Annotated in this window: 64 protein-coding genes (1 of these 64 cut by a window edge); 58 read left to right on the top strand and 6 right to left on the bottom strand. The window is 43.3% G+C overall.

Going from position 1 to position 57,671, the window contains the following annotated elements:
- The first annotated feature begins 4 nt into the window (after positions 1–4).
- Together MHI55_RS12505 and MHI55_RS12510 are read left to right on the top strand one after the other, a co-directional pair.
- Entirely contained in the window at positions 5–1,480 is a 1,476-nt protein-coding gene (locus tag MHI55_RS12505; protein WP_340390144.1) for an aldehyde dehydrogenase family protein, read from the top strand.
- Positions 1,481–1,725: 245 nt separating this feature from the next.
- A complete protein-coding gene (locus tag MHI55_RS12510; protein WP_164783094.1) occupies positions 1,726–1,878 on the top strand; it encodes a hypothetical protein in 153 nt (50 codons plus the stop codon).
- A gap of 123 nt (positions 1,879–2,001) precedes the next feature.
- Here MHI55_RS12510 and MHI55_RS12515 read toward each other — a convergent pair whose 3' ends face one another.
- Entirely contained in the window at positions 2,002–2,241 is a 240-nt protein-coding gene (locus MHI55_RS12515) for a hypothetical protein (protein WP_074094612.1), read from the bottom strand.
- A 422-nt stretch (positions 2,242–2,663) separates the two neighbouring features.
- Here MHI55_RS12515 and MHI55_RS12520 point away from each other — a divergent pair, with 422 nt between their 5' ends.
- The 10 genes from MHI55_RS12520 to hrpB all read left to right on the top strand — a co-directional run bounded on the left by MHI55_RS12520 (position 2,664) and on the right by hrpB (position 16,447).
- Positions 2,664–2,984 (top strand): hypothetical protein, encoded by a 321-nt coding sequence (locus MHI55_RS12520; protein ID WP_036609203.1) that lies wholly within the window; start codon positions 2,664–2,666, stop codon positions 2,982–2,984.
- Positions 2,985–3,038: 54 nt separating this feature from the next.
- The gene (essC, locus tag MHI55_RS12525) at positions 3,039–7,043 is read left to right on the top strand and encodes a type VII secretion protein EssC (protein WP_340390146.1); all 4,005 of its coding nucleotides are present in this window, start codon (positions 3,039–3,041) and stop codon (positions 7,041–7,043) included.
- Positions 7,044–7,059: 16 nt separating this feature from the next.
- Positions 7,060–7,890, top strand: a complete 831-nt coding sequence (locus tag MHI55_RS12530) for a hypothetical protein (RefSeq protein ID WP_036670435.1) — start codon at positions 7,060–7,062, stop codon at positions 7,888–7,890.
- Positions 7,891–7,896: 6 nt separating this feature from the next.
- On the top strand, positions 7,897–8,445 hold the full coding sequence (locus MHI55_RS12535; RefSeq protein ID WP_017689072.1) for a WXG100 family type VII secretion target: 549 nt from the start codon (positions 7,897–7,899) through the stop codon (positions 8,443–8,445).
- A gap of 186 nt (positions 8,446–8,631) precedes the next feature.
- Positions 8,632–8,907 (top strand): WXG100 family type VII secretion target, encoded by a 276-nt coding sequence (locus MHI55_RS12540; protein ID WP_017689071.1) that lies wholly within the window; start codon positions 8,632–8,634, stop codon positions 8,905–8,907.
- Between the two features lie 158 nt (positions 8,908–9,065).
- Entirely contained in the window at positions 9,066–11,138 is a 2,073-nt protein-coding gene (locus MHI55_RS12545; RefSeq protein ID WP_036670436.1) for a membrane protein, read from the top strand.
- Between the two features lie 34 nt (positions 11,139–11,172).
- Positions 11,173–11,925, top strand: a complete 753-nt coding sequence (locus MHI55_RS12550) for a vWA domain-containing protein (protein ID WP_017689069.1) — start codon at positions 11,173–11,175, stop codon at positions 11,923–11,925.
- Between the two features lie 10 nt (positions 11,926–11,935).
- Entirely contained in the window at positions 11,936–12,778 is an 843-nt protein-coding gene (locus MHI55_RS12555; protein ID WP_036609194.1) for a protein phosphatase 2C domain-containing protein, read from the top strand.
- Positions 12,779–12,967: 189 nt separating this feature from the next.
- Complete coding sequence (locus MHI55_RS12560) at positions 12,968–13,774, top strand: SDR family NAD(P)-dependent oxidoreductase (RefSeq protein ID WP_017689067.1); 807 nt, start codon at positions 12,968–12,970, stop codon at positions 13,772–13,774.
- Positions 13,775–13,927: 153 nt separating this feature from the next.
- Positions 13,928–16,447 carry an ATP-dependent helicase HrpB gene (gene hrpB, locus MHI55_RS12565; protein ID WP_340390148.1) on the top strand — a complete coding sequence of 840 codons (2,520 nt, stop codon included), beginning with the start codon at positions 13,928–13,930 and terminating at the stop codon, positions 16,445–16,447.
- 569 nt (positions 16,448–17,016) lie between these two features.
- Here the strand turns inward: hrpB and MHI55_RS12570 are convergent.
- Both MHI55_RS12570 and MHI55_RS12575 read right to left on the bottom strand, forming a co-directional pair.
- On the bottom strand, positions 17,017–17,880 hold the full coding sequence (locus tag MHI55_RS12570; RefSeq protein WP_339189383.1) for an IS3 family transposase: 864 nt from the start codon (positions 17,878–17,880) through the stop codon (positions 17,017–17,019).
- Positions 17,881–17,891: 11 nt separating this feature from the next.
- Complete coding sequence (locus MHI55_RS12575; RefSeq protein ID WP_074094933.1) at positions 17,892–18,209, bottom strand: transposase; 318 nt, start codon at positions 18,207–18,209, stop codon at positions 17,892–17,894.
- A gap of 394 nt (positions 18,210–18,603) precedes the next feature.
- Here MHI55_RS12575 and MHI55_RS12580 point away from each other — a divergent pair, with 394 nt between their 5' ends.
- Positions 18,604–19,209: a general stress protein gene (locus MHI55_RS12580; protein WP_340390150.1), complete on the top strand. Its 606-nt coding sequence runs from the start codon at positions 18,604–18,606 to the stop codon at positions 19,207–19,209.
- Between the two features lie 177 nt (positions 19,210–19,386).
- Here MHI55_RS12580 and MHI55_RS12585 read toward each other — a convergent pair whose 3' ends face one another.
- Entirely contained in the window at positions 19,387–19,779 is a 393-nt protein-coding gene (locus MHI55_RS12585; RefSeq protein ID WP_235193787.1) for a DUF202 domain-containing protein, read from the bottom strand.
- A gap of 72 nt (positions 19,780–19,851) precedes the next feature.
- Here MHI55_RS12585 and MHI55_RS12590 point away from each other — a divergent pair, with 72 nt between their 5' ends.
- The 7 genes from MHI55_RS12590 (at position 19,852) to MHI55_RS12620 (ending at position 26,274) form a co-directional block, all read left to right on the top strand.
- Entirely contained in the window at positions 19,852–21,000 is a 1,149-nt protein-coding gene (locus MHI55_RS12590) for an acyltransferase (RefSeq protein WP_076326803.1), read from the top strand.
- 511 nt (positions 21,001–21,511) lie between these two features.
- The gene (locus MHI55_RS12595) at positions 21,512–21,886 is read left to right on the top strand and encodes a helix-turn-helix transcriptional regulator (RefSeq protein WP_036609188.1); all 375 of its coding nucleotides are present in this window, start codon (positions 21,512–21,514) and stop codon (positions 21,884–21,886) included.
- A 2-nt stretch (positions 21,887–21,888) separates the two neighbouring features.
- Positions 21,889–22,896, top strand: a complete 1,008-nt coding sequence (locus tag MHI55_RS12600) for a Gfo/Idh/MocA family oxidoreductase (protein ID WP_076318555.1) — start codon at positions 21,889–21,891, stop codon at positions 22,894–22,896.
- Between the two features lie 269 nt (positions 22,897–23,165).
- Entirely contained in the window at positions 23,166–23,606 is a 441-nt protein-coding gene (locus tag MHI55_RS12605; protein WP_076318556.1) for a ribonuclease, read from the top strand.
- A 14-nt stretch (positions 23,607–23,620) separates the two neighbouring features.
- Positions 23,621–23,896 (top strand): barstar family protein, encoded by a 276-nt coding sequence (locus MHI55_RS12610; RefSeq protein WP_340390152.1) that lies wholly within the window; start codon positions 23,621–23,623, stop codon positions 23,894–23,896.
- 262 nt (positions 23,897–24,158) lie between these two features.
- On the top strand, positions 24,159–25,448 hold the full coding sequence (locus MHI55_RS12615) for an MFS transporter (protein WP_340390154.1): 1,290 nt from the start codon (positions 24,159–24,161) through the stop codon (positions 25,446–25,448).
- A 133-nt stretch (positions 25,449–25,581) separates the two neighbouring features.
- On the top strand, positions 25,582–26,274 hold the full coding sequence (locus tag MHI55_RS12620; protein ID WP_047842546.1) for a helix-turn-helix domain-containing protein: 693 nt from the start codon (positions 25,582–25,584) through the stop codon (positions 26,272–26,274).
- Between the two features lie 191 nt (positions 26,275–26,465).
- On the opposite strand, the gene MHI55_RS12625 is transcribed toward MHI55_RS12620, so the two are convergent.
- A complete protein-coding gene (locus tag MHI55_RS12625) occupies positions 26,466–27,032 on the bottom strand; it encodes a TraR/DksA C4-type zinc finger protein (RefSeq protein ID WP_036609176.1) in 567 nt (188 codons plus the stop codon).
- Between the two features lie 198 nt (positions 27,033–27,230).
- Between MHI55_RS12625 and MHI55_RS12630 the strand changes: the two genes are divergently transcribed.
- The 35 genes from MHI55_RS12630 (at position 27,231) to MHI55_RS12800 (ending at position 55,181) form a co-directional block, all read left to right on the top strand.
- Positions 27,231–27,608 (top strand): DivIVA domain-containing protein, encoded by a 378-nt coding sequence (locus MHI55_RS12630; RefSeq protein ID WP_017689054.1) that lies wholly within the window; start codon positions 27,231–27,233, stop codon positions 27,606–27,608.
- A 42-nt stretch (positions 27,609–27,650) separates the two neighbouring features.
- Complete coding sequence (locus tag MHI55_RS12635) at positions 27,651–28,085, top strand: Rrf2 family transcriptional regulator (RefSeq protein WP_036670452.1); 435 nt, start codon at positions 27,651–27,653, stop codon at positions 28,083–28,085.
- Between the two features lie 59 nt (positions 28,086–28,144).
- Positions 28,145–28,642: a metallophosphoesterase gene (locus MHI55_RS12640; protein WP_340390156.1), complete on the top strand. Its 498-nt coding sequence runs from the start codon at positions 28,145–28,147 to the stop codon at positions 28,640–28,642.
- 342 nt (positions 28,643–28,984) lie between these two features.
- On the top strand, positions 28,985–29,899 hold the full coding sequence (locus tag MHI55_RS12645) for a sugar phosphate isomerase/epimerase family protein (protein WP_340390594.1): 915 nt from the start codon (positions 28,985–28,987) through the stop codon (positions 29,897–29,899).
- Positions 29,896–31,068: a Gfo/Idh/MocA family oxidoreductase gene (locus MHI55_RS12650; RefSeq protein WP_340390158.1), complete on the top strand. Its 1,173-nt coding sequence runs from the start codon at positions 29,896–29,898 to the stop codon at positions 31,066–31,068. The genes MHI55_RS12645 and MHI55_RS12650 overlap by 4 nt, the downstream gene beginning before the upstream one ends.
- A 235-nt stretch (positions 31,069–31,303) precedes the next feature.
- Positions 31,304–32,401 carry a Gfo/Idh/MocA family oxidoreductase gene (locus MHI55_RS12655; RefSeq protein ID WP_339188138.1) on the top strand — a complete coding sequence of 366 codons (1,098 nt, stop codon included), beginning with the start codon at positions 31,304–31,306 and terminating at the stop codon, positions 32,399–32,401.
- Between the two features lie 295 nt (positions 32,402–32,696).
- Entirely contained in the window at positions 32,697–33,356 is a 660-nt protein-coding gene (locus tag MHI55_RS12660; protein ID WP_339188136.1) for a hypothetical protein, read from the top strand.
- 195 nt (positions 33,357–33,551) lie between these two features.
- Positions 33,552–34,343 carry a GNAT family N-acetyltransferase gene (locus MHI55_RS12665; protein WP_339188133.1) on the top strand — a complete coding sequence of 264 codons (792 nt, stop codon included), beginning with the start codon at positions 33,552–33,554 and terminating at the stop codon, positions 34,341–34,343.
- Positions 34,344–35,475: 1,132 nt separating this feature from the next.
- Complete coding sequence (locus MHI55_RS12670) at positions 35,476–36,135, top strand: HAD hydrolase-like protein (protein ID WP_339188129.1); 660 nt, start codon at positions 35,476–35,478, stop codon at positions 36,133–36,135.
- A 452-nt stretch (positions 36,136–36,587) separates the two neighbouring features.
- Positions 36,588–36,974 carry a hypothetical protein gene (locus MHI55_RS12675; RefSeq protein WP_340390160.1) on the top strand — a complete coding sequence of 129 codons (387 nt, stop codon included), beginning with the start codon at positions 36,588–36,590 and terminating at the stop codon, positions 36,972–36,974.
- A gap of 614 nt (positions 36,975–37,588) precedes the next feature.
- Positions 37,589–37,966, top strand: coding sequence for a hypothetical protein (locus MHI55_RS12680; protein WP_076249760.1), 378 nt, complete (start codon positions 37,589–37,591; stop codon positions 37,964–37,966).
- Positions 37,967–38,771: 805 nt separating this feature from the next.
- Entirely contained in the window at positions 38,772–39,248 is a 477-nt protein-coding gene (locus MHI55_RS12685; protein ID WP_076249759.1) for a GNAT family N-acetyltransferase, read from the top strand.
- Between the two features lie 272 nt (positions 39,249–39,520).
- Positions 39,521–40,147 carry a Type 1 glutamine amidotransferase-like domain-containing protein gene (locus MHI55_RS12690; protein WP_076249758.1) on the top strand — a complete coding sequence of 209 codons (627 nt, stop codon included), beginning with the start codon at positions 39,521–39,523 and terminating at the stop codon, positions 40,145–40,147.
- Between the two features lie 169 nt (positions 40,148–40,316).
- Positions 40,317–41,153, top strand: coding sequence for a Cof-type HAD-IIB family hydrolase (locus MHI55_RS12695; protein WP_083684237.1), 837 nt, complete (start codon positions 40,317–40,319; stop codon positions 41,151–41,153).
- A gap of 202 nt (positions 41,154–41,355) precedes the next feature.
- Positions 41,356–42,117, top strand: a complete 762-nt coding sequence (locus MHI55_RS12700; protein WP_076249756.1) for a nucleotidyltransferase domain-containing protein — start codon at positions 41,356–41,358, stop codon at positions 42,115–42,117.
- Between the two features lie 106 nt (positions 42,118–42,223).
- Positions 42,224–42,682, top strand: a complete 459-nt coding sequence (locus MHI55_RS12705; RefSeq protein WP_076249755.1) for a VOC family protein — start codon at positions 42,224–42,226, stop codon at positions 42,680–42,682.
- A 184-nt stretch (positions 42,683–42,866) separates the two neighbouring features.
- Positions 42,867–43,499 carry a hypothetical protein gene (locus MHI55_RS12710; RefSeq protein ID WP_076249754.1) on the top strand — a complete coding sequence of 211 codons (633 nt, stop codon included), beginning with the start codon at positions 42,867–42,869 and terminating at the stop codon, positions 43,497–43,499.
- Between the two features lie 136 nt (positions 43,500–43,635).
- Complete coding sequence (locus MHI55_RS12715; RefSeq protein WP_076249753.1) at positions 43,636–44,436, top strand: inositol monophosphatase; 801 nt, start codon at positions 43,636–43,638, stop codon at positions 44,434–44,436.
- 208 nt (positions 44,437–44,644) lie between these two features.
- The gene (locus tag MHI55_RS12720; protein ID WP_036670467.1) at positions 44,645–45,298 is read left to right on the top strand and encodes a lysozyme inhibitor LprI family protein; all 654 of its coding nucleotides are present in this window, start codon (positions 44,645–44,647) and stop codon (positions 45,296–45,298) included.
- A 479-nt stretch (positions 45,299–45,777) separates the two neighbouring features.
- Complete coding sequence (locus MHI55_RS12725) at positions 45,778–45,999, top strand: helix-turn-helix transcriptional regulator (protein ID WP_174806439.1); 222 nt, start codon at positions 45,778–45,780, stop codon at positions 45,997–45,999.
- 186 nt (positions 46,000–46,185) lie between these two features.
- Positions 46,186–46,587 (top strand): GNAT family N-acetyltransferase, encoded by a 402-nt coding sequence (locus MHI55_RS12730; RefSeq protein WP_076249971.1) that lies wholly within the window; start codon positions 46,186–46,188, stop codon positions 46,585–46,587.
- 102 nt (positions 46,588–46,689) lie between these two features.
- Positions 46,690–46,893, top strand: a complete 204-nt coding sequence (locus tag MHI55_RS12735) for a helix-turn-helix transcriptional regulator (RefSeq protein ID WP_076249752.1) — start codon at positions 46,690–46,692, stop codon at positions 46,891–46,893.
- 201 nt (positions 46,894–47,094) lie between these two features.
- Positions 47,095–47,619, top strand: a complete 525-nt coding sequence (locus MHI55_RS12740) for a hypothetical protein (RefSeq protein WP_076249751.1) — start codon at positions 47,095–47,097, stop codon at positions 47,617–47,619.
- A gap of 190 nt (positions 47,620–47,809) precedes the next feature.
- Complete coding sequence (locus tag MHI55_RS12745) at positions 47,810–48,238, top strand: hypothetical protein (RefSeq protein ID WP_076249750.1); 429 nt, start codon at positions 47,810–47,812, stop codon at positions 48,236–48,238.
- A 52-nt stretch (positions 48,239–48,290) separates the two neighbouring features.
- Positions 48,291–48,692 carry an NUDIX hydrolase gene (locus tag MHI55_RS12750; RefSeq protein WP_076249749.1) on the top strand — a complete coding sequence of 134 codons (402 nt, stop codon included), beginning with the start codon at positions 48,291–48,293 and terminating at the stop codon, positions 48,690–48,692.
- A 298-nt stretch (positions 48,693–48,990) separates the two neighbouring features.
- Positions 48,991–49,518: a YfiT family bacillithiol transferase gene (locus tag MHI55_RS12755; RefSeq protein ID WP_256719969.1), complete on the top strand. Its 528-nt coding sequence runs from the start codon at positions 48,991–48,993 to the stop codon at positions 49,516–49,518.
- Between the two features lie 33 nt (positions 49,519–49,551).
- A complete protein-coding gene (locus MHI55_RS12760; protein WP_076249748.1) occupies positions 49,552–49,947 on the top strand; it encodes a VOC family protein in 396 nt (131 codons plus the stop codon).
- A gap of 122 nt (positions 49,948–50,069) precedes the next feature.
- Positions 50,070–50,624: a helicase gene (locus tag MHI55_RS12765; RefSeq protein WP_076249747.1), complete on the top strand. Its 555-nt coding sequence runs from the start codon at positions 50,070–50,072 to the stop codon at positions 50,622–50,624.
- A 41-nt stretch (positions 50,625–50,665) separates the two neighbouring features.
- Positions 50,666–51,322 (top strand): DUF4367 domain-containing protein, encoded by a 657-nt coding sequence (locus tag MHI55_RS12770; RefSeq protein WP_076249746.1) that lies wholly within the window; start codon positions 50,666–50,668, stop codon positions 51,320–51,322.
- 31 nt (positions 51,323–51,353) lie between these two features.
- Positions 51,354–51,836: a DinB family protein gene (locus MHI55_RS12775; RefSeq protein WP_076249745.1), complete on the top strand. Its 483-nt coding sequence runs from the start codon at positions 51,354–51,356 to the stop codon at positions 51,834–51,836.
- A gap of 54 nt (positions 51,837–51,890) precedes the next feature.
- A complete protein-coding gene (locus MHI55_RS12780; RefSeq protein ID WP_076249744.1) occupies positions 51,891–52,430 on the top strand; it encodes an AAA family ATPase in 540 nt (179 codons plus the stop codon).
- A gap of 84 nt (positions 52,431–52,514) precedes the next feature.
- Positions 52,515–53,312 (top strand): AAC(3) family N-acetyltransferase, encoded by a 798-nt coding sequence (locus tag MHI55_RS12785; protein WP_179087827.1) that lies wholly within the window; start codon positions 52,515–52,517, stop codon positions 53,310–53,312.
- Between the two features lie 36 nt (positions 53,313–53,348).
- Positions 53,349–53,828, top strand: coding sequence for a DinB family protein (locus MHI55_RS12790; protein WP_076249742.1), 480 nt, complete (start codon positions 53,349–53,351; stop codon positions 53,826–53,828).
- 87 nt (positions 53,829–53,915) lie between these two features.
- Positions 53,916–54,851: an acetamidase/formamidase family protein gene (locus MHI55_RS12795; RefSeq protein WP_101313452.1), complete on the top strand. Its 936-nt coding sequence runs from the start codon at positions 53,916–53,918 to the stop codon at positions 54,849–54,851.
- A gap of 48 nt (positions 54,852–54,899) precedes the next feature.
- The gene (locus MHI55_RS12800; protein WP_083684236.1) at positions 54,900–55,181 is read left to right on the top strand and encodes a hypothetical protein; all 282 of its coding nucleotides are present in this window, start codon (positions 54,900–54,902) and stop codon (positions 55,179–55,181) included.
- Between the two features lie 359 nt (positions 55,182–55,540).
- Here the strand turns inward: MHI55_RS12800 and MHI55_RS12805 are convergent, their stop codons facing one another.
- Positions 55,541–55,990 (bottom strand): DUF1569 domain-containing protein, encoded by a 450-nt coding sequence (locus MHI55_RS12805; protein WP_076249741.1) that lies wholly within the window; start codon positions 55,988–55,990, stop codon positions 55,541–55,543.
- A 157-nt stretch (positions 55,991–56,147) separates the two neighbouring features.
- Here MHI55_RS12805 and MHI55_RS12810 point away from each other — a divergent pair, with 157 nt between their 5' ends.
- The 3 genes in view from MHI55_RS12810 to MHI55_RS12820 are tightly spaced (at most 44 nt apart) and all read left to right on the top strand, a layout consistent with a single transcriptional unit that may run on beyond the window.
- Positions 56,148–56,627 (top strand): rRNA adenine N-6-methyltransferase family protein, encoded by a 480-nt coding sequence (locus MHI55_RS12810; RefSeq protein WP_340390162.1) that lies wholly within the window; start codon positions 56,148–56,150, stop codon positions 56,625–56,627.
- The gene (locus tag MHI55_RS12815) at positions 56,596–56,910 is read left to right on the top strand and encodes a hypothetical protein (RefSeq protein ID WP_340390164.1); all 315 of its coding nucleotides are present in this window, start codon (positions 56,596–56,598) and stop codon (positions 56,908–56,910) included. Before MHI55_RS12810 ends, MHI55_RS12815 begins: the two co-directional genes overlap by 32 nt.
- Before the next feature lie 44 nt (positions 56,911–56,954).
- On the top strand, positions 56,955–57,671 hold the 5' portion of the coding sequence (locus MHI55_RS12820; protein ID WP_076249738.1) for a methyltransferase domain-containing protein. 111 nt of this gene lie beyond the right edge of the window; 717 of the gene's 828 nt are visible here — the first part of the coding sequence; its start codon is at positions 56,955–56,957; the stop codon falls past the right edge of the window.

The following is a 57,671-nucleotide window of genomic DNA, read 5'->3' on the forward strand; positions in this document are numbered from 1 at the left end:
TCACATGACTTTAATGGACACTGAACATACAACATGGACGAAACAATATATTAATGGCAGCTGGGTAGATGGCTCCGGTGAGAAAACAATGGAGAATATCAATCCTTATTCGGGAGAAGTAATTGCCACATGGCGCTCTTCCAATAAGAAAGACATAGATAAGGCTTATGAGTCAGCTCAGAAAAATTCGATTGAATGGGCGAAGTCATTGCCTGCTGCGAAAGAAGAGGTATTGCGTAAAGTTTCATCCCTGATGGTAGAGCGAAAAGAGGAGATCATTCAACTGTTGATCACGGAATCCGGGAGTACCCGGATCAAATCGGAGGCGGAGTTTGCAGCCGCTAAACGCATTGTGGATGAAGCAGCATCTTTTCCTTATCGCATGAAGGGTGAGATCATCCCGTCCAATACCCCTGGCAAAGAGAACCGTGTGGTTCGTGAGCCTAAGGGAGTGATTGGTGTTATCGGGCCATGGAACTTCCCTTTGCATCTATGCCTGCGATCTGTAGCTCCAGCGATTGCCCTTGGTAATGGTGTGGTGATTAAACCAGCATCAGACACTCCGATTACGGCAGGTTGGCTCATTGCCGATTTGTTTGAACAAGCGGGTCTGCCTGAGGGCGTGCTAAATGTCGTTGCGGGAAGTGGCAGCGAGATCGGGGATTACTTTGTCGCTCATCCGGTTCCCAAAGTAATTTCATTCACGGGTTCCACAGAAGTTGGACAAGGGATCGGTAAACTGGCGGGTGAACATTTAAAAGAAACGGCACTGGAACTTGGTGGCAACAACGCCATGGTTGTGCTGGAAGATGCGGATATTGAACGTGCTGCCGAAGCGGCGGTCTTTGGCAAGTTTCTGCATCAGGGACAGATCTGTATGGCTCTGAATCGTATCATTGTGCATGCCGATATTTACGATAAGTTCGTCGATTCATTTGTAGCCAAAACGAAGAATGTCCAGGCAGGTGATCCAGCGGATGCCAAAACACTGGTGGGTCCTCTCATTCGGGAAAAAGAGGTAGAACGATTGCTGGAGCTTGTGAACAAAACCAAGGCCGAAGGTGCACGGTTATTGCTCGGAGGGACCAGTAAAGGCAGTGTGCTGTCTCCTACTGTACTTGCCGATGTTAAACCTGAACAGGATATCGTGCAGCAGGAATTGTTTGGCCCAGTAGCAGTGATCATGAAGGCTCATGATGAGCAGGAAGCTGTACGTTTGGCGAATGATACGCCTTATGGACTTAGTGGTTCCGTATTCACCCAAGATCTGAATCGAGGATATCAGGTTGCCCAGCGCATTGAATCAGGTATGGTGCATGTAAATGATCAGTCTGTGAACGATGAAGCGCATGTGATGTTTGGCGGTGAAAAAGCTTCAGGGATTGGACGTTTCGGTGGGGATTGGGCCATTGAGAAGTTTACACGTACGCGTTGGATCAGCATTCAGCACCAATATCGGGAATATCCGGGAGTAAAATAAGTCGAAAAAGGGTGAACAAGCAGGGGCATTTATGAATGATTAGAGTGGGTTACAAAAAGATCGACAAATCATGCGAAAGTCCGTCTCCAGCTTGGTGGGACGGGCTTTTTGCACAATTTTACACCTCAGCAAAATACGGCTTAAGATAAGAGTGGAAAAGCTGTTTGGGGCTGACGCTATCTGGTTATTTATGGATACACGGAAGAATCGATCCGTAAATCCAATGGCAAAGGGGCTTTAAATTCATGTCCATTGACCGCTTTATTCTGAGGAAACTGAATACCTGTCAGGAAGAACATACACGTGCCAATTTGGTTCGGCTGTTTGTCATTCGTATTCGTAAAGCCGAGATTGCGGAAGAACATGATGCCGCCTATGTCCTGAGCAAACTGCACTGAGCGATGGCTGATAATAATTGTGATCCGCTGTTAACGTGTATACAACTCAAAAAAAGGAAGCTTGTCTATGACGACAGCTTCCTTTTTCATGTCTTGTAATGAATGTGTCTTGGTTGACTCCTTTTAATATAACGATAAAGCAAGGGAGTCGTTTTCACTTCGACTGTGGAGAATGGCTTCTCCATTAACAATCTCAATACTAATTAAAGAATGCAGACATTTTTGAATGGCGCGTTTACCGTTGCTAATTTTATGCTCAAGAGCACTGCTAAGCAATCTTAATGTCTTCTGCATAGGTTGTTTGTTTTCTTGATTAAAATATACAGGGATTGATTTGTTTTGAAAGGTTATTAGGGTTCTCACTTGAAATCACCTCACGGTTGTTATTTCATACAGCTAATATTAAATTCCAATGCTTAAAATTACCTTAAAATCAGCTTATGAAAACATAAAGGTGGGTAATGTTTGAAAAGTGTTCACAATTCAATTGTGAGCGAAGGAATAAAAGTCCTGAAAAACGTAACTTAATTACCATTTAAATGGAACAAAAAACGATAATTTTCGTATCCTCGCAATATTAAATTGCATAACTGCCACAAAAGTTCTGAGTCGAATGTACGATATTTTAATATATACGTGGGTCATATGTAACAAAATTACAAGTGGTACATTGCAAACAGGGTGTTTATGTAAGAAAATAGGGTTGATATAACGATTCATTCTCTTTTTTTTGATTTAATCTGACATTAGGACAATTTACATATGAGACCATGGGAGGGATTCGGATGATTCTAACCGTGCATTCCGGCCGCGAGGAAGGAGAATGGTTCGACATCGATGTTCCGGACGAATGTACCATCGAACATTTGAAGACATTACTCGGCGTTCGCATTTTTGGACAGGCACCGGGAGACGGCATTCAGTACATCCTTGAAGCCAAGTTTCCGGAAGGTCTGTGGTTCTCTCCGCAGAACGCACAGCAGTTAATGGAAACGGGACTGAGACAAGGCAGTTGCGTACGTGTCCAGCGGGCTTTTTCAACAACTTCGGAAGAAGCGCCTGTATATGGAAGACGTTCATTGTTTCAGCAGGACAGCAACGAATAGGGCTTTTGAACGTATACATTCATTATTGAACGAACTAAAGGAGGTCTTCTCTTCGTGAATGTGTTATATCAGCGTTCTCCAAGAATGACACCGGTTCTCAAGGAAGAGAGACTCGAAATACTCAGGCCTCCAACAGAACCGAGCAAACCCACGTTTTCCATGATATCCATTATTGTGCCGATCATGATGACTATGGTCAGCATTGGTTTCTACGTATATATCAATATGACCGGCAAAATGAATAACAGCAGTTATATGATGTTTCAGATGATGACGGTCATGATGATGCTTACTTCTTACACCATTCCATTCTTCGTGTATCTGAGCAATAAGAAATCATATCGCAAAAAATTGGAAGAACGAAAAATAATGTATCTTGCCCAACTGGACAAACACCGGGAAGAACTGAAAGAAGCTCAGGCGGAGCAAGTGAAGAGCCTATACGAAATTCATGGTGATCCGGGTGTGTGTCTTCAAGTGGTGAAGAACCGGAACAGTTCCTTGTGGGAGCGTTCACCAGAGGATGATGATTTCCTTCAGGTACGCATTGGTACGGGAGAGATTCCATTCCGCATCAAACTTCAGGTTCCGCGGATTGATGGTTACGAGAAGGATGAGCTGATTGAAGCGGCCCATGAACTTGCGGCTGAATTCCAGACGGTACCGGATGCTTCCATTACATTGCCTTTGTTCCAATCGAAGGTTATGGGACTTGTCGGTGATCGGGAGGAAGTGCTTGCTTCCCTGCGAGTCATCATCTCACAACTGGCGGTACGCCATTCCCCGGATGAACTGAAGCTTGCTGCTTTCTATGAAGAAAAGGACAGCAAGGAATGGGACTGGCTTCGCTGGATGCCACATATCTGGGATGAAGACCAAGGACAACGCTATATGGCCGACAGGCACAGCGGTGCGCATCAATTGGCGGACAGCTTGTTTTCCGTGTTGAACCGGCGTCGTAACAATAAGGAAGACCGCTACAAGAAAAGCATACAAACACCATGTTACGTTGTAATTCTCTCCGATACGCAATTAATTGAAGAAGAACCGTTGCTTCCGCTGTTGCTGGAGTCGGCTCATGACATTGATGTATGCACCATCATACTGGCTAATCGCAAGGAGTCTCTACCGATGCATTGCCAGTTGATTATGGATGCCTCCAAAGGCAAAGGGGTGTATATCAAAAAAACGGAAGATGCAGATGTTATTCAACAAACGTACAAGCCTGATGTGATCTCTAAAGAGATGGCAGAGGCGCTTTCCCGTTATATGTCACCGATCCGGTTGAAACGTTCATCTGCTTCGGATATCCCGCAAGTGCTCCCGTTATTTGATATGCTGAGCACATCACGCGTGGAAGATCTCGATGTGGTGTCCAGGTGGGGACAGACGAGATATCCTGATACGCTGCCTGTACCAATGGGTGTGCGCGCTGGCGGCAAAAAAATTGCGATAAACCTGCATGACAAAATTGAACGTCAGGGTCATGGTCCCCATGGTCTGATTGCAGGTACAACCGGTTCAGGTAAAAGTGAAGTCATCCAGTCCATCGTAGCTTCACTCGCTGCTGAGTTCCATCCACATGATCTGGCCTTCATGCTGATTGACTATAAAGGTGGCGGGATGTCCAATACATTTGTTGATCTGCCTCATGTGGTAGGGACAATCACCAATCTGGATGGGAATTTGATCGAGCGGGCGAATATTTCACTTCGTGCCGAACTGGTCAGAAGGCAAAAAATATTAAATGATGCGGGAAACCTCCAGCATATTGATGAATATTACAAGATTCTGCGTTCCAGACATGAACAGCCACTTCCACATCTGGTTATTATCATTGACGAGTTTGCTCAATTGAAGCGGGACCAGCCGGAGTTCATGGATGAATTGATCAGTATCGCGGCCATTGGCCGGACACTTGGGGTTCATCTAATTCTGGCAACCCAAAAGCCAGCTGGTGTTGTGGACGATAAAATATGGAGTAATTCGCGCTTCCGGATCTGCCTTCGCGTACAGAGTGAGGGAGATAGCAGGGATATGATCAAGATTCCAAATGCTGCCTGGATTACAAAGCCTGGTCGCGGATATTTCCAGGTTGGTAGTGATGAAGTGTTTGAAGAAATGCAATTCGCCTGGAGTGGTGCACCTTATAACCAGCAGGAGGATTCAACAACGGTATTACCTGTTATGGAAGTGCGCCTGAACGGTAAGCGGGAGCCTCTGTTAACTGGAGAGCGCAGAGCCGTTCTCAAAGGTGAAGATGTTCCGAAACAGCTTCAGGTATTTATTGATTATGTTGCGCAGTCTGCAGCGGATGCGGGTATCCGTCGTTTGCCAGGACCATGGTTGCCACCTTTACCAGAGACACTGGAATGGGAAGGTCTTCAGGAATGGCAGGAAGAAGAGAATCGGGAGCTGCTGCTTGATGGCGGAGCGAGTGGTCTGAAACCACTGGTTGGTTTGCTGGATGATCTCCCTAATCAGCGCCAACAACCGCTCGCATTGCCTGTGGATCAAGGACATCTGGTCGTGTACGGCATGCCAGGACTGGGAAAAACAACATTTGTTCAGACCTTGCTTATGTCTCTGGCTCGTTCCCATAGAACTGAGCCTTGGCATGGTTACATTATCGACATGGGCCGTATGATGAAAGACTTTGCAGCACTACCTCAGATCGGTGGTGTGATGATGGCTGAAGAGGAAGACCGGATCAAGCGGTTATTCCGCTATATTCTCAAGCTGTCAGCACAACGCAAAGATATCATCTCGGAGGCGGGGGTTAAAACGATTTCGGCGTACCGCCGGACAGCTCACGCGGCTGTCCCGCAGGTTGTGGTCGTTATCGATGGTTATCTTTCATTCCGCAATGCCTATCCGGAAGAGAATGAACTTCTGGAGACGATCCTGCGTGAAGGCGGAAGTCTGGGTATCACCTTTGTGCTCACAGCCAATCGGGTAACAGATGTATTTGAAAAATTCAGAAGCAATATTCCCAATGCGGTTTCATTTGAGTTATCCGATCCAAGCGATTATTATTATGCCGTGGGAAGACCTTCCAAGGCGCCAAGCCAACTTCCGCCAGGAAGAGGTCTGGTCAAAGGGCAAGTGCCTCCGTTAATGTTCCAGGCGGCATTACCCTCTTCAGGGGCAGATGAGGGCAAGCGTTCATCGGCACTGCGCCGTACGATTGCTGAGATTCGCCAAGGCTGGACAGGGGAAGAAGCGCCGCAGATTGCTCCACTTCCGGAAGAGATCAAACTGAAAGATCTGCTCATTCGGACAGGATCATATGGTCAGGCTTGGGATACATCGTCTGTAACTGTCCCTGTGGGATTGCTTACGGATGATCTGGAACCATTCGAGCTTAATCTGCGTGAAGGTCCGCATTTCATGGTAACGAGTCCGATGGAAGGCGGCAAAACGACATTTTTATTGACATGGATGTTATCACTGGCTTATCATGCTTCTCCGGAAGATGTGCAAATATACACAGTAGATATGCGTTATGGCTCAGGTGGGCTGGGGGAAATCAGCAGTTTGCCCCATGTCCGTGGACATGTATCGCGAGAAGAACAGCTTGCGCCTGTCATTCAACAGTTGTACGATGAAGTTCTGAAAAGAGGCGAGATTTCCGGTGGACCGGAACTTGTGCTCGTCATCGACGATGCGGACACCTTGTCCAAGCAGTTAAACGATTTTAATGTGAAAGATCAATTGGGAGCGATTGTTCGTCAAGGAAGGGATCGCGGTGTACACGTGATTCTATCCGGAGTTCCGGCAGACTTCCCAACTTTTGGTTCTGACTGGGTAACGGATGTGAAGGCTTCCCAGAGTGGAATGCTGTTCGGGACTTTAGACCCTAACGATCTCTCGTTCTTCCGTATACCTTATTCCGAATCCGGAGGTAGTTCAGGTGGGCTGAAGGTACTGCCTCCGGGTCAAGGTTATTATGTAAAACGTAAATATTCCAGGGTTAAAGGTGCAGTTCCATGTGATGACAGCTGGAAAATGACCGATTGGATTTCTGAAATTCGTGACCGATGGCATGTTGTAGTTTGAGGGGAGGTGGCTCATAATGTTGACGGTTCATGATTCTAAGCAAAAGGTAGTCACGTTGCAAACAAAGGAACTTTTTTTCCTGGCTGGTATTCTCGGTTCAGACCGACTGCTTGGTGTGGAAGATCCGTTTCGCGGCTATATGGCGGAGGATATCGCGATGGAGTGGGAGCGTGTCAAAACCTCCCTGCTTGACAAAGGATATCTGATTCGGGATCAGGATACCGATGAGCTGATCATGACACCGACCGTTTTCTCCAGGGTAGCCATTGCCGGATTGTCCGACAGAGCTTGTTGGATTCGCTACACGATCAACGGCAAGTCGTATGAGAGTTATATCCATTGCACGGATGAGCGGGTCGTTGAAGTTTCCCGTGTTGACGACGTACCGGACTCGTTCCGGCTCAGCGATCTGGGAAGTGTTCGTGAAGCCATTGATGTTCTGATAGAGCGGATGAAATGGAGCGGCCATTCTCCTGCGGAGAAACCGGCCCTAATGTGCTCCAAGAAAAAATTTTATGATGTCATGAATGAGCTCGAAAACAGCGGAGTACAGACCGTAGCAACGGAACTCGAACAGGAGACAAGTGATCCTGAGGGCTCACTTGCACTGGCACGCTGTCTGGTGGGTAAGGAGTCAGACGGGGAGCTCAGGTTGCTTGTATGGAATGAAGACGGGTGGAAGTCGCAGTCGGCAGCATTTGCTGCAAGTGCGGTTTCCAACTGGTTGTTCCGGATGAGCACTGCGGCTTCAGATGATTGGCTTGTTGCAGCACTAACGACTAGAGAACAGTTTCACGAGATGCTGCTGGACTGGCTTAAACAGCCTGCAGGGGAAGAGGAAAGGTGATGGTAAATGCGCATTCGTGTGGAACCGGATGTGCTTCGGGCACTGAGCAAGCAGATTCAGTATGCAGCGGAGCAAATACAGCAAAAGATGACAGTGTTGGATCAGGCGATTCATTCGCTGGAGTGGGAGGTTGAATCCCGCGCAGCGGTGATGAATGAATGGAATCACAGTAAACGACTGGGCGAGGATGCGCTGCGTCGATTAATGGACTTAAGCGTACAGCTGGGACGCAAAGCGTTGTTATTCCAGCAGGCAGACATGGAGTATCGTTCCGTGCTGAGTCATGTGAACACAGCCTATGGTAATGCGGTCAATATGCTGAATGTTCTTCAGAACAATCGTACAGGAGAAATCATGCCTGCACATTCTGCAACTGTAGCTGTAGTATCCGATCCCCTTTCCGCAATGGCGGCCGTATATCGTGTACAGGATGCCGCTCCGCCTGATGGCTCCCCGGCTACACTGGTGCAGGCTATGCAGCCTGAGCCTGTAGCATGGAGATTCACAGATCCTTCCTTTCGGGGAAGAAGAGGGACCGAGCCTGTTGTTTCCTGAACAGGGTGAATAAAAGTAACAGCAGAAAGTGAATATTTTTTTGTAAATAGGCTGTTAGGAGAAGTTTCAAGTGCTGAAAATGGGGTAAATAGGATTAGGTCCTTCGGCTTTTGTCCGATCGATCCTGGTATAGTACAATTTGAACAAGTAAAAATTTAATTGCACAAACCAAGGAGGAATTTACAAATGGCAGGACGTATTTTAGTTACCCCAGAGCAGCTTGATCAGGTTTCCAACCAATTTAAACAAAGCGGTGAGCAAAGTCAGCAAATCGTATCTACATTGACTCAATCCATCACAAGCATGGAAGGACAATGGGAAGGTATGACAAAGCAACGCTTCTTCCAAGAGTTCCAAGAAGCTAGCAAACAAATGCAATCATTCGTTCAAACGCTGAACAGCATCAGCGCTGAACTTACAGCTATTGCTAACAAATTCCGTACAGCTGACCAAGCTCGTTAATCTGCTTTACATAGATCAGGCCGATGTGAAGTCTGAATTCGTCCTGAATTATAGGTGGATAGCAAGCTGAAGATGTACAACTACAGCAAAAACCGGGCGTTTTCACAACACCCGGTTTTTGTTGCAACTATGACACTAGGACAGAGAGAGGGATAAGCATGTCTTTTCAACCAAATCCCGGGGATGAAGTGGTGATTAACGACATTGCCTATACGATTGGGCAACATCCGGCAGCGCCGGGTCTGGCTTATGCCCAAGCCGGAAGGCAGGGGATTGTTTATCAGTTGTTACCCCGAAATGGTTCCATTCATGGGGCTAAAGCACTAAAAGTATTTTTTCCTAAATTCCGTATTCCGGCTATGGTATATCAGTCTGAGCATATGGAGTCTTATAGTGAACTGCCAGGTTTGCAGGTATGCAAGCGTGATGTGCTCACTCCGGAAAGAAACGGAGCGCTCATTGGAAAACATCCCGATCTGTTATATGCGGTGTTGATGCCATGGGTGCAAGGTCAGACCTGGTTCGATGTAATCAGTGATCAGAGACAGTTGACGGCTGAGGAGAGCCTGAAGCTGGCTAGAGCGCTTGCTGGAACAGGTTCGGCTATGGAACAACGTGGACTGGCTCATTGCGATATGTCCGCTCCCAATGTAATGATTCCGTTTTTTTCCGAAGTGGAGAACCTGGGGAAGATGTCTGCGGTAGAACTTGTGGATGTCGAGCAGATGTACGGTTCCAAGATGGATCGTCCGGATGCCCTGCTTGCCGGGTCACCCGGTTATGCAGCCCATCGAACAGTGCACAGCGGTTTGTGGAGTTCATATGCTGACCGATTTGCCGGAGCGGTTATCATTGCTGAAATGTTAAGCTGGTCCGACCCTGTGATTGTAGAGAAAGCGTGGGGCGAAAGTTATTTTGACCAGCATGAAATGCAAACGGTGAGTGAACGGTATTATGCGATGCGGGAGTCCCTTGAGAAGCGTTGGGGTTCCAAACTGTCCGATCTGTTTATTCGAGCTTGGGAAAGTCACGATCTGAGCAGTTGTCCGACGTTTGGTGAGTGGTATGTTGCATTGGCTGCGGTAGACGTGGATCAGGCCAATGCGGCGGCTGCGACATCGGAAGAAAAAGCTGCCAATCCATCCGAAGCTGATGTGAATCTGAAAAAGAGCTCAGAACCAGTAAGTGAACCGGTGAATACGCAAGACGGGAACCGTCCCCAAACGCCGCACTCTCCCGATCAGGAAGCGGTTGTGAACCGTCTGTTCCTGCAAGCAAGAGCCCTGGAGGATGAAGATAAACCGGCTGCAGCACTGGAAGTGTACCGCTCGCTTTATCATTTTATTCCTCATAACAGCGCGATGCAGATGGAAGTCGAGGCCGCAATTAAGGAACTGGATGCAAAGCTTAATCCAAAAGAAGACACAGACAAACCTGTACCTGTGCCATTCTACAGATCCAAAAAGTTCATGATATCCTCCGCTGTGCTTATTGTATTGCTGGCAGGTGGCGTGCCAACGGTCAAAATACTCGCCGATCAGGCAGAGGTGAAACAGAAAGAACAGCAGGAAGCCACACGACTGGCAGATATCAAAGCTGCGGAAGAGGCTGAAGCAGCAAAGGCAGCTGCGCTCAAACAGCAGGAAGAACAAGAGAAGCAAAAGGCCGCAGATGCTGCAAAACTGGACGCAGAGGAAAAGAAAAAGCTTGCTGAAGCCAAGCAGAAGGCAGCTGAAGCAAAGAAAAAAGAAGAAGAACGTAAGGCGTTACAGGCCAAGTACGACAAACAGGCGAAATATGAGGCCTTTCTGGTGAAGCAAGAACAGCAGAAGAAAGAAGCTGCTAAGAGAGCGCAGCAGGAGAAGTATGATAAACAGGCAAAATATGAAGCTTATCTGGTCTGGAAAAAAGAGAATGATGCCAAGCTTGCAAAACAGGAAGCGGAGCGTAAAGCGGCAGCTGAAGTTAAACGTCAACAGGAGATTGCTCAGAAAGCAGCTCTGAAGAAAAAACGTGCCCAGAATGTGGTCACGCTGATTGCTCATTACAATAAAACGTATAACGCTCAAAAAGGCAGAAAAATTGAAAATGCGGAATCGTATGCCCGTGATTTCAAAAATCTTTACAATACCGATGCTTCCTATTTCAAAGGTGTTGGCAAAGTAGCCGCTCGAATGAGTGCCATTAACAAATTCCTGAGCAACAACAGCTATACGTTGCCTAACTTATAAATAACACGTGAATGATGGAGGTGACTCACCCTAGATGAACTACACGATTCAAGCATCACAGCGTACACCTGCACTTATTATATATTTAATTGATATTAGCGCCTCCATGAACATGGTTCTGGAAAATCGTCGACGGATTGACGTCGTCTATGATGCCTTATCTCTCGCGATCCGCCAAATGGTATTTCGCTCTACCAAGGGAAATCGTCTGACACCTCGCTATCGTATAGCCATATTGGCTTACAGCGATGATGTATATGACTTGTTGAACGGAATCAAAGGGATTGACGAGATCGCTGCCGTTGGTTCTTTGCCTGACCTGACACCGAGACGGTTTTCAGATTCTGCGAAGGCTTTCCTGCAGGCGGAAAAGATTCTACAGGCCGAAATTCCGAATATGCAGGATTGTCCTGCGCCACTTGTATGCCACATGACCGATGGGGTGGCTACAGGTGAAGATCCCGAGCCGATTGCCAAAAGAATCATGGGCATGAGTGTGCCGGACGGCAATGTACTGGTGGAAAATATTTTTATATCGGATCATCTGCTGGAAGGACCAATTGCTGAACCTAGAAGATGGAAGGGAATCTCTTCGGAAACGAATCTACAGGATGAGCATGGAGAGAAGCTGCGGAATATGTCATCCGTCCTGCCCGAAAGTTATCGGGAAATGCTTGTTGAAGCTGATTATTTGCTTGCACCCGGTGCACTCATGATGCTGCCAGGTACATGTGCAGAATTGGTATCAATCGGGTTCCAGATGTCCGCTGCTACGCCTGTGAGATAGGAGGGGAATCATGAGAGCGATGCGTTTGGCAACATTGTCTGCTGGAGATAAGGGGGGCCATGCCGAGCAACGGCATGGCAACTTTCGCTATGTGAGTGTACAGACCGGGGAACAGCCGCTAACTCGCTATCAGGGTACATTCAAGTGCAGATATGGTTATGGCAGAGCGGCTGAGACGGTCCATCAGGGAGATACCGGACAGGACTTTGCTGCGGTACGTATGAAAGGGAATATCTGCAATTTTGTTTTGTGTGATGGCGTAGGCATGAGTTACCTGGGCGATTTTGCAGCGCGTTTTCTAGGGAATGCTTTGCTGGATTGGTTGGAAACGACGCAACACACAACGGTAGAGGGTGTTGAGCGTCTTCTCCATGATCTTACCCTTCCCGCATCGGAGCAATTGGAGAAATTACAGCCACTGGAAAGTTCCCCTTTGTTGCTGCGTGAAGTGTTGATGGAAAAGCGAAGTCGGGGCAGTCAGGCCATGTATGTCTGTGGGCGGATTGAGCTCACGGGAGGCGGCCGCAAAAGTCGGGTGTGGCTTGCGTGGCAAGGAGATTCCCGTATTCGCCTGTGGCGTAATGGTCAGGAACAGTCTGAATTATTTCAGACTCACTGCAAGACAAATGAGCGTTGGTCTACCCTTGAAGGACCTGTTGGTGGTAAGCCGCACATCTGCGAGATGAAAGGGTCCGCAGGAGATTCACTGCGTCTTCAGTTATATACGGATGGACTGAACGACCTGGATGCCATTCAAGCCTATGTCCCGGATGAACACATTCAGGTATTGCTGGATGCGACACATACCGGCGGTCTTGAAGATGATGCCGCTTTCATTGAGCTGGAATGGTGAGTGCGGGATATCAAGTTGTGGATCGATCCTGATGAAGCTGTGACAGCGGCGAAGATCAACTGTGAAAAAACTTGTTGGTGTTGATTTAAAAGACACTCTTTTTGGGTAATCTTGTGAAGAATTGGCTTTCACGATGAGTATGAACGTACATTCTTACATAATTGCTAAAATGAAGGAGTGGGATGGATAATGACACAACATAACGGCAAGTCACGGTTCCAAGGCAAGGTTGCGATTATTACCGGAGCAGGATCCGGGATTGGGAAAGCCACTGCGGTCAAGCTGGCTAAAGAGGGCGCGCATGTTGCATTGTTTGATCTGGTGAATGATCGGATCTCGGAAACGGAAGCAGAGATTAATGCGCTGCACCCCGGTGCGGCAAGAGCATTTGATGTAGACATTTCCGACCCGGCACGTGTGGAAAAGGCTGTACTGGAAACCGTTGAGTTATTCGGCGGTTTGGATATTGTTTTTGCCAATGCGGGCATTAACGGTGTATCGGCACCGATTGAGGAAATTCAGGTTGAAGATTGGCAACAGATTATTACAACCAACCTGAATGGTACATTTTTCACGATAAAGTATGCATTGCCTCACGTGAAAAAACGGGGTGGCGGCAGTATTATCATTACGAGTTCCATCAACGGCAATCAACGCTTCTCAAGCTTTGGCATGTCGGCGTACAGCACGTCCAAGGCAGGGCAGGTTGCTTTTGCCAAGATGGCCGCGCTTGAGCTGGCAAAGTTCAAGATACGTGTAAACGTGATCTGCCCAGGAGCGATTGCGACAAATATCGATCAAAGTACGGTCAAAACGGATGATCTGCAGCAGATCATTATTCCGATGGAGTTCCCGGAAGGACAGCAGCCGCTGGCGGACGGGCCGGGTCAGCCGGAACATGTTGCCGATCTGGTAAGTTTCCTCGCATCGTCCGAATCCAGACATATTACCGGAGCAGAGATCGTCATTGATGGTGCCGAATCATTGCTCAGCTAAGTGAGTATTCTGGATAAATTTTATTACTGCTAAGGCGTGTCTTAAGGTGTGTCTGCGATAGTCGTTCCTCTGGAACGGCTTTTTTTGTTATAATGCTAACATTCGAATAGAGATACTGAAGAGCAGTAGGGTACATTCATTAGGAGCGATTATATGCATATAGAGTTACCGATACAAGAGGTTATTCCTGAGTTAAGACAGTTATTTCTGGATCAAGATACAGGTGTGTTAATTGCAGAGCCAGGAGCGGGAAAAACGACTGTTGTACCGCTGGCTTTGCTGGAGGAGCCGTGGGTTGCGGGACGGAAAATCATTATGCTGGAACCCCGAAGGCTGGCTGCGCGTTCAGCTGCATCGAGACTGGCGGCTACGCTAGGGGAAAAGGCGGGTCAGACTGTAGGATATCGTGTACGCATGGATACTCGGGTGAGTCAGGCGACGCGTATTGAAGTTGTGACGGAAGGGGTATTGACCCGGATGTTGCAGCAGGACCAGGGTCTTGAGGATACGGCGATGATTATATTTGATGAATTCCATGAGCGTCACTTACACGGAGACTTGGGTTTGGCTCTGGCATTGGAATCGCGAGCGATGTTACGTCCAGATCTGAAATTGCTGGTGATGTCGGCGACCCTTGATCCTGTTCCCGTCTGTGCATTGCTTGGCGAAGGTACAAAATCAATTCACTGTCCCGGGCGCACGTTTCCGGTGGAAACTCGATATGTACCGAGACCGGCAGCTATGCCACTGGAACAATTCACCGCTCAGACGGTGACGAGGGCATTAGCCGAACAGGAGGGGGACGTGCTTGTTTTCCTTCCTGGTGCAAGAGAGATACACCGTACAGAGCGGGAGTTATTAAACGGTTCTCTTCCTGGACATGTGAAAGTTCATTCCCTGTATGGCAGTATGCCGGTGGAACAACAGGATGAGGCCATACGGCCGGCGGCTGAGGGGTCGCGCAAAGTTGTGCTGTCCACTTCCATTGCGGAATCCAGTCTTACACTCGCTGGGGTTAAGATTGTGGTGGATGCAGGGCTGAGTCGTGCATCGGCATTTTCGCCGCGCACGGGCATGAGCCGGCTTGTCACTCTGCCGGTGTCCAAGGCGTCAGCCGATCAACGGCAGGGTCGTGCAGGGCGAATTGCCCCGGGGGTGTGTTACCGGCTATGGAGCGAAGAGGTTCATGGGGGACTGCCTGAGGCAGCTCGCCCGGAGATCACCTCCGCGGATCTTGCGCCGCTGGCGCTGGAGCTTGCCGTCTGGGGTGTCCAGTCCCCAGCAGAGCTGCAATGGCTGGACACCCCGCCTGACGCCGCCTACGGCCAGGCACAGGCGCTGCTGCGCCAGCTGGGCGGCCTGGACGACGCAGGCCGCATCACGCCCTTCGGGCGGCGGATGAACACGCTTGGCGTGCATCCGAGACTGGCCAGCATGTTGCTCCGCGCAGCGGAGCTTGGGCTGGCCAGCTACGCCAGCATGCTGGCGGCACTGCTGCAGGAGCCTGCCGGCCTCCGCAGCAGTGGCAGTGCAGGCGCGGGCACGGACCTCCGCCCGCGCGTAGAAGCGCTGCTGACCGCGGACAGCAGCGGCATGCCGCAAGCGGCAGCGGCTGTCGCAGACGGCGCGGCCGTGCGGCGCATGCTCCAGGAGAGCCGCCAGCTGCGCTCGGCGCTCGGCCCGGCGGCCGATCCGGTGCGGCCGGATGAGGACAGCTGCGGATTGCTGCTGTCCTTCGCCTATCCGGACCGGATCGGGCAACGCCGGGAGGACGGCCGCTATCTGCTGAGCAGCGGCCGCGGCGTACGGCTCGCAGCGACAGAATCGCTGAGCCGTGCAGCGTATCTGGTTGCAGCCGAGGCAGACGACCAGGGAGCAGATGCGCGCATCCTGCTGGCTGCGCCGTTGCAGGAGCAGACCTTGTTGCAGGCAGGACAGCACTTGTTGCACAATGAAGTGCAAGTGGCTTGGGATTCCAATACCCGCAGCGTGCGGGCACATAAGAGACTTCGGATTGGAGCCCTTGTGATTAAAGAGAGCAGTATTGCACAGCCACCTGAAGATCAGGTGCTGGAAGCACTGTTAACCGGAATACGAATGGAAGGGCTGGATTGTCTGCCTTGGACAAAAACATCCAGACAACTTGCGGACAGGCTACGGTTCCTGCATCTCCATCTACCTGAGTGGCCTGACCTGATTGAAGATGATCTGACCGAAGAGCTGGCAGAACATCTTACCCCTTATCTGACAGGCATGCGATCGGCAGCCGACCTCAAGAGATTGTCGATGCAAGATGTATTACTTGGTGGCCTGAGCTGGACGCAACGACAACAACTGGACGATGAAGCTCCGACGCATATACAGGTGCCCAGTGGCTCACGTATTCCTGTGGACTACAGTCGTCCAGAGGACCCGGCGCTGGCAGTAAGATTACAGGAGATGTTTGGACAACAGGAGACACCGCGTATAGCGGGTGGGCGAGTCCCGTTGACCATCCACCTATTATCACCGGCTCAGCGACCTGTACAGGTCACACGAGACTTGGCGAATTTCTGGCGAGAGACGTACTTTGACGTCAAAAAAGATCTGAAAGGTCGTTATCCGAAGCATTACTGGCCGGATAATCCACTTGAAGCGGTCGCCACAAATCGGGCCAAACCACGGGGCAAATAGATGAATTACTTCATTTTTAAAGACATCAACGATTTGGTTCCCAAAGGGCGCGTTATCAGGGTTAGACTTTGCTGAACAACAGTCAGTTTTGTAGCTGATCGAATCATTCTCTGTCTTAAAGAATCACCCTTTAACCAGAACGTGTCTCAAAACTAGCTAACGTGCATCTTTTACTATCTTTTCGCCCCATGTTACGTCACTTTGCCTTTTCGTCCCATGCTGCGTCACTTTCCCTTGACGTGCCCCGGCACGCCTGCTGAAAACTTCCGGCATGGAACGATAATTTGGCAAAATCTGCTTCTTTTGAGGTTGAAGACACATCCTAGAGCGTATCTTCAAACCTGCCGAAGCCAAAGCGTAACTGAACGTGCCTGGAGCTGATGATGGAGCAGAAACATGGAGCGGAGCGCTAACGAACCTGTGACGACTTATTCAGCGATTTGAAGTACCCGCAGTAATCTAAGGAATCTGAAACACGCTATATTTGAATAACCAGCCATTTACAACGGGTTTGTCAGGTAATTTTGGTAAATAACGTGTCTCATGGACCTATGTCAAAAAAGTAGACACTACGCTGCGGATTTGTCCGTAAAATTCATCGCAAAACGAGCAGGGGAAAGATACCCTAGTGCGCCATGCATTCGCTTGCGGTTGTAATAGAACTCAATGTACTGGTAGATGGCAGTATAAGCCTCTTCCGGCGTCTTAAAACGAGGGTTGCAGTAAATGAGTTCCTTCTTTAAAATACTGTGCCATGACTCAATACAGGCGTTATCATAACAGTTTCCTCGGCGGCTCATGCTTGATTCCATTCCGTATGATTTTAGTTGCTCCACGTATTCTTTTGACGTGTATTGAGAGCCGCGATCTGAGTGATGGAGTAATCCCCGAGCGGGGCGTTTGGCCTTATAAGCTTCCTCCAGTGCACCCATCACCAAACTGGTTTCCATATGGTTATATAGACGCCAGCCTACAATTTCACGTGTGCACAAATCCAGAACGCTGGCGAGATATAGACGACCTCCTCGGCAAGGAATGTAGGTGATGTCGGTAACCCATACCTTATTCGGTTTGGACGTTTTAAATTGCTGATTCAGCGTATTTGGCGCAAGGGGATGGTCGTGTTTGGAATCCGTCGTCTGAACGCGATATTTGGGCATGACCACAGAACGTAGATTCATTTGACGCATGTATATACTGACGGTACGTGAAGAGATTCGCAGCCCTTCTAAATGGAGCAGATACGTAATTTTAGGGCTTCCACACCGCATCTGGTGGTCGTAAAAATGATAGCGAATACGCTTCATGACCTCGTCTTTACGGTTCTGCCGCATGCTGGTTCGGTCCATTCGCCATTTGTAATATCCGCTCCGTGATACTTGAAAGGTTCTGCACATCTTCTCCAAAGAAAACTCGGAGCGATGATCTTCCACAAACTGAAATCTTAGCTCTTTGGTTTGCTGAAGATGTGCACTGCTTTTTTTACAATCGCCAGTTCTTCTTGTGTATCCGCAAGCGTGTGATCTTTCTCTTGAAGCAACCGGCGCATCTCTTGAAGCTCTGCTTCCAGTTCCTTCACTCGATCTACGCTGGCAACAGGCTCATGTTTTAGTTCGCGGTACTTACTCATCCATTGGTGCAACGTACTTTTTGGAATGTTGAGTTCTTCTGCCAAATCTCCAAGTGTCTTCGTCTGCTCTTGAATGAATTTGACCGTTTGTTTTTTGAATTCTTCGTTATATCGTTGCCGCTGTTCTCCCATGTGGACACCTCCGTTAGTCTTATTATCCTTCCGTCCGTTAACGGGTGTCCACTTTTTATTCTAGCTCCATCATGTTCCTTACAAAATAAAATGAGGACCCGAAGGCTAAATAAGACGTCCTCGGTTCCTTAGAAAATCGTCTGGGACAATCCGCCAAGATCAGCCAGTCTAGACTTCAAGATGTTCTGGACGCCGACGTGCTTCAACGTAGAACATGCCTGATAACGTATCACATACCTGAGTTTGAAGGCACACCCTGATGAGGATTAATAAGGAATGAACTTCAGCAATTTTTTACTATCAACACATAGTATATTGACTTGCAAACGTTTAAAAGAAACTTAGGCGGGTAATAACATAGCGAACCACTCAATAATATGAGGAGGGATTCACTATGCAGAAGAAAATCGTAGGTGTGTTTAATACAGAACGTGAAGCATCGCAGGCTATCGAGGGTTTGAAAGCACAAGGATTCACTTCAGACGAAATCTCCGTTGTTACACAAGATCGGGATGAACTGAAGGCAATTCGGGAAGAGACAGGTACCAAAGCCCCTGAAGGCGTGGCTGCGGGTGCAGCAACAGGTGGTGTACTTGGTGGTGTAGCCGGTCTGCTCGCAGGTATCGGTGCACTAGCCATACCCGGCATAGGACCGATTCTGGCCGCAGGCCCTATCGCGGCAGCATTTACCGGTGCAGCTGTGGGTGCAGGAGCTGGCGGATTGGTGGGTGGACTTGTGGGTCTTGGTATTCCGGAAGAGGACGCTAAACAGTATGAGGAGTATGTACAGAATGGTAAAATCCTGCTGCTCGTAGATTCTACGGATCGGGACTCCGATGTGTACGATGTGTTCAGTGGCAACAGCCAGCTTAACCGAGACAGAGCCGAAGCAGCTCATCGCGGAGATGTGCCAGCCGAACGTCCGGATCTGGATATGGAAGAACGCAGATTGGATGCCCAAAACAAGGCAGCGCGATTCGGTAACAATACATTCCTGTAATCTTGCCGCGAATTTAATCGATATGAAATAAAACCCAATGACTTATTATCTGTAAAATGGAATGACATATATGATCCACCAGATGGTCATTAGCCGGTTTCCTTAAGGGAAGCCGGCTTTTGTCCCTGTGTTGCATATGGGTGGGTGTCAATAATGTCGGATGGTGTTTTTACCCAGTCAAGCAGGGAATAACAATACATATAACAGTACAGCCAAAGCGAGTCCAATCACCAGTAGCATCATGGTAAGAAACCGGATTAATCCGGTCGATGCCTGAAACGTCTGTTCATTGATTTGGGTACGCTTCCGATGATAGGCTGCTGCCGAATACACAATGATGGATATGCCGCCAATCAGAGAAGTGATACCCGTAATAATCGCCGAAATATGTGCAAGCCGATCATACGCCGACGAATTGAAACCAAATCCGGCAGCAAGAAAGCCGATGCCCGCCATGGCAATACCGGTGCGCACCCAGGCCAGAAAAGTTCGCTCGTTAGCCAGATGTTGCTGGACATACTTGGAATCGGTAGTGGTTACGTCTTTTTCTGTTAAAGAAATGTGAATCAACTCCGTTCAATAAATATACGGCTTCATTGTACTTTGTTTTTATCGCAAAACCAAGAAAGGATGGCTGAATGTATGCCTCGCAAAGAACGAATTACAGAAATAGAGAGTTTAAGGGGAATTGCCTTTGGAGCGGTGGTTCTCCAGCATTCCATCGCACATTACTCTCTGGTCCCGGAAACGAGACTGGAGGATGGTGTGTTACTGGCCATACTGCTGATGCTCTCCAAATTTGCAGTTCCTTTATTCATATTCATAACAGGTATGGTGCTGTTCTATAACACGGGAGACAAGCTGCATTACGGCAAGTTTATGAGAAAAAGAGTAAACGACGTGATCGTGCCTTACCTGATCTGGTCACTCATTTATTTTACACTGGCACCGAGGGGCTGGACCGGATTTGGATGGAATGACATCCCAGACCTAGGCCTGAAGTTGCTTACGGGCAAAACGACTTCACACTTTTGGTACATCATTATGTTGATCCAGTTTTATCTGTTATTTCCACTCTTTTTGCATGCCATTCGTTATGTATATAACCGATATGAGGCCAAGGGGCGCTTGATCGCATTATTGATTTCTGGTGTGGTGTATCTTGTACTTGCGGATCAATTAAGAAACATCGCCAAGTTCATGGAACAGGTGAATATCCCGGTGCTGACAGATGCTTTTACAACGTATGCAGACCGTAATTTCCTCTATTTCTTTATTTATTTTGTACTTGGTGCAGCAGCAGGGTTATCTGTCCAGCACTGGAATGAATGGACTCATCGATTGCGCTGGATATACTGGACAGTGTTTATTGTTCTGGGTCTGCGGTTTACTTATTTATTAATGCTAGAGTTTCAGAAGCCGGAGGGAATCAAAATTACGTTCTACACGGTCAGCTTGATCCGCCCTGATATGGCAATCTTTCTGATCGCTTCCATTATGGTCATGTACCAGCTGGCCGGAAAACTTCATAACCTCAGGGCTACACGATTGCTGGGATGGATTGGTGGTGTATCGTATGGCGGTTATCTGATGCATATGTTGATGCTGCGGTATAGCTACATTCCGGATGAGTTGTTTTATGTTGCTATGGGCTGGAACCCTGTCGTCCGAATGATCATCACCTGGTTGTTGGCTCTTACATTATCCTGTGTAGTGACATGGCTTATCTCGCGTGTAAGCTGGGGCAAATGGATTGTGGGAGCCGTACCGAAATCTGTCCGCAATAAATGAAACCATCAACATATGAAAAATTCACAACAGAATCACAGCTGTGCAGGAATGTACGGGAGTACGAGAGTATACGGACACAAGATACAGGAGCACAGGTATTACAGCTTTTGCACAGACTTTCTTGTCATTAACATTCGATCTCACGACACCCTGAGCCCTGAAATAAACAAACTTTCGAATCAATTTAAATTTCATAACTCACTAAAAATGGATTTCTGTAACTGGATATAGACAAATTGAACCGTTTCGATCGATATCCAGCCTTGATTGAAGCAGCTAAAAGTATTATGAAATTGATTCTTTTGAATATAAATTAAAATTTCATTACATGAAAAATTCACAAAAGCAAACCTTTTTCCGTGCTTCCCCCGGGTCAACGCGTATTCACACGATTTCTTGCTCGCCCTCCTTGAATATAGATAAAAGGGAGGCAAAGCGGAGAAAGATGGCAGAACCCGAACATAAGTTTTATAATACTAGATATATAGGTTCTGACAGGAGGGGAATGAACGTGGCTTTTATGATTGCACAGCGGGCATTTATCAAGCTGTATCTGATTACGATGGTTGAACAGCACAGGGGGTATGGTTACGAGATGCTGGAGGCGATGAAGCAGGAATTCAAAGACTACGGTTATGTACCACCCCAGAGCGAGGTATATCGGGCATTACATGAATTGGTACAACAGGGTGTATTTTATCGCACAAAGAAGCTGAAGGGTAACGATCCAAAGGTCGATTTTCAGGAAATCGTTTTATATCATTTCACGGATGATGGTGCGGAAAAAGCTGAGTTATACAAGAAACAGGTCAAAACGGACCTGGATCGTTGTCTCGGCATGTTACACAAGGCAGAAGAGGACAATTACGGTACGAAAGGAAGATGAGCATGAACAGACAGTTACAGTGGGGTGTACTCGGTACGTCAACCATTGCCAAAAATGCAGTCATTCCGGCGATCCAGCAGTCTGAACGTGGTGAGGTGTTGGCAATTGCCAGCCGCAGCAAAGAAAAGGCAGAAACCCTTGCCGAAGAACTCGGCATTGCCAGATCGTATGGCAGTTATGAAGAGCTCATCGCTGATCCGGACATTGAAGCCGTCTATATTCCTTTGCCTAACCATATGCACAAAGAATGGACCATCAAAGCGGCACAGGCTGGCAAACACGTGTTGTGTGAGAAACCGGCTGCCTTGAATGCAGATGAATCGGCAGAAATGATCGAGGTATGTCATCAGCATGGTGTTCTTTTTGCAGAAGCGATTATGTATCGATATCATCCCAAGCACAGACGTGTGCAAGAGATTATAGCTAGTGGAGAGATTGGCATCGTCAGAGCCATCCATGGTAATTTTACCTGTAATACCGCTGATGACAAGGAGAATGTAAGGTTCAAAAGAGAGATGGGCGGCGGATCATTATTCGATCTTGGCGTGTATCCGATCTCGGCGGCCCGGATGTATCTGGGACAGGAACCGGAAGCGGTGACAGTTCACGCTCTATTCTCGGACGAGCATGATGGCGTGGATATGATGGCGTCGGGACTGGTAGAGTTTCCGAATTCGGTAGCTTTAACTTTTGACTGTGGCATGTGGGCTTCAGGTCGAGCGGAGATGGAGATTCTCGGGACGGAAGGGCGGATTGAACTGCCAAAAGTATTTGGCTGGGAGAACAGCGATATTCCACCTCAGATTATTGTGCACACCGATTCGGTCAGCCGTGAGGAACGTGTATCCGTGTCGAATTCCTATGTGCTTCAGGTGGAGACGTTTGCAACGGCTGTGCTTGAAGGAGAGGCCTTACCTTTCAGTCCGGAAAATACCATTCAAAACATGCGCGTTATTGATGCATGCCTGGAATCGGCTCGAACTCGTCAACGTGTGCAATTGATCGATTAGATTAGGTCAAATCAGTTTAAACATACTAGAAAAGTAGACTCCATCTTCAGGGATGAGAGTCTTTTTTTCTGTCTTAAAATGTTACAATTATAATATTTTACAATTTAAACGTCTTCATTTGATATTTCTACCAAAATGATGTGATATAAATAGTCATGAGATGACTTGTTTACTATAATCTAGCAGAACATACAACTAGACTGTTACAGCTTGCAGAACGCATATCGTGACAACGTTCATCTACTTTGAGGGATCGGGAGGCCGGATTGATGAAAAAGTTGATATCCACCGCATTACTGGCATTGTTGTTAACGTTTGTTTTCCTCACAGGTTCACAGTTCACTCCAGTCGGACAGCAGAAGGCATCTGCTGCAACATGTACCATCATCAATACGTTTACGGGTGTAGCAAATTATTTGAGTGCAAACGGAACGTTGCCATGTAACTTTATTACCAAATCACAGGCAACAGGACTTGGCTGGGTAGCGTCAAAAGGAAACTTGGCTGTAGTTGCTCCTGGCAAAAGCATCGGTGGGGATACATTTGGCAATCGGGAGGGGCTTCTGCCTTCGGCCAGCGGACGTACATGGCGCGAAGCGGATATTAACTATACTTCCGGCTTCCGTAATTCGGATCGGATTGTGTACTCCAATGATGGACTCATCTACAAAACGACAGATCACTATGCATCATTTACACGTTTGAAATAGAGGAAGGAGCAGCCATGAATACCGTGATTCTGGATGGAGAAGACTTTGCGAGTAGCGCTGAACTTCATCAACAATTAAAGGTTAAGCTGAAACTGCCGGATTTTTATGGCGGTAATCTCGATGCATTGTGGGATTGCCTGACGGGTACGATTGAACTTCCACTAGAGTTAAGATGGACCAACTACCGAATCAGCGAAGAACGACTGGGGAATGAAGCAGGCCGGGTACGTGATTTGATGTTGGAGGTACAGGCTGAACAGGTTGGGTTTCAATTGCGTGTTGAGAAGTAGACAGCAAATAAAGACAGTTCAAATACAATACGTCCAGCCGAGCAGACCACTTGTGGTCTGTTTTTTTGTGTTATAGGAGGTTGTTCAAAAAGGTTGTCCCAAAAGTCCCTGTGTTGATTACGAATTCTCTGAAAGAATAGCGGATTTTTTACTTTACTTACTTGTCGTTAAAATTATTTTCACGGAGGTATTGATTTCTGCATAACTTACGTTAAAATAAAATTAACATGAAAAATATTTTAACGTTGAGGAGTGAAAAGGGATGAGTGATAACACAGCAGTTGGCAAGCAAGGTATGGGTGAGTTAATACGAATCAGACCGTACATGCAATTTATGCTTAGTAAAGTTGTATCCAGATTTGGTGATTCGATTGACTCGATTGCCTACAGTTGGATGGTTTACATTCTAACCGGTTCGAAAGTGTTGATGGGTACGTTGCTGGCGGTGAATTTTTTGCCCAATATCCTTCTGGGTCTGTTCGCCGGGGCTTTGGTTGATCGCATGTCTCCCAAGAAAGTGATTGTGATTACGAATACCGGTCGCGGGTTGTTGGTGGGTATTACAGCTCTGCTGTTTGGATTGGGCCAACTTGAAGTCTGGCATCTGTTTGTCATTACAATTCTGAATTCTTTGCTGGAATGCTTCACTAGTCCTGCAGAAGTGTCCAGTGTCCCCCGATTGCTTCCCCAATCGATGCTGCTTTCGGGTAATGCGATGTCCTCTTCCGCAACCAGAGTGGCCGAACTCGCAGGACTTGCAGTGGCTGGTGCCCTTATTGCTACAATAGGCATTGCCTGGACGATCCTGATTGATGCGGGGTTGTTTGCGCTAAGTGCTTTAATGATGAGCCGAGTAGGCTACCCTGAAGTCTCAACATCTGCTAACAATGAAGATAAAATATTAACTGAAATGAATTCTCTTTCATCCGACAAAAGTAGTATATTCTCCGAAATGGCGGAAGCTTTTCATTTTCTCCGTAAACATGCCTTATTGTTAATTGTCTCCATCCTGTTTGCCTTCGTTAATTTCTGCCTGATGCCGTTTAATGTTCTTCGTACACCCTATGTCATTGAAACGCTGCATGCTGGCGCTGGGGGATTAAGTCTGCTTAGTGGGCTGCTGGTGGGAGGTATGTTGCTCAGTGGTGTATGGTTGACACAAAGGGGAGCGAATTATCGTAAAAGTGTGCTGGTCATCAGCGGTATTGTCATGTTGGGTCTCAGTTATGCGATGACGGCACTACCCGCTTACATGACTTCCTTCCAACTGCCGGTTGCAGCGGCCTTTTGTCTAATGATGGGTATGGGGATTCCGCTGGCTACAACACCGCTAGCCACCTATCTTATGGAAGTTACACCTTCGGAGATGCTGGGTAGAGTGTATGCCCTTCAGAGTATGCTCGTCTTGAGTGTTGCACCCCTTGGGAGTCTGGCTTCGGGAGCACTTGCAGATTGGATGACCATGCCCGTTCTGTTTATCGTTTTTGGTATTATGCTTGCCATGTCAGCAGGTATGCTGTTATTTAGCAAAAGTTTTCGAAGTGCCCTGTGAAGATATTCAGAAGTGATCATTAGCCAATTTTCTGTATCAAGTCATTTCTCGCTCGTTTTGACCGAAGTCCTGACGCAACGTTATAATAGAGATATCGATGGACAACAGGTACCCCGGAAATGAGGATACAGGGATGGCGCACAAGGTTCTTTCAACAATTGAAGAAATTAAAATCTACTCCGATCCGTATCGGATTCAGATTATGAATATGTTTAACAAGCAGGGCAGACCATCCACTGTCAAAGAAATCGCCGACCAGATGGGTGAGGTGCCAGCCAAAGTTCACTATCATGTAAAAAAGCTGGAGAAAATTGGTCTGCTGACCATCGTTTCTACACGTGAGATTAATGGGATTATCGCAAAATACTACGAACCATTCACCGGAGAGATCCATCTCCGTCACGAAGATGAAGACAAGGAAAACTCTCCATTGAAACAGGTGTTTCGGTCCGAGACACTCAAATTATTAAATGAGATGTTCGAACAGAGTCGTCAGCGATTCATGCATCAGGCGGAAAACGAAGATCGGATGTTCCTCTCGGACATAACGCTGTATGCAACCCGTGAGGAAGTAGAGCAGTTGTATAAAAACATCATAAAACTCTGTGAACCCTATACTACAAAAGAGAATCGACAAGGGGAACATGAGGTCTTTCAGTTATTCTCTGCTCTCTCTAAACCTATAGTGAAAATACCTGCTTCTAAGACAAATGCAAAAGAGAAAAAGAAAGCTACGTCTGATAAGGACAAAGCAACTACGAAAAAGTCTCGATCTGTGTCTAAGCGGCAGGAATCTTCATCATCTGGTAGTGAGTCGGAAGAATAAACGAAAGGAATATATGGGTTCAGCCTTATCGCTGGAAGCAAGTAACGGCAAACGTGAGAGACTGCTATGGAGAAAACTAGAAAAAGCCGCCCAATGGCGGCTTTTTAATGCGGGATAAGGAAGGTTAGTGATGGAGCAGCCTATGGAATCCAATTTAATTTTGACGCATCCCGTTTCAGTTCATAACGAAGTTACATGTTCTCATCGTAACCCTTCACATCACGTTTGGCTGCGGTTGCGGGGGAGTTGGATGTGCCATATTCTTCGACAGCTTCCCAAGCATCTGCGTTGTCGAACTTGCCAGCCCGCTGTTGTCTTCCTTCTCCAGCACCACTTGGAGGCATGGTCATTACTTCTTCTTCAACAGGCCGATCGTTGCTGATCTCCCGATTAGGTGTGTCGTCAATACAGTAAGCGGTGTAGGGGATAGCCTCAAGTCGTTCGAAGGGAATATCTTCTCCGCACGTTACACAGGTTCCATATGTACCTTGCTCCATACGTTCCAATGCGTCGTTCACTTGATTGAATTCGTCTGTTAATGTATCGTCGATCGCCAGATCACGGCTGCGTTCAAATGTTTCCGTACCGGCATCTGCCGGATGATTATCGTAGGAGGACAGCTCACCGGTTGAATCTTTCAGCGACTCGACTGGAGCACCGTCTTCCATGCTGGATTCAAAATGACGCTGTAAGTTTTCACGTTGCTCCAAAAGGGCGTTTTTCAGTATTTGATGTTGATCTTTAGTTAATGTACTCATAAGGACATGCTCCTTTCCCGTTGTGGGGTGTAGTGTGTCTTTACCCGAATTGGATGAAAAGCAATCATTTTCGTGAGGAATAGGGCTGTATCGTTTTATATCTGACGGATTATGTGTTATAAAAAATAGAGAGAGAAAATGCCGTATGTTATTCACAGGAAATGAAACACGGCTTGGCTTATAATGGAGGTTGTCAATATGGATGAACATATGAAACGAAGATTGGATAAACAGAGACAATTGTTCAAACAATTGGGTGTGCAGCTAGATGCGTTATCGATACATGAAAAACAATTTAATTATAAACTTCGTGGTTATGATCCGGATGAGGTAGATGCTTATCTTGACCTAGTCATCAAAGATTACGAACGTTTCTATGCCAATATTGCAGATCTGATGGACAAATGGCAAGAACAGCAGTTAACGATCCGCGATCTCAAGTCGTCCGCGAAACCGGTGGAAGATCCAACCAAGATTGATCGCAAACAACTGGATGATATTGTGAAACAACTGGAATACAGTGTGCGACAGCTCAAGATCAGAGCACGTCCCGAAAAGGATCTGTTCTCTGAATAAGGTCGGCATGTCCTGGATTATATTAAATAAAGGTGGTTAATCATGAGTACTCATTTTTCGGTCAGTGTGCATTGTTTGTTATTATTGTCACTCAGCGCGCCTGAACGAATCACATCTGCACATATTGCAGGTAGCGTGAATACCAACCCTGTCGTCGTCAGACGTATTCTGGGCGGGCTGAAAAAGGTGGGATTGGTGAACTCCTCTCCTGGAACAAGAGGTTTTTACTTAGCGAAGCCATCAAGTGAAATCACATTAGCCATGATCTATCAGGCTGCCAAGGACGAAGGTCCATTGTTCCCGATTCACGGCAATTGTAACCCGGATTGTGAAGTGGGCTTGCATATAGACAGCTTGCTGACCAATCTGTATCAGGTTGCCGAGGCGAAGGTGGAGCAGTTCTTTGCATCCATTACACTCGAAGATATGGAACGTTCCTGTACTCAGATGCAAGCTGTTCCATCACAGACAGAATAGATTGCAACAAGACTTAAAGTGCATGTTCATAAAGGCTTAAAGGAAAGGTGGGTTGTTATATGAAAATTGTAGTCATCTCTGACACGCATTGTTCACGTAAATCACGGAAGTTACCGGCTAGGCTCCTGGATGTATTGCCGAGTGCAGATCTCATTCTTCATGCCGGTGACTGGTCGGATTGGAGTGTATACCCATTGCTTAGTGAGTATGCACCAGTTGAAGGTGTAGCGGGTAATACGGACCCGCCCGAAATCGCTGAAAAACTGGGATATTCCCGTATTGTTGAAGTGGAAGGGCTTCGTCTGGGGCTAGTGCACGGTCATCTGGGATCAAAGGGTACGGAACAGAATGCAATTCATACCTTTGCAGGCCAGCATGTGGATGCTGTGATCTACGGACACTCACATATCCCGGTGATGCATACCGTGGACAACACACTGGTATTTAATCCGGGGTCGCCTACGGATCGGCGTTTTCAGAAACAATACTCATTTGGCATCATGACAATAGATCAGGGGAAAATACAGGCTGAACATGTGTTCTTTGATCGGGATTAGAGAGATATGCGCTGGTTGCAAGTTGGACGAGTGCAAGAACCAGAACCAGCTACTGAAGTGGCGACTTGATAACGGACAGGGAACCTTTTCCTTAAATTTCATCTTATATATATGATTATTGTACAAGGCATCTTTGAGCAGATTTCAAATCTGTTCCAGGGATGTCTTTTTTGATTTCTGATCACATCATTCTCTTGAGAAGTTATCTCTGAATGGGGAATGTGCTCTGTTCGTTATCTGTCATTCATCTGTTGGCGTTTTCCCCTATGGTGACGTTCAGTGGAGTGATACAATGCCTTTACGACATAAAATGAATACGTTTACATAAGGAGATGGATCATGATGAAACTGTCTGTATTCACCGTGGCTACCCCTGATCTGAATGCAGAAGAATTGGCATCGGCTGCGGCAGCAGCAGGGATTGATGGAATTGAGTGGAGATTCCGTGGAATTCCTGAAGATGCTATGTCTGAAGAGCCTTCTTACTGGAGAAATAATCGATGCTCCGTAGATCCGAGCCGCTGGGAAGAACAGGTTCCTGTTTTTCGTGAAGCAGCGTTAGGGCAAGGTAGAAAATCCATCGCACTTGTACCGTATCTGAACTGTGGAGATCTGTCTGCCACCAAGCAAGCGTTTCAGGCTGCGGCTGGTTTAGGAGCATCTATGATGCGTGTGGGTGTCCCAGGATATGATCGCAAGACCAGTTATCCTGAGTTGTATCGTAAAGCCGTTGATTACCTGAGTGAAGTACAAGATCTGGCCAAACAGTACAACATCAAGGCGATTGTAGAGACACATCACCAGACGATTGCACCGACGGCATCGCTGGCCTATCGGCTTGTGCAATCGCTCGACCCGCAGCATGTTGGTGTATTGTACGATCCAGGCAATATGGTGCATGAAGGATATGAGAATCATCGGATGGGACTTGAGTTGCTGGGGCCTTATCTGGCTCATGTACATGTAAAAAATGCCGGATGGTTTGAACCAGAAGGGAAAGATTCACAAAAGGCTAATGTGACTGAGAAGAGTAGCGGAGTGGCTCTGAATACAGCCTGGAAATGTCACTGGACGCCGCTGACTGAAGGCATGGTCGATTGGGTACAGATGGTGCGGGATCTTCGTGCCGTTGGGTATGACGGATACTACGGAATTGAGGACTTTAGTGGTGCCTTGGAATCCAAGGCGATGTTACAGCATTTTGCAGACGTTTTCGCCGAAATTGAGCGTCGTGTGGACGAGGAGGAGCAGTCATGAGTATCGTACGAGTAGCGGTGATTGGTATAGGAAACATGGGAGCAGCACATGCCAGAACGTTGGTGGCTGGAGAAGTACCCGGTGCAGAGCTGGTCGCCGTATGTGATGTAAGAAGAGAGATGGAGAGCTGGGTATCCAGTCACCTTCCGGCAACGGTCACCTATTGGCAGGATGCAGAGCAGATGATGGCTTCGGGTACGATTGATGCAGTCATTATTGCAACGCCGCATTATGATCATCCGGAACAGGCCATTCAGGCTTTCAAGCATGGCTTGCATGTCATGATCGAGAAGCCGGCCGGTGTGTATACAAAACAGGTACGCAAGATGAATGAAGCGGCTGCAGCCAGTGGCAAAGTCTTTTCCATGATGTACAACCAGCGGACCAATCCACTCTACATTAAGCTGAGAGACTTGATTGCTTCGGGCGAACTGGGTGAAGTACGGCGTACCAACTGGATTATTACGAACTGGTATCGATCCCAAAGTTACTATGATTCCGGCGGCTGGCGGGCAACATGGGCAGGTGAAGGGGGCGGTGTACTGATTAACCAGGACCCGCATCAACTGGATCTGTGGCAGTGGACCATCGGCATGATGCCGGTGCGAATGCGTGCTTTCTGTTCGTTTGGCAAGTATCGGAACATTGAAGTGGAAGATGATGTAACAGCTTATGTGGAGTATGAAAATGGAGCAACGGGTGTCTTCGTAACGACTACTGGAGAAGCACCGGGTACCAATCGATTTGAGGTCAACGGAGACCGAGGTAAAATCGTCATTGAAGATGGAAAGCTTACCTTCTGGCGACTTCGGGAATCAGAGCCTGAATTCAATCAGCGGTTTACCGGAGGTTTTGGACAGCCAGAATGCTGGAAGTGTGAAATCCCGATTACAGGTGTTGAAACGGGGCACCCTGGCCTAATTCGTAACTGGGTTGACTCGATTCGTACAGGCGTACCACTCATTGCTCCCGGTGAAGATGGTATACACGGATTGACATTGTCGAACGCTATGTTGCTGTCCACCTGGACGGATAACTGGGTGGATCTGCCGATCGATGAGGATCTGTTCTATGAGCATCTGCAGGAACGCATTGCTGGCTCAACGACGAAGAAAGACAAGGCATTCAGTGGCAGTCAACCTGCTGATTTGAGTCAGACGTTTAAATAAAGGAGAAAACCTGAAAAAGCGAAGCGTTCGCCTAAAAGCTTTCTGGAAGAAAGCTACATCGGAAGCATACGCTTATCCCCGGATTTTCCCCTTTGGAAAAGGGAATCAAAAAATCTGGGGATAACAGCGATTGGAAGGTTATTCTGTCATCGTAGTGTCTGTGTGAATAATCTCTAGTTCAGCTTATATAGACGAGTTCATTGTAATCATAATTTTATAATAAGGATGGGATGACATGGCTAAAGACGGAATGTTTTATGCACCAAAAAGTGTTACAAAAGAGGTCGTATGTGGTCCGGGTGAGTTCACGATTGCTGCTGTTGCGCTGGATCACGGACACATCTACGGCATGGTTGGGGCATTGTTGGAGGCTGGAGCTACTCTCAAGTGGGTGTATGATCCGGACCCGGCGAAGGTAGAGGCATTTCGGAAGCAGTTCCCACAGGCTCAAGTCGCTGGATCTGAAGCAGAGGTGCTTGCAGATGATGAGGTGTTATTGGTGGCAAGTGCAGCGATCACTTCAGATCGTGCGCCGCTTGGTATGAGAGTTTTGGCCGCAGGCAAGGATTATTTTACAGACAAAGCCCCGTTTACCACGCTGGAGCAATTAAAGTTTGCACGAGAAGAAGTGAAGCGAACGGGCAAGAAGTACATGGTGTATTACAGTGAACGACTGCATGTAGAAAGTGCGATCTATGCGGGGCAACTCATCGAACAAGGGGCAATCGGCAAAGTAGTGCAAGTTATGGGTACAGGCCCGCATCGCCTGAATGCTGGAGGAAGACCCGACTGGTTCTTCAAGCATGAGCAGTATGGCGGTATTCTCTGTGATATCGGGAGTCACCAGATCGAACAATTCCTGACGTTTGCATCATGTACGGACGCTGAGGTAGGGTTCAGTCGTGTGCATAACTTCAATCACCCACAGTTCCCGGAACTGGAAGACTTCGGCGAAGCTTCTCTGATCGGGGACAACGGAGCGTCCGGTTACTTCCGAGTAGATTGGTTCACACCGGATGGTCTGGGCACATGGGGCGATGGGCGTACAGTTATTCTTGGAACGGACGGTTATATCGAACTGCGGAAGTACATCGATGTAGCGAGAGAACCGGAAGGAGATCAGGTCTATCTGGTAAACCATGAAGGCGAGTTTCGCTACAGCGTGAAGGGCAAGGTCGGTTACCCGTTCTTCGGTCAGCTGATTCGCGATTGTCTGGATCGAACCGAGACAGCCATGACACAAGAGCATGCGTTCAAAGCCGCAGAACTCTGTCTGATTGCACAACATAAAGCGATGAGCGAGCGCGTGGTGTGGAGTAGCGGAGCGAAGTAAATGTTTTAGGTGAAGGGGAGCAAAGGTTGAACACTGAAGGTTATCAGTAATCTTCTATTGTTGAGTGAAGAAAGAGCAGCCCAAATGTTAAACTGCATCCAACATGTTAGTTATGTCTAACGAATGGAGTAGTTCACACTGGGGCTGCTTTTTTTTGAGTACGTTCGTGACTTCGCATATGGATTAATTTGGGTTATATTATATGTAGTTCGGATATTCGTTAAAAAGAGAGGTGTTTACGAAGTTCGTAGAACTGATGTTAGGTGAATTTATCAGAAAGAAGGAGAAATATATAATGACTCATAAACTAATCATAGTAGATGGAATACCGGGATCTGGGAAGTCGACGCTTTCGGAAATGATATCTAAAGAGTTGGATAAACAAGAAATAAACAATATATTTTATCATGAATTAACTGAAAATCACCCACTATTTATATATGAGCGTAAATTTACGACCTTAAAAGATCAAGAGGAAGCAGAGTATTATTTTAATCGAGTAGTTGAATTGTTTAATAGTTTTGTAGAATCCCATAAGAATAAATCGGAAGTTATTATAATCGAAAGTGTATTATTTCAAGATACATTAAGTTTTGCATATAACATGGGAATGAACCGGCTAAAGATGGAAGAACTATTTAGCAAATTAGTAGATATATTAAGAAACATGAATCCTATTCTCATTTATATCTATCAATTAAATGTTAGAAGAAATTGGGAAATACTTGGTAAGATAAGAGGTGTAGAATGGATAGCTTCTTTACATACTCAAGAAGGATTAGATGAAGCTGAGAGAGATTGGAAACCGAATCAAGAATTTATTAAGTCATTGATTGAAGAATGGGAGATACCAAAATTAATTATTGAAAACAAAGATTATTTATGGGAGCAATATAATGAAAGAACTAAAGAATTTTTGAGAGCTAATTCAATGCTATCTGACAACATCACCTAACATCACATTCCTACTGCGGGGCATTCGCCCCTTGGTCACCAGAGCGTCTCGAGGAAGAGGTTCAGGCGACACATTGATTTCCCTAAGATAAGAGCTATCTAAGGGAAATCAACGTCAGGAATGCACCAACGTTATACGAAACCACTCAGGAGTAATTGTATAATTATATGCGGATCAAGGAAGGGGATAAATTGAATGATATTGAATTTGGAACTTGCGGATATTTTAGAAAAATCTGAAATTAATTATATGGTTGATCGAATGACTGCAATCAGAGAACGAGAAGGAAACCCTGAGGGAATTGAAATAAAACGATTCGGGGAGAGCACGGCGTTTTATAGTAAAACGATGCCATGGGGTCTTTTTAATAATGTAAAGGGAAGGATTTCTGAAGATGTCATTGAAGATATCTTAGACTTTTATAATGAGCGGGAAAGGAATTTTGAGATTCAAGTCATCCCGGGTAATATAAATCAAGAAGTTATGAAAAAACTCCATAATATAGGCTTTTATCAATCAGGATTTCATACAACGCTTTTTTGTGAACCTGGAAATCTAAATTCGTTTGATCATCATAAACTGGAAATTCGTGAACTACTCGAAGATGAGTTCGATACATATGCAGAAATTCATTGTTTAGGTACAGGATTATCACTTGATGGGAAAGAACACGTAGCTGCAAATAACCGAGTACTGTTTTCTCGTCCTGGATGGCACTATTATTTGGGGTTGAATCAGGGCTATCCAGTTGCAGTAGCTGTAATGTATATAGAGAACAATGTTGCTTCATTAACATTCGCGACAACACTACCTGAATATCGAAATAAAGGATTTCAAACAAATTTATTACTTAGACGAATTAATGATACCTACAACAATTGTAATCTCGTTGTTAGTCAGTGCTCATTTGGCTCGCAAAGCCATCGGAATATGGAAAGAGTGGGTATGAGAATTGGATATACCCGGGCAACATGGACAAGGAATTAATTGTGAGGGGGAATTTAGGCTGGCATCGCCTAACATAATATTCAAGCAGCGGCCCTTCGGAGCCTTGGTCTGCGGGGTGGATTTCGAAGAGGCTTTTCAGCAGACAACCCCTTCGGGTTTCATGAATACTGAAACGTTATTTGACATAAAACTATTACATTTTAGGAGAAAATAATGAATATCACTTTCTCGAAATGGGTGCAATATTATCGAAGAAATAATCAAAACCTCAAATATATTCATTGAGATGACAACTATAAATTAACAACTAATGAAAGAGAAATAATCATTAAGTCAATTCAACAGTTTCAATTAGGAGAAAACTCTGAAGGTAAATATCTAATTAAACGTGCGCAAGAATATGTACATCAGACGCAAGATCAGGATTACTATGAAGCGCTTATAGAATTCATTAAAGAAGAACAGAGGCACGCTAGAGATCTAGGCAGATTTATGAAGGTACAGGGAATCCCACTCCTTCGTAGACATTGGGTGGACAATGTATTTAGAAGATTACGTCGATATGCGAGTTTAGAACAATCAGTCATTGTTCTATTAACTGCTGAGATTATTGCTAAGTTGTACTATAAAGCCTTGCAAAAATCTACAAAGTCAGAAGTATTAATCGATTTATGTAATCAGATTTTAAGTGATGAGGAGAAACATGTTCAGTTTCAATCTGAAACACTTCATAAATTTGCTCAAAATAGAAGCGTTCTCTTTAACAGAATAGTTTATATCCTTCGTAGAATCCTTTTTAAAGGAACGCTAATTATAGTGTGGTATCAACATAAGCCTGTATTTAAATCTGGGGGATATAAACTCAAAAGTTATTACTATGAATGCCGTCATGAGTTTAACTTAACGAAGAAGATTATAGCTAATTCACAGTAGAGGTTTACGTCAGATAACATTATATCCAAGCTTTGGGTCCTGACGCTCCCTCGGTCAGCCCGAAGGGAATTGGCAGGGAAGTGGAATCTGGCGGACACATCCGCACCGACTAACCGCATCGCGGCCGTCTTTTGACGGAGCCTTAATTCGGTGGGACGTCGTGAATACAGAACTTTATAGGTGATCAGCGTAAAAACAGTATAACAATTCATTATTTTTTTTGAATAGGAGAGAAACCATGCTGGAGGCAGTCATTTTCGATATGGATGGAACACTATTTCAAACAAACAAAATCTTAGAGTTATCGTTAGAAGAAACATTTACTATCTTGAGGTCTCTAAATGAATGGTCGAGTGAAGCTCCAACCCAAAAATATCGTGAAATAATGGGAGTTCCTCTACCAGTAGTTTGGGAAACGTTATTGCCGAACCATTCAAATGAAATCAGACGAATTGTGGATGAGATCTTCCTTGAGAAGTTAATTGCAAATATTAATAATGGCAATGGCGCCCTATATCCGCATGTCAAAGAAATTTTTAATTACTTGAAAGATGAAGGCTATTTCATTTTTATTGCAAGTAATGGACTAAACGAATACCTTAATGCCATCGTTAACTGCTACAAATTAGATAAGTGGGTGGCAGAAACTTATAGCATCCAACAAATAGGAACTCAAAATAAGGATGACTTAGTCGGTCATATTCTTAAAAAACATCACATCAGCAATGCAACTGTAGTTGGGGACAGGATTTCTGATTTCAATGCCGCAAAAAACAATGGGTTGAAGGCTATTGGTTGTCGATTTGATTTTGCCCAAGAAGGGGAGCTTGCACAAGCGGATTTTATTATTGACGGCTTACTTGAATTAAAAAATATATTTAAACATCAGGGAAACTAGAATGCTTTTGTAATTATATCGAAGAAGACGCTGAAATCCTATAACACCATATTTAAGCTGCGGTTACCCCTTGGTCACAATGATGTTTTTGGCAGGGGAGTTGATTCATGTGACAACTTGCTGCGCAAGTTCGTGAATACAGAACGTTATACGCAACCCTTAATAATGTTAAATCATGCAACCAATTAATAACAGATAATAAATATAGGTGAAAGAATACATTTACAAGGTAGCAGTTGAAAACCAGGATGAACGGAATATTAGAAGGTGTACCATATAACAATAAATTTCCACATCGTTAGTTATGCTCCTCGGTCATCAAGAGGAATACCAGAGAAGCGGATTCATAATAAAGTGCAAACTAAAGAATATTGCTATTATGCGAAAGAGAGGATCAAATGAATTATCATTTTGGTTTTTCATGGAAGGGTCTGATAATCTTTTTATTGCCAATGATACCAAATATATTTTATTTTTTAATTCCTGCGTCAGATATATCAGGAAACAATGCAAATAGCCATTTGATTTTAGATGTTTTGGAGCACGGAAGTCAGGCGATATTTTTCTTTCTTCTGATATTTGTTGTAAGAAAACAAGCATCTGAAGTGCGATGTCCGTATATAATTGGTATGGCAATTATGTTGATTTTTTATTATGGGCTATGGATATTGTATTTTACAGGCAACGCAAACTTTATTATTTTTTTGGGGATGGCCGTTCTCCCGGTAGTATATTTTATATTAGCTGAGATTTGGCTTCAAAATTATCTGGCTATTATACCAACAGTACTTTTTGGTATTGTGCATGTCATTAATACATATTTGTCTATTGCGAATTAAAGGGAGGACAACAATCCTCTTAAATTTTGATTGTGCGTTCAGCATGTATTCTATATCAAGGATTAAATCCCGAATGGTGAGGGTAGAAGTAAGCCATAGCTTAAGGCAGGGGTGTCCAACGTGAGCAGGAATCTGAATGAAGCCATTGGCAAATCTCCGGTCCGAGGAACACGAGCCTCTTATATGGCTAGCGTTCACTGGATGAAGTTACTACACAGACCAAAGTTGATACTGCTGAAGGCGTACGAGAGTAAATGAGGGGATCTTTCCTATGCGAAACGGATTTGATAGGAGCAAAAGATAGAACCAAAAGATAAAACACGTAAAGACATATTAAATATATAAAACACACAAGACATATAAGGATGTGGAATCGAAGAAGAAGGGGCAGCGTATAACAATGCATTTTTGCTTCGTCGCTGACGCACCTCGGTCTTCAAGAGGGATTTCGGACACATCCAACCAGCTAAGTGGCAAAGCCACCCGGACCTCCGGTCCTTAAGCCGTTTGGACGTCAGAAATGCGCAACGTTATACGCAATACCCTAAAATTAAGAAGAAACTAAAGAACAATAAAAGAAGAAACATAATAAAACTTAATTGAAGGTGATAATTATGAAAGAATGGGACTACAGTAAGCCTTGGTTTCATGGCTCGCCATTATTTCTAAATGAATTACTAGTCGGAAGCACAATAACCCAAGATCGAGAGTTAGCAAGAATCTTTTCGCAGAAACCATCTATTGTTTCTTTTGATGAGAATGGCGCAAGATTTCATAATGGTAAGTTATGTGGATACATTTACATAATTGATGAGGAAATTATAAGTGAGGATGTATATCCACATCCAGCAACTACCATGAAACCTGGTGAAGAATGGCTCATAAAAAGAGGATTAAAAGTACTAAAGATAGATGAAACAAAAACAAGAGCGGAAGAACAACTTTCAGAGGAAGAGGAGGTAGAATTATTGGAAAAGCTAAATAACAGATAGCCCATAGCTTAGTCACAGAAGAGGGCACTGCGTATAACAATATATTCACGCCTCGGGCCATTCGGCCCTAGGTCAGGCAGGGGAATTGGGAGCAGCCGGACAACCCTGCACTAGCTAAGTCCGTCAGACCCGGCTGTAGCCCTTAAGCCAGTGAGGGTTCGTGAATACAAGAACGTTATCTGTAAGATTGAAAAATGATTAAAACTGTAAAAAGTAAAAGTATATATTATCTAATTATAGAGTTAATTCAATTGCAACGTTCTGTTGCTAGAGGGGTAAGTGATCAAGGTGCTAATTTTGATCCTGCTTATAATTATTGTTATGGGAGTAGCAATTATAGATGGGAGATTAAAAAAGAAACTTGAAAATGATAAAAGAATTATTGAAAGATTAGATGTGTTAATTAATGAAGTGAGAGATATCCGTAAAAAATAGAGAAATAATAATCACAAAAGAAAATAAAGGTTTATTGTTAATTGTAAATCGCTGAAACCTATCAAATTCAAATCAGATGGAAAATAGGATTAAGTGGACTTGTTTACAAAATGTTAATAAGAAATATTATGATTATCAATAAATAAGTTATAATTCAACGTGTTATTTCTGCTCGAAGAAAGTCAATCCATCAGATAACATAATATTCAAGCTGTGGCTCCGATGGAGTCTTGGTCTGCGGGAAGGAATTCAGAGAGGCAATTCAGCAGACAACCGTTGGGGTTCATGAATACAGGAACGTTAGATGAAATCCCCAATCAATAAAGACTAATACTTTTGAGTGCATTTCATTTTTAAGGGGGAAACATAAATGATAGAACTTAGGAAAATAACATTTGATAATTTTTCAGAATGTCTGGACTTAAGAGTTGAGGAAGAGCAAGGCAGATTTGTAGCATCTATTATATATACTCTTGCGGAATTGTATGTTGTTATAACAAATAAAAGCAGTTTTATTCCAATGCCATATGCGATTTATTGTAATGATAAGATGGTTGGATTTATCGCAATGTCATATGTTATTTCTGAGAGTGAAGATTCTGAAAATTATTATGACATATATAGATTTATGATAGATAAACGATATCAGCGCAAAGGATATGGCAAAAAAGCAATAGAAAAGTCAATTGAGTTACTTCGAACTTTGCCGCATGGAAAGGCCTCAGAAGTCGTGATTCTTTATTCGCCCGAGAATAAGGTAGCAAGGAAACTTTATTCTTCTCTTGGTTTTGTAGAAACAGGGGAGTTAGATGAAGACGGCGATATTTTCGCAAAACTGATCATATAAAGCAAGCAGGATTTCTATGTAGTAATTCGAAAAAATAAGGTGAATCATCTAATATCATATTAACGCATCTGGTATTCGCCCTAGGTCGCTAGGAGGGATATCGAGGGAGATGTGTCAGGCGACAATCCTGCACTGACTAAGTCCGTCGGACCCGTGCTGTCGCGCTTAAGCCAGTGAGTGTTCGTGAATACAAGAACGTTATAGGAAATCAAGAGAAAGCTTAATTAAATTATAAAGATTAGATAAATCATTAGTTAAGGACGGTGATTTCAATGAGTAGCTTGTTACTAACCTCTTGTGGTTTTTATACTGAAGATATTAAAAATCAATTTCTGGATTTTATTGATGGAGATATTTCTCAATTAAAAGTCTCAATTATTACAACAGCATCCCCTAGAAAAGAAACTAATAGATATGCACAAAGAGCAATGCAAGAGTTTAAGGACATGGGATTTCAGCATATCAATTTTGTAGATATTGAATTTGATGACCCGCAAATACTCTTACATAGAGATGTTATATATATTAATGGTGGGAATCCATTTACACTATTGTATTACGCTAAGAAAAGTGGTGCTGATGAAATTATCAAAACACTGGCCGCACAGAATGTAATTATAGTTGGAGTAAGTGCAGGAACGTTATTACTGGGGCCGAATATTAACATTGTCGATTTCTTTACTCCACAGATGAACACAATGAATTTAACGGATTTTAAGGCATTAGGTGTAACAGACAAGCTTATTTTTCCTCACTATGATCGAGAGGACATATTTAAAGATAGTACTAATAAAACAATTGAAGAGAGAATAGTAGAATTTGAATGCAATGAGAAATGTAAGGTGACAAGGCTTAAAGATGAAGAATATATCTCAATATTAATGAACCAAGCACATTGAAAGTGATAAATTCATTGAATGTAGCTCGAAGAAGCCCCTAAAATCTTGCCAACACCGTATTATCGCTGCGGGGCTACGCCCCTTGGTCTGCCAGAGGGTTCCGAGGAAGTAGCGTGGCAGCAGACACAACTCCTGCGAGGCTAAGTCTTCGACCCAATCTCTCGGGTTCGTGAATACAACAACGGTAGATAAAATAACGAAGAAGTTTATATTGGGAGTTGATTCATTGAAGTATTCAACTGTAGTTCTTGACTTGGACGGAACATTATTAAATTCAAAAAAAGAAGTATCTAAGAGAAATGTAGATGCGGTCTTATCTTGTTATCAGAAAGGAATCAGAATAATATTTGCAACAGCTCGACCGCCCAGGGCGGTTAATTGGTTGCTTCCACAAGGATTAGTAGATATCGGGGCTTTTGTATATTACAACGGAGCTCAAGTGATATGTAAGGAAACCAAGATAGAAATTAATGAATCAATCCCTGCTAATGTAACTACAGAAATTCTTGATTACTGTTTGAAGTGTGACCCTCAAATTGAACTGACTATGGAAGTGAAGGATGAGTGGTTTAGTTTAAGAGAGCTTGATTATATTAGCTCAATGAACACACAATCAAACCCCATAGTAAAACCCTTAAAAGAATTAAAGCAATATGATGCCACGAAGATACTTCTGACTGGCAATAATCACAATTCTGGATTGTTTGAAAAATTCGAGGGTAGAGTGAATATACTAATTACGGATAATAATAAATTAGTACAAATCATGCCTCTTCTGGCATCTAAGGAAATGGCAATTACTAAACTCTGTGAATTATATAATGTAGAATTGGATTCCGTTATTGTATTTGGTGATGATCATAATGATGTAGGCCTCTTTAAGATGGCGGGATATTCTATTGCTATGGGGAATGCGATTAGGGAATTGAAGGAAATTGCTGATGAAATAACCGTTAATAATGATGAAAACGGTGTTGCTGTAAGTTTAGAAAGATTTTGTGGGTAACTCAAGGTTACTTTATCTAACAGTACATTCATACACCGTCTCACTTGGTCCTCGGTCGCCAAGAAGGATATCGGAGAAGTTAATTAAGGCGACCCATTCAATCAGCTAAGTCTATTAACCCGTTCCCTACGGTAAGCTGCTTGAACGTCAGGAATACAACAACGTTTAGCCGAAAGAAGTTCTTATTTTAGGAGGGGTCTATATGATATTAGAAAAAGTTATAAATAGAATTGCAATACAAAGTGAATATAAAGATTTGGTTGATAAGTATGTGGATCATATTCTTAACGAATTCAAAGATAAGATTCATAGCATTTATATGTGTGGCTCGATTCCCAAAGGAACGGCTCAACCTTTTAAGTCAGATGCAGACTTTACTATTGTATGTGCAAATCCCCAAGATATTGATTACGAAAGATTGTCAAATATCAAAGACAGGCTGTTGGAAGAATATCCATTCGTCACTAAGATGGATACGATCATTTGCTCGATTGATGATGTATTAAGTAGACCGAATGATTGGGGTTTTTGGATTAAGATTATTTGTGTTTGCATACATGGGGAGGACATTGGTGAAAAAGTACCCCCGATCATAATTTCTCCAGAATTCATTTTAGACTTAAATACAGATACTAAGGAGGAAGTAGATCGTGTACATCGATCACTTTCTAATGTTAGTGATCACTCAATGAAAACTAGATATATTAAAGGTTACTCTAAGAGATTAATTCGTGCATTATATTCTTTGGTTTTAGAAGATACAGGGGTATGGGAAGATGAAATCATTAAGATGAAGAATGCCATATTAAACTATTGTGAGATTGACTCCGCTTTAGTTGAGTATCTATATGCTTGTTACTTGGATAGTAGCAATGTACTTGTTGAAGAGTTTTTGAGAATTGCAGATGAATTATATCGCTATTTTGAGAATGCTTTAAATACAATGGCTGCTTCCAGAAATTGATCGTAATCACCTTGAGAAGCGAGTGACCACATTCAGCCCCTTAGCCCGTCGGGACATCGCCAATACAAAACGTTATCTGAAACTTGCAAGATTGAAAGGAGAAAATATGATACTTGGGTTGTATGAAGCACATTTACCAGTAAGTAACTTACATCAATCTATCGAATTTTATTCTAAATTAGGATTAGAGCTGGCCTGGAGAGATGATGATACAGCGTTCTTCTGGATTGAAAAAGAAAAGAGTTGGGTCGGTCTATGGCAAGGCAAAGAGCATAAAACTTCTTATCATCCATCATTAAGGCATATAGCATTTCGAGTTAGTTATGAAGATCTTAGAGACAGTGTGAAATGGCTTCAAACTATTGAAATAGAGCCTGTCCCATTTGGAAAAAGAGATTCAATAAATCCATTTGTAAGGCCTAATCAGGGAAATGCTTCAGTCTACTTCAATGATCCAGATGGAAATAGTTTAGAATTAATGTGTTTTGTAAGTGTCCCTGAAAACTTAAAGAATATATCCAATAAATTATCAATCGAAGAATGGGAAGACCTTTTGAAGAGATAAAAACTAAAGAATGTATTTGGGGATTTAAAAGAGGTATCAGCATCAGATAACATAATATTCAGGCTGCGGCTCCTTCGGAGCCTTGGTCTACCGAATGAAAGCGTTTCATAAAAAATATTAAACTAAGTTGAACGTATGAATACAGAAACGTTAGGCGAAATAATGCTAGTGGAAGGAGATTTAAATGCATATTAGAGGAGTAATTCTTGAGGGGTACTCAAATGCCGGGAAGACTTCAGTATTAAAAGCAATTAAACGATATCAATCACAAGAAGAATCCTCAGAACGGAGCGTAGTTATCCTTGGAGAACATTATACTCAAATTTTGAATAATAAACATGGAGAATATGTAAGTCTAACCCGAGAAGGACATATTGAGTTACTTAAAGAGCGGGTTGAAATGCTAAAGAAACTTAACGAATGGGCAATTCAACTTGGTCCTGCATCTAGAGGATCTAGGGGACTATTTTATGTTCTGGAGAGGTTTCACTTAAATCATAGAGCTGCATTTGTAGATTCGGATTTGGATGAGATAAATAAAATAGAAGAACAGCTTGAGTCTTTAGGTGCCAGGTGTATTTTGCTTACAATCTCGCCCGAAGTTGTAGAAGAAAGAATTAAAAGTAGACAACCAGAAGAATGGATCTATAAAACAGAAGAAGAAGTAAGATCGTCGGTAAGTGAATTATTAAGAATCCAAAATGTATTAAGACATCAAGCTCAAATCTCAAGAGTGCCAACAATAGAAATCAATACAGATGATAAGAATTGGGATGAGTATGTAAGGGTAATCATGGAGGGCAACGACATTGCCTAACCAGATGTTCAAGCATTGTCGCTAGTGCTCCTTGGTCGGGTAGAAACTATAAACAGAAGAATGTATCCAGCCAGTCGTCGTGAACACAAAATGTTAGATGAAATCAGTTAAAATCAAAATCAATATGAGGTGCGTAATGGATCGTAAGATTATTCAAACCGCAAAAGAGATAGCAATAAGAATTATTCGCGAAGCAGGTCTAATCTCTAAAGAGAAGTTTGATAACTTTGTTGAACTGAGATCTAAAGATGAATTTGGGGATGTGGTTACTGAAGTAGATCATATCTGTGAAGAAATCATCATCAAACAAATACAAGGCGTATTTCCAAATCATCAGATACACAGTGAAGAGGCAGGGCTTATCGGAACTAAGCACGATTGGTTATGGTTAATTGATCCTTTAGACGGAACTAATAATTTTGCGATTGGTTTACCTGTTTTTACGATATCAATTACCTTAATGTACAAAAGAGAGCCTGTGCTTGGAGTGGTCTATGAACCTCTAACAGAACGTTTATTTGTATCTGTTATTGGTGAAGGGACAAGCTGCAATAATCGACAAATACAAATTAAGAGTAACCCGAATATTTTCAAAGGAAATATAGGTTGGATTCAAGGTCACAGAGTACAAAACGACCCACAAGCAGTAAAACTAAGACAATACATTGATATTAGATTTAAACGAATGTTAAGATTGTGGGCTCCAACGCTTCAATGGTGTATGTTGGCCAAAGGAGATATTGATGGAATTGTTCTGTACAATTCTGAAGGTGATGACTTGTATTCAGGTATCTTAATGGTTAAGGAAGCAGGGGGGCTTGTTATAGATTTTGAAGGAAATAAGTTTAATGGAATGAAAGAAGAACCTTATTTAATTGCATGTCACCCAGACCACAAAGAAGAACTATTGAAAATTGTAAGAGAAGGATTGAGCTAACACCTAGAAGCAACTGACTTCGGCTAACATTATATCCACGTTTGGGAGCCTGACAGTTCCTCGATCGGCGAGAAGCAATCGGCAGGGAAGAGAATTCAGCGGACACATCCGTACGACTAACCGCATCGCGCCCGCTCCAATTGGTCGCTTAAGTTGGTGGGAGGGTCGTGGATACAGTAACGTTATGCGCCATTAAAGGAGATAATTTATGAAAGGTAAGATACTCTTATTAGTTTTTATTACAATAGTGTTTTCATCTTGCCAAAATAGTAGTCAATCGACTACCTTGAACAGCGAAACTAAATCAAAAATGAATTCTGAACTGCCTCCTGATGAAGAGAGTACAGGTAATGGAACAGAACCGAAAGAAATAACTGAAGGTCGATCAGATGCTTCTAACAATGAAGTGTTATCCATGAGCATTGGGAACTATGAATTGAAAGGAGAATTTTATGATGAAATGCTTCGAAATCCTATAGATCATGATTATGAAGTGGAATTTAATGAGGCTCAAAATTCAAAAGAGATTATTACAACAATGGGATGGGGGGCGTTGGAAAGTAAATATACAGAGATTTGGGATAAAGAGTTGAATCAAATATATAAAAAGCTTCGTTCTAAGTTGGATAGAGAACCAAGAGAAGCACTAATCGAATCGCAGAAAGAATGGTTACAGTATCACTTAAAGGAAACAAAATTTGTAGAGAAGGCATTTATTAATAATGGTTACCTTGGATCAAAAGGATCGGTAAGCCTAGGCACGGTTATACGGGAGAGAATTAGGGAAAGAACAATGCAATTATTTGAATATCGATATTTGTTAGATGGTGAAGTTGAGTTTTTATACCAAAGTAAAAAATAAAGTTGGAATGTTTATTATAGGTTCTAGGTGATGCTTCGAAGAGAGTAACGGCGCATAATAATGTATTCAAGCTGTAGGGATACCACCCTTTGGTTGTAAGATGTATAATCATTGAAGAACACTTAGAAAATACGACTCAGCTTAAGATAAGAGCTATCTAAGGCTGGGTATTTTCGTGAACGTGCAGGACGTTATACGACAGAATCAAAAACAATAGAAAAGAGGGTCATATAGCCCTCTAAATACTAGAATTCTGCAATACACTAAATAGTTGTAGGGCATCTTTGCAACCTTGTATGTAGATACTTCTTTCTAGGATGGATTGGAGTGAGATTTGTGCGTCTTCGTAAAGAAAAACTGTATGTTGAAGTTTATCGGGCAAAGCATCACGAAGTGTTTTAAAATATTCATCTGTCTCCACAGAAAGCTGAGTGTACTCCCTATGACACTCCAGAAGATAGAATTATGGAGGGAAAAAGATGAACATAATCAAATGTAATATACGAGAACTCATGGCAGAACATCGAATAGATGATATAACAGAATTGATGGCAAAATCGGGCTTAAGCCGGAATTCGATCAATAAACTCTATAGGGAAACAAATATAGAAACAACAAAGCTGGAAACCTTATTCAAGCTATGCGATACATTTAATTGTAAATTATCTGATTTGATTGAATACGTACCAGGAGCAAAATAAATAGTGAAGGTCGATTTGAGAAACGATTCCGTCCTATAACATAATATTCATGCATTGCTCCTTCGGAGCCTGGGACTGCGGATGGATTTCGAGAAAATTTTCAACGGACACCCCCCTTTGGGGTTCATGATTACAGAAACGGTATCCAATACTCTCAATCAAAACAACAAGCATAGGAGCAATATTATGACAATCATTTTCAAAGAAATAAAAGACATTGATACACAGGCAATTCAAGAACTGTTTCATTCGGTGGACTGGAAATCAGGAGATTTCCCAGAAGATCTTAGACAAGCAATAAACAACTCGCATACGGTTATTACTGCATGGGATGATAACAAATTAGTTGGTTTAATAAATGCATTGTCTGACGGCGTGATGACAGTATATTTTCATTACATGTTAGTACACAAAGAATATCAATCATTAGGAATTGGAAAGAGAATGATGGAACAAATGCTTAGTCGATATTCTAATATCAAGACAAAAGTGCTTATATCTTATGATAGTGCAGAAAAATTCTATGGATTATTTGGATTTAAGCCAGAAGAAGGAACTAAAGCCATGTTTATTTCAGATATGGTATAGCATTGAAGTAAAGATTCCGATCAGATGAGAATTGATTATAGATGAATTTGTTTTTGAGAAGGTCCTATATAAAGCTTCAATTCGGATATGAAGGGATACCAGATGATAAGTTATAAACCATTTCAAAATTTATTGATTGACAGGGAGATTAAGAAGCAGGATTTATTAAAAATCACGGGGATCTCATCGGCAACGATGGCAAAACTTAATACGAATGAGTATGTATCGTTAGAAGTAATCGATAAATTATGTACGGCATTGGGATGTCAGCCTGGAAATCTATTGGAGCATATAGCAGATCAATGATGGGATGATAACATCTGCTGTTAACCAAAATTGAGATTCCGTCGTATGACATAAAGCAACGGCTCCTAACGGAGCCTTGGTCTGCTAAATGGATTTCGAAGTTGATATTTTGGCAGACACCTCCGAGAGTTTGTTGAACTGCATAAAAAAAGGAAGGTGATTAGAAATTCACTGCAATAAATTAAAGAGGAGAAGCTAATTATGTCTAGACCTTTAAGAATTCATATTATAGGTTCAACTGGTAGCGGAAAAACATACCTTGGTCAAGTTTTGTCAGAGAAGTTAAATATAAAAATTCACGAACTAGATACAGTCATGTGGAGCAGTAAAGTGAAGTTTTCAGGAAAGAATTCTCCAGACGTGAGAGATAAATTACTACATAAAATAATTGATAATGATAGTTGGATTGTAGAGGGAGTATATTATAAATGGCTTTCTGATAGCTTTTCAAGAGCAGATGTAATTTATTACCTAGACACTAATGTATTGATTCGACATTTTAGAATTATCATGAGATTTGTTAAACAAAGAATAGGCGCAGAAAGATCTATATACAAGCAAACATTAAGAGGACTAATTGAAATGCTTATTTGGAATCATAAATTTAATAGTACAAATCGGAAAGAAATCTGTAGTTTCTTGTCCCCTTATAAAGACAAAGTGATAATCATAAAAACCAACAGGCAAATGATAAGTTTACTCAATGAAGGCAGTGAAATCACATAACTCCGTATTTACACATCGGGATATACGTCCCTCTGTCAGCAGAAGTTTTGGTAGAGGACCAGGAGGTAATATAACAATTAAACGGTGGACATTGATCCTTGGGCCCAATAAGCAGTACACCCAGCCTACGCTGGGTCTTATATACAGAAAAGTATGTGAAATCGACGAAACTATTTAATGAGGGTGAACGATGAAGATAATAAGAGATAGGGAAGAACTTGAAGGAACTGGTTATATTGAAGTTTTACCCGGGAAGTACCTTGGGCAATGTTGGAATGAGGACTCAATTTACTTTGATGAGGAAGTATTCGGCTTTGTAGAGAAAACAATAGAAAATATATTTTCTGGATATGATCATTATGCATTTAACGAAATACATCGAAAAACGTGGGAGGTGATCCTTGAGGATTTGAAAACGCTTGCTAATCTCCTTGATGAAAAAGTAACAATGGAATTAATAAATGAACATGTATATTTCTTCTTTGGCAGTTCTAAAGATGAGTTTCAACAAGATTTTCTCAATAGTGTCCAGAGACTTCGTGAATTAATCATAGAGTTTGTTGTATGGATTAAAAAGCAATTAACCACTCATGATTATGTTTCAGTTCTAGGCATTTAGCTATTCCATTCGAGGGAGAGTGGTTATTTAAACCAACATAGGAGGAATTAGAATGAAATTTATTGTTTCTGCAAGTGTAATCGTTATCAATGAACATAATGAGATTTTACTCATGAAAGGTCGAAGAGGTTGGGAAATGCCTCAAGGTTGTGTTGAAGAAGGAGAGACTATTAGGCAGGCAGCAGTTCGAGAAGTGAAAGAGGAAACAGGGATTGACATTGAATTAATTAAATTTTGTGGTTTGTATCAGAACATAACGCGCGGTGTATGCAACAATATATTTACTGGAAAACCGATTGGTGGAGCTTTAACTACCAGTGATGAAAGTGAAGAAGTGGGCTACTTTACTTTAGAAGAAGCTGGGCAAATGATAACATGGGGGAATTTCTATGAAAGAATTCATAATGCATTAGATGAGAAAAGCCATCCTTTTTTGATTGAATTTTCAGAATAAGGTCACTCATTATGGTAGACTCCACCTTAAAGCCGCTCCTATCTTGGTTGGTGATGTTCTAGTCAAACACCATTCTACCTAAGATAGGGGCGATTTTTATATAATTGTACCTTTGTAACTCAGGTTTAATTGCGGTAGTTTCTAATCAAAATACAGATATGAGAGTAGTCTAATATAAGGAGCAGCCCGAGAATACAGGTTGCTTCTTTTTTTGCTTTTACACTTCGCAAATGGAACATTGTGGGTTATATTGGATATGATTTGGTTCTATAGTAGAGAAATGGAGAGGTGGTCAACCTTGGATGAAAATGTACGCTTTCCGATAGGACACTTTGAGCCAAGTCTTAAATTCTCTAATGAGGACCGAATCCACATCATTCGTCAAATTCCCGGAATTACGAAAACCTTAAGAGAGATTACACAACATCTCAATGATGATCAACTTTGTATTCCTTATCGTGATGGCGGTTGGACGATTACACAGATTGTGCACCACCTTGCGGACAATGACATGAACGCTTATATCAGATTTAAGAGAGCGTTAACTGAAGAGGAACCGATGGCAAGCTCATATCGAGAGGATTTATGGGCATCATTACTTGATTACAGGAATACGCCCATCGAAGATTCAATTTTGCTGATGGAGATACTGCACAAGCGATTTCTCACTCTGCTGCTTGGTTTACATCCCGATCAGTTTAGACGAACACTCCGAACAGAAGTGTTAGGTGCAATTACATTGGATATCGCGATTCAAAGATTTGTATGGCACGGGCAGCATCATATTGCTCAAATTAAATCTTGTATAACATCGCAAGGGTGGTAGGGTTTTATACATTTCAAGTGTGGAGGTAACATAATGGGGAAAGGAAGAATTCTAGGCATAGCATATAATGTAATTCCAGTGAAAGATTTGGAATTGTCAGCTGCCTGGTTTGTAAAGCATTTTGGATTTAACATTCGCCACCAACGCGAAGGATATTTGAGTTTATTTCGGGGTGATCGCCCAATTTTGGACTTGATTCAAAGCGACAATGAAACACGAGCGACATTTGAAGTGCATCAGAAAAAGAGATGGGTCATTACATTTTTCACTGATGACATTGGTTCTTTACATGACTACTTAACATCAGAGAATGTGAAAGTAGGGGCTGTTAGTGATGAGGGACAGTATGGGAAGTTTTTTGTGTTAGAAGATCTGGACGGTAACTTGTTTGATGTGTGGGAACACCGTGATTGTGAATTGAATTTCTGAGGAGCCTTGGTTTGCTGCTATCATTTACTGAGCATTTGTATGTAAACGGATTCAGAACTAGATGAGTGACTGCGTTTTAAATATAAAGTCAATTATAAGAAAACTAGATTAGGGAGATACAAATGTTGATTGAAGACGAAAAAGTATACCCTGATTGCGCAGTTGAAATTAGAATAGTTGACGTTGGCGGTTTAACAAAGCCAGAGCTTATTCAGAAACTGGACCAACACTCTATTTTATTAAATAAATATGGAGAACAGTTGTTAAATGATGAGAGATTTGTAGTTTCCGGTACAAAGCAAAGCTTGCAAACGGTTGAGTTGACCGTCAGACAACTTGGATTTTCAGATGGTGCTACGACTTTTCAGCTCTTTCGAAGAGCAAATGATCTTGGGTTAGAATGTTGTCCGGTTGAGTTAGGACCTTATCTAAGAATGCAATATTTGGATCAGCCCGAGATATGTTCTACCAATATTTCAGAGGGTAACAAAGCTCCGTCCGGCTCCATTACCATAGCATCTGCAGCCCTTACGGAGGATAATGAATTTCCAAAAGGTTTTTATCTCAGACGATTAAACGACAAGTTATGGTTACGAGGATATCTTGCCGACCATTTGCATATTTGGAGTCCTCATGATCGCTTTATCTTCTGTAGGGCTCGGCTTTCTATTGTATGAGGATCAGGAAGATGTTTTGAAAGCAAAGGAGTGAAGGACCAATGGATATCAAAAACAAAAGCGGAGATGTGCTTGGAAAAATTCAAATTGAATCCTTACGCAATGATAATGCGATTGACCGGATAGTCATTGACTTAAAGCCTGGTGAAGGGAAGGCGATATACACCGCAGATGTTACAGAGAACCAATTCACGCAACAGACCAATTATGCAGCTATTCCATGGGAAGACGGTTTGGAACAATTGCAGAAACATTATTCTCCATGGCAGCCGAAATTTCCGATTGATTCTGATATAGATGCCATTCATGTATTTTATGGATTTGATAATTTTACTCCGCAAGAAATCGATGAAATGATTGAAGAAAGTAACAGGTCAGGTAGAAATGTAGTGATACGAGACCTGAAGCCCAATAAGAAGGTTGTGGGCATCAGCATAACGTATAAAGAATACGGTGGTTATAAACTTAATATTTTCGGGACAACAAAGAGCCGGATCGCATTGTCTGATCATGATGGTACTAAGGTTAAACAGGTAGCCATACGTGGCGTCCAAGCATTTTATATTTTCAATAACGAAACTTCCCAATTGATATGGATCGAAGAGGATATGCATGGGAAGGCGTTGCAATACGAGATCAATGGTAGAAACATGTCAGAAGATCTTGTGATGAAGATTGCGAAGTCAATGAACGGATAAATGATGATGTTAATCTGAGTGAGGTGCAACGATGAGTTACAAAGCTATTCTCATAGACCAATTAAACGCCTGTTATCATGACAAGAGCTGGTTTATTCCACTTCATGATATTTTGACAGACCTCAATGCGGCGGAAGCCTCTTATGTAAAGAATGAGGGAGAGCATTCCATTTGGGCGATCGTCAATCATCTTATTTTCTGGAATGAGAAGTGGCTTGAGAGATATATTGCCGAACAGGTCAACGGGCAGAATTCAGTGAATAATGAGGATACATTCGAGATAGATACGTCTAACCTGAATGATGTGGAGTGGCGCAAGACATTACATAGACTGAAAACCGTGTTTAGTGATTGGAACAGGGCACTCGAAGATAGTGAAGAACATAAATTGACCCGTGAAATCCCTACCTATTTCAACGCGCCATGGTGGGGAATTGTATCAAATCTATGTATTCATAACGCCTATCATATTGGCCAGATCATGCTGCTCAAAAAATCAATGAAACACACGTAGTACACGCTGTATTACATTTATGAAATTATACTTAAGCAAAGGAAGATGACTATCATGGAAAAAGGCAAAATTATATTTTTGAACGGTGTAACCAGCTCTGGTAAAACTTCAATTGTAGAGGCGATGCAATCATACGATGATCCGTTTTTCTATGTTGTGGCTAATGATTTATTTGAAAATACGATTGGTGATAAACATCTTCAGACGGATTACTGGAAGTATCTGAGTGAAGCGATAGTAATGATGTATCATACGGCAAAAGTATTTTCAGACCATGGAAAGCATGTTCTGATTGATGGCATTCTTGTGGAAAGACCGGAGCTCGCGCCGCATTATGAACAAGTCAAACAGATTTTTGAAGGGTATCCACTGGATATCGTTGAACTGCACTGTCCTCTCGATATCTGTCGTCAGCGTAAAATTGAGCGTGGTGATCGCAGAGAAGAGCAATCGGATGAGCAACATCAAATTATGGCTAAACACATCAACTATAGCTATTCGATTGATACAAGTATGAACACACCGGAAGAATGTGCAGAGAAGATTATTGCAGCGCTGTTCAAGAACCATCATGAACCATTGAAAAATATGTAAAAATTATATTACGAAGCTGTAGCGGAATCGATATCTAGTAATAACTTTGTCTGCTTTAGTCTGGAGGATTAAATGAGGATTTCAATGGAGTTACAAACAAGAAAAAGTATAGTTCATGATTTAAAGTCAATGGGGATAAGGGAGGGCATGACGATAATCGTTCATTCCTCCTTCAAAGCAATAGGTAAGGTTATAGGCGGCCCGGTAAGTGTTATTTTAGCTCTGGAAGAAGCCGTTGGAACCAATGGAACCATTGTCATGCCCACTCAAACAGAACATCTTTGTGAACCTTCAGAGCATGACGCGAACCTGTCCTCAGCGGAAATTGAGTTCATCAAAGACAATATGCCTATTTATTATCCTGATTTAACCCCAACCTCGTATATGGGTATCATTTCTGAGGTGTTTCGGAGGCAAGATGGTGTGTTTCGAAGCTCACATCCGCATATGTCTTTTGCTGCCTGGGGGAAAGAGGCCAAACGGATAATGGAAGATCACAACTTGCATTATGCATTAAATGAGAAATCTCCGCTAGGAAAAATCTATGATTTGAGTGGATACATTCTGTTACTTGGTGCGCCTGAAAATAGTAACACCTCCTTGCACCTGGCCGAATATAAACAGCAGAATTCATTTGTTAAGCCAAAAGTCTGGGGAGTAAAAATGCTGGTGGATGGAATTGAGCAATGGACTACATACGATGATATTAACAATGAATCAGATGATTTTGAATTGATTTTTAATGAGTTTAAGATCCAGACTAACGCTGTTACCGAAGGAATGGTAGGGGAATCTGTGAGTTATCTGATACCCCAAAGAGAGATGGTTGATTATGCTTTGGGATGGATGAATCGTAACCGAAGAGAACATATCGAGCAGTGAATCATTTCAAAAAAGATAGAAGGGGGAAATGTAATCATGACTAAAGAGATTGAACATTTGCTTCAAAATTTTGAAGAATGGGCGTTGTTTGTCAAGACGATGAATCATCTTGAAGAGAAGACCTGGAATTCCAGTATGGAAGAAGGGAAATGGACGATAAAATCCATCGTCAGTCATATCATGTTATGGGACCGATATTTTTACAAGGAAGCGATTGAGAAGATTGCTCTGAAGCAGCCAGTTACGTTGAAACATATGAATTTTGAAGAGTTTAATCGCAAAGCTATTGAATTTAGTAACCGCACAGAGACGTCCGAAATCGTAAACAAGGCTATCACGTACCGCCATAAAATTATGAATGACATTCGAGGGTTATCGGAGGAACAGCTTCATCAGACGTATTTGGACGCAGAGGGGAACGTATTTTATATTCCCCAATACCTTAAAGATTTTATATGGCATGACCAGCATCATATGGAACCGTTGAAGAAATATCTTGCCAACCTTGAAGCATAAAGGATTTAGCAGGCAGGGGGTGACACGGAACACAGCATGTTGCTTGCTTTGAATATAATATGTATCCCAAACCAGGGAGGGATTGTAGTGAGTACTCATACAATTGAATTAACTCAGGAAAATCTGATTGGTTCATTTACCAATGAGGTAACTCCCATTTTGAGCGTGAAATCTGGTGACTCTATTCGTTTTCAGACGCTGGATGCGGGCTGGGGAACAGGGGTGAGTTATGCGGAACGCATGAAACCTTTTGATCGTCAAGGTGAAAAAGATGGAGGTCATGCCTTAATCGGTCCGATCTATATCGATGAGGCGAAGCAAGGACAGACGTTGGAGATTGTTTTTAATGAGATCGTACCCGGGAGTTACGGGTTTACTTCCGCTGGCGAATATCCGAACTGGCAGAACCAGAAGTTACATCTAACAGAGATTGAAGAACTGTCGCTGAACTGGACACTTGATCGCCAAACGATGAATGGAACCTGTGAAATAAAAGGAAAGTCCTTCACTGTATCTCTCTCGCCGTTTATGGGTGTAGTGGGCATGCCGCCAGATTCAGGTGGGATTCATACGACTTGGCCACCTCGCTATTGTGGAGGAAACATCGACTGCAAGGAACTGGTGCAGGGAAGTAAATTATATTTACCTATCCCCGTAGACGGGGGTTATCTCGCGATTGGTGATGGTCATGCACTGCAGGGAGACGGTGAAGTCAGCTGTCAGGCCATTGAATGTCCGATGAAAGTGGTGGATGTCACGCTTAATGTGATTGATGATATGATTTTGACCAATCCTCGTGCACATACGCCATCCGGCTGGATTACCTTCGGTTTTCATGAAGATCTGAATGAGGCTACGGTTGAAGCATTAGACGGGATGCTCAATCTGATGGGTGAGTTGTATGGACTAGATCGAGTGGAAGCGATTGCACTTGGAAGCGCGGTAATTGACCTGCGTATCACCCAAATTGTGAATGGCGTTAAGGGTGTGCATGCTGTCCTTCCGCATGACGCTTTTAAGTGACTTAAGGCCTGTTATACGTCGTATTAGTTGAACTCGGGGGTCGATAAAATGAAAGGCAGACCACAGATCGTTTTAGATATCGCAGGGGTTTTGTTAAGTAATATGTCGTTGACGTGCTGGAAAGATATGAGTGAGGAAACCAACCTATCGGCAGAATCTTTGAAAGTACATTTTGCAGGAATCAAACGAAAGCTCTGGACAGGAATGATGAGGGAAGAAGAGTTCTGGCAATCGTTGAAGGAGATGTATCCCGAATTATCAATAAGCCGAGCGAAGGACATCTTATACAATTCAATTGTTCCCTTACCAGCCGCTCAATACCTTGAGTGATGGAGTGAGTTCGCAGATATCCATCTACTCAGCAATCATTGTAAGGAATGGATTGAGCCGAATCTGAGCTGTTTAAGCTCATTTACCAAAAGTGTAACCATCTCTAATCAAGTGGGTTTATGCAAACCTGAGATTGAGATATACCAACGGGTCAAAACCCTCCTGGCAGCTGGAGAAGAGGTTCTATTTATAGATGATCAAGAGAAAAATTTACATTCTGCTAAGCTACTTGGTTGGAAGACTTTACTGGCTGACGAAGAAGGAGATTGGGTTAATGAAGTTGAGTCATTGCTAATTTAGAATGTAATCCAGAAACAGTAATAGAACAGCATGCATAACTGGCACACCGTGCATAACCGCTAAACTCCAAATTGCTTTAGATGATGATCTAAATGCTTGTATATGCCCTTACCCCATTGCTCGGCTGTTAATTTTCCGAAGAAGGGATGGGGGTGGCGGGAGAAATTTTCTGAAGCACCTTGTTGAAAGATATTAATCTGCTGCTCAAGCTTTTCTTTTTCTGCCATAAACTGTCGTTGGTCATCAATAATGATTGTCGGGATCGTAGACATATTATGGGGCAAGGGCTTGTCATTATAAAACATTGGTTTTGCGAACCGTCCTATAAGTCTTCCAAGTAATCCTCTAGGTGGAAAAGCATTTCCTAAGGGGATATCATGAAATGCTGAACAGTGAGCCAGCATTTGAGAGACCTGCATCGTGCCCCATTCAGGGATGGATTTTTCACTAAGTTGATCCATGCGCTCTGTAATTTCAGCAGCATTCATCGTATCAAATATACTTTTCACAAGAACACCTCATTCCTCCAGGATATAAAATTTGAACTTAAACTATCATCATTCTCTTATTGAAAGGTTTATCCTCTTACTATCAAGAATAATAAGATATGGTAAGTTTAGTCAATGTGTTATAGGAAAATCACAATTGAAATCGGAGGATGCGAACTTGGAAAATAAGGAAACGTTTAATCTCGTAACACATGAATATGAACGATATAGACCCCTTTATCCGAGTGAAATGTTTGATGAGATTTTTACATACCTGAATCTTAGTAAAGAGGGTTCCATTCTTGAGATTGGCTGCGGAACGGGGCAGGCCACAGGCGGATTGGTGAGCAAGGATTATACAAACATCACGTGTATTGAATTAGGCAACAACTTGGCACAGTTCACCGCAGACAAATTCAAATCATATCCATCGATTCAAGTAATCAACACTTCCTTTGAGGACTGGAATAACGAAGGAAAGCGATTTCAATTGATTGTGTCAGGAACGGCCTTTCACTTCATTGATCCGGAGGTCGGTTACCACCGGGCTTGGGAATTGCTAGAGAATACAGGCGGCATTGGACTTTTCTGGACGATTCATGTACCGGTCTATGACCAGCTGCACAATGAAATTCGCATTAGCCCCTCATCTGGATGATTCTCAATATCCTTCGCCAGATGAAGTTATCCAGGAGCGTAAAGAAATAACAGAAAAATCTGGCATGTTCACGGATATTGAGGTTAAGGAGTATAACTGGATACAGTCCTGTTCCAGCGAAGAGTATGTCACGCTGTTAAATACCAATTCCAAACATCAGCAGCTTTCTATTGATGTTCGGCGTTCACTTCTAGAGCGAATCAAACATTCCATTGATGCTGCAGGTGGAACGATAGAGAAACAACATAAGGTTGCCCTTTTTCTAGGGAAGAAAAAGGTCTAAGGATATATGTTTTTATTTTTCCACAGAAGAACAGGAGGGAATATATGAGTAATCCGCGTTCAACATACAGTATCCAAACGGCAGTGTTAAGTTTACAAGAGGAATTAGAGAGGTTAAAGATGCAGGCGATAATGGGGTGGTCCAAAGAATTTCGAAATCTAGAGTGGTATGGTTTGAAAAATGGAATGCGTGTATTGGAGGTCGGAAGCGGACCAGGTTACATTACAGAGCAACTATTGAACAATCTGCCGGACAGCGAGCTTACTTCACTTGAGATTGATCGTTCACTGCAAGCACAAGCCAAAGAACGGCTGAAAGATATTCCTTCCAAGCGATTACAATTTGTAGAGTCTTCCATCTACCAGATGGATCTGCCTGATGATTCTTTTGATTTTGTCGTGGCAAGACTTATCTTTCTTCATTTGAACAATCCTGACGAAGCTGCACAAGAGATATATCGTGTACTGAAGCCTGGCGGCCGTCTTGCCATTATTGATGTGGATGACGGCGTTTTTGGAGCAGTGAATCCTGATGTTCCTGCTTTGCATACGGTATTAATGAAAATTTCGGACTATGTAGCACAACACGGCGGTAATCGTTTAATTGGCAGAAGTCTGCCGCGTCTCCTTTCTGAGAGCGGATACATCGATGTTGACATTGATTCTGTCCTTCAACATAGTGATCTGTTAGGCATAGAAGGGTTTAAGCAGCAGTTTAATCTTAATCGTTTTGTACATTTTGCTGAAAAAGGTGTGATCAGT

Origin of the sequence: Paenibacillus sp. FSL E2-0151, from assembly GCF_037993015.1 — a bacterium.
GTDB lineage: Bacteria > Bacillota > Bacilli > Paenibacillales > Paenibacillaceae > Paenibacillus > Paenibacillus amylolyticus.

Excerpts from the sequence above, each read along its gene's own strand:
- MHI55_RS12505 (WP_340390144.1), top strand. The coding sequence starts at position 5 with ATGACTTTAATGGACACTGAACATACAACATGGACGAAACAATATATT.
- MHI55_RS12510 (WP_164783094.1), top strand. The coding sequence starts at position 1,726 with ATGTCCATTGACCGCTTTATTCTGAGGAAACTGAATACCTGTCAGGAA.
- MHI55_RS12520 (WP_036609203.1), top strand. The coding sequence starts at position 2,664 with ATGATTCTAACCGTGCATTCCGGCCGCGAGGAAGGAGAATGGTTCGAC.
- MHI55_RS12530 (WP_036670435.1), top strand. The coding sequence starts at position 7,060 with ATGTTGACGGTTCATGATTCTAAGCAAAAGGTAGTCACGTTGCAAACA.
- MHI55_RS12535 (WP_017689072.1), top strand. The coding sequence starts at position 7,897 with ATGCGCATTCGTGTGGAACCGGATGTGCTTCGGGCACTGAGCAAGCAG.
- MHI55_RS12540 (WP_017689071.1), top strand. The coding sequence starts at position 8,632 with ATGGCAGGACGTATTTTAGTTACCCCAGAGCAGCTTGATCAGGTTTCC.
- MHI55_RS12545 (WP_036670436.1), top strand. The coding sequence starts at position 9,066 with ATGTCTTTTCAACCAAATCCCGGGGATGAAGTGGTGATTAACGACATT.
- MHI55_RS12550 (WP_017689069.1), top strand. The coding sequence starts at position 11,173 with ATGAACTACACGATTCAAGCATCACAGCGTACACCTGCACTTATTATA.
- MHI55_RS12555 (WP_036609194.1), top strand. The coding sequence starts at position 11,936 with ATGAGAGCGATGCGTTTGGCAACATTGTCTGCTGGAGATAAGGGGGGC.
- MHI55_RS12560 (WP_017689067.1), top strand. The coding sequence starts at position 12,968 with ATGACACAACATAACGGCAAGTCACGGTTCCAAGGCAAGGTTGCGATT.
- hrpB (WP_340390148.1), top strand. The coding sequence starts at position 13,928 with ATGCATATAGAGTTACCGATACAAGAGGTTATTCCTGAGTTAAGACAG.
- MHI55_RS12575 (WP_074094933.1), bottom strand. The coding sequence starts at position 18,209 with ATGGGAGAACAGCGGCAACGATATAACGAAGAATTCAAAAAACAAACG.
- MHI55_RS12580 (WP_340390150.1), top strand. The coding sequence starts at position 18,604 with ATGCAGAAGAAAATCGTAGGTGTGTTTAATACAGAACGTGAAGCATCG.
- MHI55_RS12590 (WP_076326803.1), top strand. The coding sequence starts at position 19,852 with ATGCCTCGCAAAGAACGAATTACAGAAATAGAGAGTTTAAGGGGAATT.
- MHI55_RS12600 (WP_076318555.1), top strand. The coding sequence starts at position 21,889 with ATGAACAGACAGTTACAGTGGGGTGTACTCGGTACGTCAACCATTGCC.
- MHI55_RS12605 (WP_076318556.1), top strand. The coding sequence starts at position 23,166 with ATGAAAAAGTTGATATCCACCGCATTACTGGCATTGTTGTTAACGTTT.
- MHI55_RS12610 (WP_340390152.1), top strand. The coding sequence starts at position 23,621 with ATGAATACCGTGATTCTGGATGGAGAAGACTTTGCGAGTAGCGCTGAA.
- MHI55_RS12615 (WP_340390154.1), top strand. The coding sequence starts at position 24,159 with ATGAGTGATAACACAGCAGTTGGCAAGCAAGGTATGGGTGAGTTAATA.
- MHI55_RS12620 (WP_047842546.1), top strand. The coding sequence starts at position 25,582 with ATGGCGCACAAGGTTCTTTCAACAATTGAAGAAATTAAAATCTACTCC.
- MHI55_RS12625 (WP_036609176.1), bottom strand. The coding sequence starts at position 27,032 with ATGAGTACATTAACTAAAGATCAACATCAAATACTGAAAAACGCCCTT.
- MHI55_RS12630 (WP_017689054.1), top strand. The coding sequence starts at position 27,231 with ATGGATGAACATATGAAACGAAGATTGGATAAACAGAGACAATTGTTC.
- MHI55_RS12635 (WP_036670452.1), top strand. The coding sequence starts at position 27,651 with ATGAGTACTCATTTTTCGGTCAGTGTGCATTGTTTGTTATTATTGTCA.
- MHI55_RS12640 (WP_340390156.1), top strand. The coding sequence starts at position 28,145 with ATGAAAATTGTAGTCATCTCTGACACGCATTGTTCACGTAAATCACGG.
- MHI55_RS12645 (WP_340390594.1), top strand. The coding sequence starts at position 28,985 with ATGAAACTGTCTGTATTCACCGTGGCTACCCCTGATCTGAATGCAGAA.
- MHI55_RS12650 (WP_340390158.1), top strand. The coding sequence starts at position 29,896 with ATGAGTATCGTACGAGTAGCGGTGATTGGTATAGGAAACATGGGAGCA.
- MHI55_RS12655 (WP_339188138.1), top strand. The coding sequence starts at position 31,304 with ATGGCTAAAGACGGAATGTTTTATGCACCAAAAAGTGTTACAAAAGAG.
- MHI55_RS12660 (WP_339188136.1), top strand. The coding sequence starts at position 32,697 with ATGACTCATAAACTAATCATAGTAGATGGAATACCGGGATCTGGGAAG.
- MHI55_RS12665 (WP_339188133.1), top strand. The coding sequence starts at position 33,552 with ATGATATTGAATTTGGAACTTGCGGATATTTTAGAAAAATCTGAAATT.
- MHI55_RS12670 (WP_339188129.1), top strand. The coding sequence starts at position 35,476 with ATGCTGGAGGCAGTCATTTTCGATATGGATGGAACACTATTTCAAACA.
- MHI55_RS12675 (WP_340390160.1), top strand. The coding sequence starts at position 36,588 with ATGATACCAAATATATTTTATTTTTTAATTCCTGCGTCAGATATATCA.
- MHI55_RS12680 (WP_076249760.1), top strand. The coding sequence starts at position 37,589 with ATGAAAGAATGGGACTACAGTAAGCCTTGGTTTCATGGCTCGCCATTA.
- MHI55_RS12685 (WP_076249759.1), top strand. The coding sequence starts at position 38,772 with ATGATAGAACTTAGGAAAATAACATTTGATAATTTTTCAGAATGTCTG.
- MHI55_RS12690 (WP_076249758.1), top strand. The coding sequence starts at position 39,521 with ATGAGTAGCTTGTTACTAACCTCTTGTGGTTTTTATACTGAAGATATT.
- MHI55_RS12700 (WP_076249756.1), top strand. The coding sequence starts at position 41,356 with ATGATATTAGAAAAAGTTATAAATAGAATTGCAATACAAAGTGAATAT.
- MHI55_RS12705 (WP_076249755.1), top strand. The coding sequence starts at position 42,224 with ATGATACTTGGGTTGTATGAAGCACATTTACCAGTAAGTAACTTACAT.
- MHI55_RS12710 (WP_076249754.1), top strand. The coding sequence starts at position 42,867 with ATGCATATTAGAGGAGTAATTCTTGAGGGGTACTCAAATGCCGGGAAG.
- MHI55_RS12715 (WP_076249753.1), top strand. The coding sequence starts at position 43,636 with ATGGATCGTAAGATTATTCAAACCGCAAAAGAGATAGCAATAAGAATT.
- MHI55_RS12720 (WP_036670467.1), top strand. The coding sequence starts at position 44,645 with ATGAAAGGTAAGATACTCTTATTAGTTTTTATTACAATAGTGTTTTCA.
- MHI55_RS12725 (WP_174806439.1), top strand. The coding sequence starts at position 45,778 with ATGAACATAATCAAATGTAATATACGAGAACTCATGGCAGAACATCGA.
- MHI55_RS12730 (WP_076249971.1), top strand. The coding sequence starts at position 46,186 with ATGACAATCATTTTCAAAGAAATAAAAGACATTGATACACAGGCAATT.
- MHI55_RS12735 (WP_076249752.1), top strand. The coding sequence starts at position 46,690 with ATGATAAGTTATAAACCATTTCAAAATTTATTGATTGACAGGGAGATT.
- MHI55_RS12740 (WP_076249751.1), top strand. The coding sequence starts at position 47,095 with ATGTCTAGACCTTTAAGAATTCATATTATAGGTTCAACTGGTAGCGGA.
- MHI55_RS12745 (WP_076249750.1), top strand. The coding sequence starts at position 47,810 with ATGAAGATAATAAGAGATAGGGAAGAACTTGAAGGAACTGGTTATATT.
- MHI55_RS12750 (WP_076249749.1), top strand. The coding sequence starts at position 48,291 with ATGAAATTTATTGTTTCTGCAAGTGTAATCGTTATCAATGAACATAAT.
- MHI55_RS12760 (WP_076249748.1), top strand. The coding sequence starts at position 49,552 with ATGGGGAAAGGAAGAATTCTAGGCATAGCATATAATGTAATTCCAGTG.
- MHI55_RS12765 (WP_076249747.1), top strand. The coding sequence starts at position 50,070 with ATGTTGATTGAAGACGAAAAAGTATACCCTGATTGCGCAGTTGAAATT.
- MHI55_RS12770 (WP_076249746.1), top strand. The coding sequence starts at position 50,666 with ATGGATATCAAAAACAAAAGCGGAGATGTGCTTGGAAAAATTCAAATT.
- MHI55_RS12775 (WP_076249745.1), top strand. The coding sequence starts at position 51,354 with ATGAGTTACAAAGCTATTCTCATAGACCAATTAAACGCCTGTTATCAT.
- MHI55_RS12780 (WP_076249744.1), top strand. The coding sequence starts at position 51,891 with ATGGAAAAAGGCAAAATTATATTTTTGAACGGTGTAACCAGCTCTGGT.
- MHI55_RS12785 (WP_179087827.1), top strand. The coding sequence starts at position 52,515 with ATGGAGTTACAAACAAGAAAAAGTATAGTTCATGATTTAAAGTCAATG.
- MHI55_RS12790 (WP_076249742.1), top strand. The coding sequence starts at position 53,349 with ATGACTAAAGAGATTGAACATTTGCTTCAAAATTTTGAAGAATGGGCG.
- MHI55_RS12800 (WP_083684236.1), top strand. The coding sequence starts at position 54,900 with ATGAAAGGCAGACCACAGATCGTTTTAGATATCGCAGGGGTTTTGTTA.
- MHI55_RS12815 (WP_340390164.1), top strand. The coding sequence starts at position 56,596 with ATGAAATTCGCATTAGCCCCTCATCTGGATGATTCTCAATATCCTTCG.